Source organism: Pseudonocardia sp. 73-21 (assembly GCF_001899645.1).
Classification (GTDB): Bacteria; Actinomycetota; Actinomycetes; order Mycobacteriales; family Pseudonocardiaceae; genus Pseudonocardia.
Genome location: NZ_MKVV01000044.1, coordinates 1 through 57671 on the forward strand (window position 1 = coordinate 1; position 57671 = coordinate 57671).

The window sequence follows — 57671 nt, forward strand, 5'->3', positions numbered from 1 at the left end:
TTGCGCCGGCTTCGGTCCCCGTTCGGCCATGCCACACGCTAGCAATCGACCACAAACTAATGACTCAGGACACTAGCACCGGTCGGACCGTTTGTCCCTGCTCCTCCCGACTGCACAGGCGATCGATCGCAGTTTCGTAGAGCCCGACCATGGAGCCCAAGGCGTCGGCGATGAGGTGCAGCTCGTCCTGGATGATCAGGTCTGGCGGCCGTAGCCGCATTGCCGGCTGTGGGGTAGTCCGGGGAAGCGTGCCGCTGCGCTGGTGGGCGCCGGTGCACCACGGGGTGTCGGGCACCATCCAGCCGTGTCGGGCACAACGTTGGTCAACCGCGCCGAACAGGCTGCCCGTGGCGGCCTTCCACGGCAGCTGGGCGAACTTGTCGACGGTGCCGATGATCAGGGACGGGGTATGCCGGTAGATCTCCTCGTCGGTGACGAGCACCGGCAGCCCCTCGTCGGGCGAGCGGCGTCGGGTGAACACGCAGTCGCCCTCTGGATCGCTGCAGTACAGCAGCACCCGACGGCGTTTGTCATCGGCGACAAGGTCTCGGCCTGCAGACAGCCGTGATCCACACCACGGGCACGCCGCGAGCTGCAGCGGGCCGCCGAGGGAGTCGTCGGTACCGCGGGTGTCCTCGATGCTGCGGCGGGCCTCGTCGAAGCTGTTGGGGGTGACCGAGCTGCCGACCCATAGCCCCACCCGGAAGGGGGTGATGCCCCAGCGCCCGTCGCCGGACGCGACACGTTCGCGCCGCAGCTCCTCGCAGGCGCAGATCAGCGCCGTCGCCCGCTGGAACTGCTGGGCAGTCAGCAGGCGCAGCGTGTATCGCATCAGCACTGCGACGCCGTCGCTGCCGTCGCGCGCATGCGGCCCGTCGCCGACCACGCCCTGCAGGCGGCGCAGCGCGAGGGTGAACGCGGTAAGGCCGAGATAGGCCTCGGTCTTACCGCCGCCGGTGGGGAAGAACAGCAGCTGTGCCTGACCCTCGGTGTCACGGTGGGCGTCGAGGTGGGCCGGGTCGGTGAGCCCAGGCAAGCACAGGAGCACGAACGCCAGCTGGAACGGCCGCCAGCTGCGCTGCGCTGGGACGTCGAGGCGACGGAGCAGCTCATCGAGGCCGGCTACCGGATCGGCCAGCCGGCGGCGGGTGACCTCACTGCGGACCCGTTGCAGCGCCATGGCCTGGTTGGCGAAGCGGAAAGCCTCGCGGGCCATGGCGTCCTGGCCCAGCAGCTCGACCGCACGATCAAGCCGATCCGCGAGATCGGCGGCGGTGTCGAGCGCGAGCTCACCGGCAGGTGCATACCGGGCGATCTCGGGTTCGTCGAGCCGTCGGCGTTGGTCGGTCAGCCAGCGCCGATAGCCCACGGCCAGCGGTCGCAGGGCGCGGACCAGGTCGTCGCGGGCGAGCTCCGGGCTGCCCAGCCGGGCCATGTCGAGGACCAGGCCGGGCATCGCGGCGGTGGTGCCGGCAACAGTGAGCGGCACGTCCGCAGCAGGGAAGGAGGTGGTACGCAGCCGCCACGCGCGGTCCTCGCCGTCGCGCACGTCCGTGTCGACCGCGCACTGGCGCCCGTGGGCGTACTCCCGGTGGCGCCGGTAGAGCAGAGCCAGGTGCAGCCGTTCGCTGTCGTGCGCCGCTGGAACGGCGCTGAGCTCAGGGTCGTTGTGCCCGACGAACACGGCCGCAGCGCCGTCGAGGGCGGTGACGGTGAGTCGAGTCTGATAGGTGCGGTGCAGGTCCGGGTTGCCGTCTCGGTGTCCTTGATCGTTGACCAGGGCCAGGTCGACGACCCGGACGCCGTCGCGCACCCGAGCGGTGACACGCAGGACGACTCCGTCCTGGTCGGCGTCGACCGCCTGAGGCACCGGATCGGGATCGAGCAAGTCGACCTCCACAACACCACCGGCCGGGGTACGGCGCCACACCGTCCGCGGCCGCCCCTGGTCGGTGACCTGGGTGTCGGACTTCGCCGGCGCGTATCGCCCCCACGATGCGGTGACGTTCACCCGGTGCACGTCGAGCGGCACCCGGAAGGAGAGCCCGAGGGCGGAGGCGGCCATCGTGCCGGTGCGGGTAACGGGAGTGGTCTCCAGGTCGTCGCCCTGTACCTCCGCTGCGGCAGTGACCTCGCGGTCGGCGAGGTCAGGGTCGTCCCGACCATCGGCTTGGTCCTCCACCGGCGGGTCGCTGGGTCGTGTGCGGGGCACTAGCCGCCCCACCAGGTACCGCTCCGCAGGTGGCACGCCCGGGGGTAGCTCCTCCCGCTCACCGTCGCGCGGACCGAGCAGATCGCGTTCGAGGAGGTCCTCCAGCGCTGCGCGGACCTCGAAAGAAGTGGTGACGGTCTCAGTGCTCATGGCTGTCGCACCTTACGGGCCGGCCCCGACAGTCCTGTGCTCATGATGTGTGCGTCAAGCGGTCGGTGCGGTCGCTGACATTGCCCAGAGCCTTGTCCCTCGTCATGGGCTGACGACGGCTTCGAGGTCGGTGACGATGGTCCGCCACTCCTCCACCACGACATCGGTCAGGTCCAGCGCGTTCAGTCGCCCGTGCAGCACGTCCGACGTCCGGCGGTAGACGTGGTCCCCGAGCCCGGCGAGCCGGTGCACCCGCGGTTGCTCGGCCGAGTCGACGAGGCCGACCAAGAACAGCAGCAGCACCCGCACGCCGGACGCCCGCGGCCGCTGTTGTGTGTTGCACACGCGCACGTAAGCCTCCACAGCGGTGCGTTCGAGCCGGATCCGCAGGTCGAGTACCTCCAGTCGACGGCTTGTCGCGTCGGTGCTCACGGCAGTCCGAGGAGGGTCTTGCAGGCCCGCCGCGCATCGTCGATCTCTGCAGCAGTCGGTCCAGGGGTCTTGGCCTTGCCGTGCGCGGCCTGGTTCCAGCCGTTGAGGTGGGTCGAGACAATCGCCTCGGCGGCGAGGACTCGCCCGTGCCCCGGATGCAGCGTCAGTGCGGCGTCGATCCGGTCCTTGGTCGTGCCCACCTTGTCGAGGGCGGCCAGGTCGGTGTGCGGGTCGCGGGGGACGCCAACTGCCTCCTGCAGGACAAAGTGGCGCAGAGCGTCGTCGAGCGCCATCCGACACAGGCCGCGGACGAGGACTGTCGGCGGCGTGGTCTTGGGCCCGGGCTTCGGGGCCCGCGCGAGGGCGGCGGCCGCGTCGTCGAGGAGCACCTCCCACATCGGCGGGCTCGGCTCCTCGCGGACGACGCCGGTCAGGTGGTCTCGGTGCACGTTGCGGGCAGTGTGGTGCGGCGATCGGACGAGGAGATGCTCGCGCAGGCGTTCGTCGTGAGTGAGCACCACAACCCGGCGGTCGGCGGCCAGGGTGTGGATGAGCTGGGCGAGCCGGTCGACGCGGATCTGGTCGAAGGCGTGCACCGGGTCGTCGAGGACGAGGAACCCGAACGGGCCACCGTGCGCGACGGCCAGCAGGGGCGCGAGCAGCAGAGCGTTGCGCTGGCCGGCGCTGAGCAGGGAGAGTCGCACCGGCTGACCGGTGGCGTCCACGACCTGGACGTCGGCCTTCGTGCCCTGCACCGACAGGCCGGTGATGTGCAGGCCGACGTCGTCGAGCAGCGCCCGGACCGACGAGTCGGTCAGCGTCCGCAGGTTGCGGGTGCGCTCGGCGCGCAGGTCGTTCTGCAGGGTGCGCAGGCAGTCGGCGGCGGACTTCCAGGACGCGGCCGCGATCGCCTCGTCGCGGACCTCCCGCCACACGCCGAGGAATGGTTCGACGGCGGCGCGGCGGGCCCGGCGCCACTGCCGCTCCCGGTCGGTGTGCGCGGCCAGCTCGGTGACCGTCGTGTGCCAGGCGGCCGAGGTCAGGCGGTCGTGAGCGGCGCGGACGGCGGCGCGCACCGCGGGCGTGGCGCGGCGGCCGTCCTCGTCGAGCCGGTGTCGGAGATCCGCCCCGGCTGCCAGGACGGGTGTCGACGCGTCGCGGACCGCCGCCGTGCACCAGTCGTGTCTGATCACCTCCTCGATCGGGGTGAGGTCGTCGTCGAGCGCCGCCCGCAGCGCGGCGAGCCGGCGCACGAACGTGGCCGCCTGCTCCGCGGTGGCCGGGGCGGTGTCGACGGTCGCGGCGAGAGCGGCCGCCCAGTCCATGCCGACCCGCCGGCAGACCGGGCAGGCGTCGCCCGTGTCATCGAGGTGCTGGGCGGCGCGGTGCAGATCGGCGAGCGGCGCGGCCAGCTTTGCGGTGACCGGGTCGGGTGCGGGGGCGGCCTCGGCCGTCTCGAGGTCGGCCAGCGCCGCCAGGGCCTGGGTCGCGGCGACGTGCAGCCGGTCGTGTTGGGCGGCGGTGATCTCCGGGGCGGCGACGCCGGTCTCGGTGAGGCCGGCTGTAGTGAGCCATGCGTCGGGGTCGTCGGCGACGTCCGGCCAGTCGATCGCGGTCGGCGTCGCGTCGGGGTGCGCGCGGTCGACCTGGTCGGTCCGCTGCTCGGCCGTGCTACGCGCCTGCCCCCATCGCTCCCGGGCCTGCGCCGCCGCGCTCCCGGCGGCGTCGACCCCGGCCTTGAGCTCGTCGAAGCAGCCACCGAAGGCGAGCAGGGGCTCCAGGAACTCCTGCAGGTTCTGCGCGAGCTGCACCTGGCGCTCGACGGCGGCGTAGCCGAACACCGGCCGGTGCCCGGCCAGAGCGGAACGCCACGAGGTCGTGGCCAGGTCCAGGTCGGTTGTGATGCCGTCGACGGCGGTGTGCCGGGCGGTCCGGCCCGTGACGCTGCCGTCCGGGCCGATCCGCACGTCGAGTGTGAGGGTCTCCTCGCCCGCGAGGAGCGTGACCTCGACATGGGCCTCGGCCGCGTCGCGGCCGCAGTGCTCGCGATCCCACAGCGGGGCCTTGCCGCCCCGGCCGGTGCTGGTGGGCGCGCGGGGCTCGCCGTGCAGCGCGGTCTCGATCGCGTCGGCGATGCTGGACTTGCCCGACCCGTTGCGGCCGATCAGCACCGTCACGCCCGGAATGGGGTCCAGGTCGACGGTGAGCGGCGCCCCGACACCCTGGTAGCCGTCGACCCGGACGCGTAGCAGCGTCCACGTGCGCCCGCTGACGAGGTCACCCGCGGTCTCCCGGCCGCCGGCGAGGGCCCGCGCGACCTCCAGGAGGCGAGCCCAGCCGGACCGGCTCGCGTCCGACGTGGCGCGGGAGCGCTTCGCCTCGGCCAGCTCGACGAGGTCCTCGAAGGTGAGCAGCCGCAGCGGCTCGGGGTCCGGCGGCGGGACCGGCAGCGGTGCGGCGGTCACGGGGTGTACCCCGCGCGCCGGTGGTTCTCGGCCAGCAGCAGGTCGAGCAGCGCGAACCGGGCGGCCGGGCTCACCGTCCACCGGGTGCCGATCTTGGTGCGGTGGTGGCCGATCTCCGGGTCGAGGTCCCAGCCGTGGGCGGCGAGGACGGCGTGGTCGATCTCCGCGTGCAGCTCGCGCAGCGCCGCCACGGCGGGGTCGCGGTCGGCGGGGTCGTGGACGTGGTTATAGGTCGTGGTCAGGCCCCAACCGCGGCCGAGCATCAGCGCGCGCCGCTCGGCGTCCAGCCGCGCCCCGAGCCGTTCCAGGTCGGGCGTCGGGTCGGGGCGGGGCAGAGTGCGGAACACGTCGGACGGCGAGTAGTTGATGTCGCGACGCGTGGTCGAGGTGTAGCGGACCACCCATGTGCTGTGGATGTTCGATGAGAGCACGGCGAGATCGGCGAAGGTATCGAGGGCGAACACCGCGCACTTGTGGGCGAATACCGGACCGATCGGCACCCGCACCGGCAGCACCGCGCTGCTCAGCAGGGAGAGCGCGAGGACGTGGTCCAGCTTCTCGATCGACCGGTACAGCTCGGGCGCAGGTCGAGTGAACCGCCACCACAGCTCGCGGCGTGACCGGTCCTTGTTCTTGCTGCGTTTCGGCTTCACCAGCCGCTCCACGATGTCGTAGGCGTCGGGGTACTGCTCCGCCCTCTCCCGCGACCAGTCCCGGAAGTTGATGACCCAGCGGCTGGCCGAGCAGTCGGGCCGCTGGTTGAGGTCCTTGCCGATGACGTAGGGCGCCAGCACCTCGGCGTTGCGCGCGTCCTTGTCGATCAGCGCCCGGGCCTGCTCCTCGGTCATGGTGAAGCCCAGGCCGAGGATGTTGGAGCCCTGAAAGGCGAGGTCGTCGTTCTCCGGTAGCTGCTGCGGCCGGCCACGGACCTGCCCGACCGGTTCGAGATCGGCGCCGATCTCCGGCACCTCCTCGCCGTCGAGCCAGCGCAGCCCGGCCGCCGCCACGGGGGCGCGGCTCGCCCACACGTCCACGATCTCTAGGTTGGCGCTGTCGGTGGGCCATGGATGGCTCGACCGTCCGCGCCGGATCTCCGAGCCGCGGCCCACCACCTGAGCGAGGCCGACCGTGAGCGTCTTTCCCTGCACCAGCGTGTTCACGGCGATGTAGCCGAGTTGCCCACGGCCGGCGAGCAGCCGCTCGGCGCGCAGGACGAACCGCGCAGCCAGATCGGTGCTGCCCTTCACATCGCGCCCGTCCCAGCGCTGCAACCAGTTCAGGTAGTCGGCGCCGAGACCGTCGCTGAGCTTCTGGCCACCGGAGAACGGTGGGTTGCCGATGATCGCGTCGAAGCCCGGGTCGTCGGCATCGGCGAACACCTCCGGGAACACCAGCGGCCAGTGCAGCGGTGCGCGGGGCACGACCCCGGCCGGTCGCCCGTCCTGCACCGAGCGGATCTGGTCGGTGAGGGCGGTGGCGTAGTCGGGCGCGGAGTTGCCGACCGTGATGGACAGCGCGGTGAACTTCGCGTCCACGGCCTTCTTCGCCTTCATCCCGGCGGCTGCCAGGCCCACGCCGGTGACGGCGTCGGCGACCGCTGTGAGCTGCGCGGTCTGCTCTCGCGCCTGCCGCAGCAGGCTCGCCTTGACCGCCGCGTCGCGGCCGGTCACCACCGGGTGGGCGGTGATCCGCCGTCGGAGGTCGGCGGCGTGGGCGAGGGCGTCGGTCCAGCCGTCGGCGTAGGGCAGTTCGGCCGGGCCCCCGTCGGGGTGGGCGTGCAGGGTGGTGAGCTGCTCGACGCTCGCCAGGCCGAGCAGGCTGTCGCCCGCGACGAGGCGGTCGTCGAGGAACCCGAACGGTCGCTCGCGGTCCATCGTGACCAGCCACAGCGACAGCTTCGCCATCTCCACCGCGAGCGGGTTGACGTCGACGCCGTAAAGGCAGTGCTCGGCGGCCAGCCGGCGGGCGTCCAGCGCCACCTGCTCCACCTCGGCGTCGGCGGCCAGCCGAGCCTGTGCGCGGTGTCGCACGGCCAGTACTGCCGCCGGGCGGCCCTCGGCCTCCCACGCCTCCACCAGCCGGTCGGCCAGGTAGCGGCACGCGGCGACGAGGAACGCGCCGGACCCCATCGCGATGTCGGCCACCCGTAGGTCGAGCAGCTCGCTGGACGGGCGGATGACCCAGGCCGAGCGGTCGGCCGTCTCCAGCGGGCCCGGCCGGTACACCAGCGGCTCCAGGGTGTTGCCGGCGACGTCCTCGGCCAGCGCGCGCGGCGTGTAGTGGGTACCGGTGCTGGCCCGCCGCGTGCTGGGGGCGACGAACCGGCGCCCCGGCAGCGTCACCGCCGGCCGGCCGAGCTCGTCCCAGCGCAGCGCCACGGCGTACGGGGCGATCCGCTCGGTCAGCGCCGGATCGCCGGTGGCCCGCAGCAGTGCCGCGCGCCGCTCGGCCTGCAACGGGCTCTCGAACATGCGCTCCAGTGCCGCCACCGACCAGCTCGACCGGGCCGCCACCCACTCGGCCATCGACGGGCCCTCCGGCGCGCCGAGCCGCTCCGACAGCTCGTCGATGGTGATCTCGGCCGGCTGCTTCACCTTCGGCCACGCGGACGGCCGGGCCAGCGACAGCGTCGTGACTGTGGCGGTGCGCACCTCCAGCTCGAGGAGGCCCTCGTAGACGTACCCGATCTGCTCGACATCGAGAGTGCGGAAGGTGAGGCGGCGCCGCTCGCCGTCGATCACGACCTCCTGCACGGCACGCAGCAGCCGCAGCACGGTGCGGTCGTCCACGGCCGGGGGCCGGACGGTCGTCGCCTCGCCCGCGCGGCGCCCCTCCAACCACGGGAACCGGTCAGGGTCGAACAGGTTCCCGCCGTACGCGGGCAGCCGCAGGTCCTCATGGGCCACACCACCGTGCACCGCGCGCCCCACCGCCAGCAGCCGGTGCCACGCCCCGGTCCGGCGCTCCAGGATCTGCGGCTCAGTCACCGCGAGCTGGTCACCGAGCCGTCCCACGCTGTAGGCGGCCACGTACACGTCGTCGTCGCTGGGCAGCAGGCGGCGTTCCTCGGCGAAGAGCAGGAACACCAGCCGCATCATGAAGGTGACGACGCCGTCGTACAGCTCGTCGTCGGACACCCCGCCCAGGATCCCGCTCTCGGCGTCGAGGCGGTCCAGGGTGCCGATCAGCAGTTCGACGGCGTCGCGGACCTGTCGGCCCAGGGTCACCGTGACGACCTCCTGCGCGCCGAGGCTTTCGACGAACAGGGCTGGCAGAGTGTCGGTCGGAGCCACCGCGAGGAAGCGGGCCCGGGTCAGCAGCGCCACGAACGCCGCGAACGACTCCGGTTCCTCCCCCCACAGGCTCGCGTCGAACACGGCTGCACCGGTGGTGCCGCCCAGAGGCGCCCACACCAGCGCCCACCAGCGTCCGTCGGTAACCAGCCCGACCGGCACGTCCCGGGCGCGCAGGAGCACCGCGAGCCGCTCGACGGGGCTCGCGGTCCATCCCTGGCGGGTGGTGCGGGCAAGCGGGTGCGCACCCCAGTCGGTGACCATGCCGAGCAGCCGCCACGGCCCACCGGTTCCGTCGCCCGTGTCGCCGGGGTCGGCCCCGTCCTCGCTGTCGCCGTCCTCGCTGTCGGGGTCCTCGTCGTCCGGGTCGGTCTCGTCGTCCAGCTCGGTCGGGTCGTCGTGCCGCTCGGCGTAGAACCCCAGGTCGGGGCGGAGCAGCAGCCCGTGCTCGGCGACCGGTTCGGCCAGCGCCGCAGGTAGTTCGGTGTCGAGCCTCAGGTGCCCTGCCCAGTCCAGGGCGCGGTGCAGCACGGTGCGCACCGCGGCGTGCCGCGACGCCCCGCCCGAGGAGAGGGCGTTGGTGGTCGCCTCCCGCACGTCGGCCCGGACCGGGCCGGGGACGTCCGGCAGGCCGTTGGGGAACACCCGCTCCACCACCGGCAGGGTCAGGAACGGTCCGGAGGTCTGCACCAGCTCCAGCCACGCGTGCCGCCGCCGCGCCGCCTCGCCCGCGCTGTAGCGGCGCCTGCGCCGGCCCGCCATCACCCCACCTCTGGTTCGGCCAGCACCACGGCGAACGGGAACACAAGCTCGCGGACCTGCCCGTAGCGGGCGTCGAGCCGGTCGAGTTCCTGCTGACGATTCTCCTCCAGCGCGTCGAGTCGGTCTTGCCAGGACTGCCGGTCGCGCTCGAACTGCACCACCTCCCGGCGGTCGAGGTCGTCCAGGGTGAGCTGTACCGCGCCGGACGCGGCCAGCGCGGCGGTGAGCGTGGCGTGCAGTTGGTCGAACACCGCCACGGTGTGTGTGCGTGCCCGCTCGTGCTGGCGCGCCAGGTCCGCCGTGCGCGTCTCCTTCTGTGCGGTCGCTCGCAGCGCCAGGTCCTCCACCAGTCGCGGAGTGAGCTCGGCCCACTGCGCGACCAGCCGCTCGCGGGTCGCGGCTGCGGCCGGGCGGCAGGCCGCGGGCTCTAGCGCACGCTCCACCGCTCCGCGCAGCGCGCGGTAGGCCCGCTGCTCCAGGTCCAGCCGCTTGCTGCGGCCGGCCGCGGGCAGCTCGCGGCCGGCCAGCACGATCTCCTCGTGCAGGCGCCCTCCGTCGGCCCCCACGATCACCAGCCGGGCCATCACGACCACGACCGGTCCGCGCAGCGCCAGCTCCGGCGGGGAGTCGAAGCGGACGGCGCTGACCCGGTGCAGGTCGGTCCGCCCACCCCACACCGCGCTCCGCAACAGTCGTGTCGCCTGATCCACCAGCGGGTGTCCGAGATGGCCGAGCACGATGTCGTCGCGGCCGCGGACCACGGCCGGGTCGAACGTCAGCGGCCGCAGCTCCCCGGACAAGGGGTCCGCGAGCCCGATCAGCGTGTTCTCCCACCCGGCTCGCAGCTCCGGCGGGGTGATCTCGCCCGGCGCGCCGTCGACCAGCGGTGGCTGCTGGGCGAGCGCCAGCGCGGTGTCGACTACCCGCCGGACGTTGGCCGGGGCGACGTGCAACCGCTCCACGGAGGTGTCGAGCTGAGCGCGCAGCCGCTGCGCCTGGGCCCGCAGATCCTGCTCGGCGCGCAGCACCGAGGTGGACACCTTCGGGTTGACGGTGAGCGGGTCCACCAGCACCGGGCGGCCCAGCATCCGCGCCTCCACCGCACCGGCGAGCACCGGGTTGACGCTGCCCAGGTCGCGCCGCTCGGCGGCAACCTTGCGGGCCACCCGGGAAAGGAACTCCAGGTCGCCGTTGTAGGAGTCCGGCTGCGCCGACTGCCACCCGGCCCCGACGAAGTGCACGACGTCGACCTCGGTGCGCTGTCCGTAGCGGTCCACGCGGCCGATGCGCTGTTCGAGCCGGTTCGGGTTGAACGGGATGTCGTAGTGGATCACCGTGTGGCAGTGTCGCTGCAGGTCGATGCCCTCGCTGGCCGCGTCGGTGGCCAGCAGGATCCGCAGCGGATCGCGGTCCGGCGCAGCCTGGAAGGCGTCCTTGAGGTGGTCGCGCCGCACCGGGTCCATGCCCCCGTGCAGCAGCCCCAGGCGGTCACCGCCGAGCCCTCGCGCGGCGAGTACCCCGGCCAGCCACACCTGGGTGTCACGGTACTCGGTGAACACGATCACCCGGGTGGAGCTGCCGGGCGGACTCAGCCGCAGCAGCTCCTCGACCAGCGCGTCGGCCTTGCTGTCCGCCGGCTCCGCGTGCCGCTCGGCCCATGCCGCGAGCTGGTCGAGCAGCGCCGCCTGCGCGGGGTCCGCGCCGCCGGTGAGCGAGGCCGCGCGCCGCAAGACGTCCTGCTCGGCCTCCTCCGGGTCAGGCTCGTCGCCGTAGTCGTCGAGCAGCCAGTCGGGCACCGAGTCATCGAGGAGGGGTAGTGCGGCTCGGTCGGCGCCCACGACGGTGGCCCGGTGTGCGGTCAGGGTCCGCGCGAAGGCAGCGGGGGAGGAGAACAGGCGCTTTTTCAGCAGCAGGGTGATCAGGTCACCGGCGCGGACGGCCGCGGCACCCGGGGTGCCGCGGCGGGCGGCGGTGTAGGCGGCCAACAGCGCGTGCCCGGCGCGCTCGTCGTCGGAGTAGGTGACCTCGATGTGACGGGGTACGCGACCGGGGAACCGCCTGGTGCCGTCGGGCAGCAGCAGCTCGTCCTTCAACCGGCGCACCATCACCTGCCCGACGACGCCCGGGTCCGGCTCGACCCCGCGGGCGAACCGCAGCGGGTCGAGCATCTCCAGCAGGGCCTGCCAGGACTCCGCGTAGCCGTTGTGCGGCGTCGCGGACAGGAAGACCCGGTGCTGGCTGTGCTCGCCCAGCCGGCGGACCGCCTGCGTCTGCTGACTGTCCAGCGCGTAGCGCCGGCCGCTCGCCGGAGCCGCGGGGGCGCAGTGATGCGCTTCGTCGACGACGAGGACATCCACGAAGCCGGGGTGCCGGTTGTCCGGGGTCAGCACCTCGTCGAGCAGCCGCTGCACGCGCGGTGTGCGTAGCCACGGCAGGCTGACGATGATGCGGGGGAACACCGAGAACGGGTTGGCCTCCAGGCCGTGGCTGCGCCGCAGCGCCTTAAGGGCCGCGGCGTCGAGCACGGTGAACCGCAGACCGAACTTCTCCAGCAGCTCGTCGCGCCACTTGCCGGTCAGCGGGGCCGGGCACACCACGACCACCCGTCGCGCCCGGTTGCGCAACAGCATCTCCTGGATGACCAGCCCGGCCTCGATGGTCTTGCCCAGGCCGACGTCGTCGGCGACCAGCAGATTGACCCGCGGCATGCTCAGCGCCTTCGCTACCGGTTCGAGCTGGTACTCCTCGATCGTGATGCCGGCCCGGAACGGGGCCTGCAAGGTCGTGTCGTCGGCACTGGCGACGGTGCCCCAGCGCACGGCGTCGAGGAACGCTCCGAGGATCCGCGGGTCGTCCCAGCCCTCCGCCGTCACGTCCGGCAGGCGCGTCTCCGGCAGGACCTCCCGGCCGGGCTCGATCTCCCAGACGACGGTCAGCTCGTCGCCGAGGTCCTCGTCGCTGACGCTCGTGAGCGACACGAGCGTGCGGCCCGGCACCTCGGCAGCGAGCTCGTCCCGGGGCTGGGTGCTGAACCGGCGTCCGTTCACCACCCACTGCTGCCCGCGCACCCGGACCAGCTCCCCGATCTCTGGCGCGTCAGTCACCGAGCTCCCCCTCGACATTCGCTGAGCGTAGCGAGACCTGTCCCGTTGGTGACTACGGCCTCACCCACTCGAGCGCGTTCGTCGACCGCGACGCAGCGCAGCCAAGCATTTGTACGGATCCCTCCGACGCCAGCTACGCCCGAGGGTGGCATGAGGGTATGAACGGCTAAGTGGCGCCGGCAGACCGTCACGGAGAGAGCGGTAGCCGACGCGACTCTCGCGCGCACATGTGGCACACGGCGTCGGGCATGGCGCATTCCTCGTCCGTGGGTAGTCCGTCCGGCACCCCATAGCAACGCGGCAGCGTTGCCAGCAGGGTGTCCACCAGCAGGTGCGCCTGCTCCGGCGTGATCGCGACGGAGTTGCCTGGCGTGACTCCCACTCCGTCGAACTCATCGTATGACTGGCGCGCCAACCGCTGCAGCAACGGCGCGAGATGGGCTGCTGCACCCTGGGCGTCGGCGTTGGAGTTCCGGGACGACATGACGGCACGCTACTGCCTGTTCCGATGCTGGCGTTCGCCGTCGACGCCGAGCGGGTGCCGCCTGTGGAGCACGGGCCGCTGGCGGACGGCGGCGTCAACAGTCGACGTGCCGTCGGCTTTGCGACCTCTTAGCCGGTGACAACGACGTGGCGAGCGCGGCCAAGAATGTCAGGCACGGAGCCATACTGGTGAGGTGGACCCGGCTCTCGACGAGCTGGTCGACGCTGTGGAGTCGGGCAGCGTCGAGCTGGCCGATACGATGCTTCGTGACGGTGCCGTATGCCCGCCGACCGTTCACCTGCTGAGCAAGCACCTCGTGCAGCCCTACCTCGGGAGCGTCGCCACGCGGCCATTCCGGCGCAGAGCGGATGCCGCGGCAGCGATCGCTGGACTCGGGCAGCTGCCTGCCGTAGCTACGGCGACGCGGCTCGTTGTGGTGTGGGAGTACGGCGATCTGTGCACGGCGCTCGACCTGCCGGACGAGCGAGAGGGCGGCGGGTTCCCGCGCGGGCTGGTCGTGCTCGACGCAGACCTCTCGGAGCACGTCGTGCGGTGGCATCCGTTCGCACTTCATGCGGACGGCTCGGGACGACCGAAGCCCAGGTGGGGGCCGGTCGTGCGACACCCGGGCGTGTGGTTGCCGGAGCCCGTCGCCGAGCTGCTGGCGGTATGGCGGGAGCTGCGGCGGGGCGACATCGCTACCGCGCGGGCGGAGCTGGAGGCGGACGGCTTCGTCGTCACCTGGGCCGCAGCTTCAGTGGTCAATCCTCGCGGGTGAGCACGTGGTCGTCCGTCCCGATGGCGAGCTCGGGCTCGGTCGACCATCGGGCGAGTTCCTCGCGCCGTGCTGCCTCGGCAGCATCGCGCTCGGCGGCGTCGACCTCCGCGCGGGCCGCGTCGGCGGCACGACGCTGCGCGATCTCGGCCAGCGACTCTTGCGCGCGCTGGACGGCGAGGGTCGATTCCGCGGCCGGCGGAACATGACGGCGGTGCGAAGGGTCGGCCGTCTCGGTGGGGTCCGGGGTGCTCGTGTCGCGGACGTCCGGTGCGACTGCCTCAGCCTCGTCGCGTCGATGCGTGAAGGCGATCTCGTCGTCGACCACGTCGACCTCTGTCACGGGCTGCTCCCGTTCGCGGTCTGCCTGCTCGGCACGATGCAGGGCCAGCCACTGGGGCCCCGTGGTGCTGTCGTCCGGGTGGTCGAGGTCGACCCCGCGAGCCTTCAGCTCGACGCGGGCGCGATCGGCGCGGTCGCGTGTCACGGCGGTGTGGGTGAACCACGCGGCGCGCGCCTCGTCGACGACCTCAAGCTGAGCGATCTGCTCGGCGTACCGCTCCGCCTCAGCGCGAGCCGCGGCGGCGTCCGCGCGCAGCCGGGCGGCGTCGGCGGGGTCCGTGTCAGGGGCGTCGGCGCGCGCGTTCCAGACGGTGGCGTCGGTGGTCGCCTTGGCGTGGGCCTGGTGAGTTGCGGCCAGCTCGTCGTCGACCCAGCGGGGCGCCCAGGTGAGTTCTCGGTCGTAGGCGCGGACGCGGGCGCGCAGGGCACCGTCTGACAGGTCGGCCTCCTCCGCACCGGCGTCGACGAGCGCGAGGGCCTCGTGCGCCGCGCGGAACATCACCGCATGCTCGACGCGGCCCTTGCCGGGGGCGTGGCCGAGCGGGTCCTGCTCGTCGGTGTAGGCGACGAGTTCGCGGTAGGCGGCGGCCCAGCCGGCGCGGTGCTCCCAGTCCTGCCGCGCGACCACCTGATCCGCTTCGGGCACGGCGCCCAGTGCGTCCACCGCCCACGCGGGCGCCTGCTCGGCGGTGAGCGCGCCGAGCTCGTGTCGGCGGGTGTCGGCCGCCTCGGCGAGCTGGTGCAGGCGGGCGGCGCGCTTGGCGTCCGCCGGGGCGACCGCGACAGCGTCGGCCCGCAAGTGGTGCGGAATGAGATCGGCCGCGCCCTCCCGCGGGCGCGGGGTGAGCCGGCCGGCGAGCGCGTGGGTGATGCGGTGGTGGATCACCTGCGCGGGCGAGTCGGCGTCGGTAAGGCTTCGGGCCTCGATGGCGGCCGCGAGGACCTGGTCGGGATCGTGGCCGGCGAGTTCTGCGGTGCGCAGCAGCCGCTCGAGCGAGCCGAACGCGTCGTCGGCGGCGAGGCGGCAGCGCTCGTGGTCGGTGAGGCGGCCCGCGGTAGCGAGCCGGTCGAGGGTGGCGGCGGTTCGGCCCGCATTCACCTCGCGGATCAGGTCCGCCATCCGGTCGATCTGCGTCATCACGGAGCGGGCCTCGGCCTCCGCGTGGACCTGCTCAGCGTGCGCGGAGCGGTCCTGACGGACGTTCGCCAGGCAGTCGGCGAGCACGGCCGCGCCAGTGCGCTCGGCGACCTCCAACGTCTCCCCGGTCTCTGCGTCGGGCGCGAGATGGCGGGTGACGGCGTAGAGCGTGTTGCGGGCGCGGCCGCGCGTCGCGGGGACGTAGACGCCGGCGGCGTCCGTGCCGGGGCCGATGACGGAGTGACTGGTATCGACCGTGCGGCCCTGCGCGGCGTCCTTGGTGCTCGCGTAGCCGAGGCTGACGTGCTCGCGGACATAGGTGCCGGGCAGCTGCATGGGCGCGCCGAGAACCTCTCCCCAGAGATTCCGCTCGCCGTCGGTTGCGGCGCGGTCGATGGGCGCAACGGTGAGCCCGCCATCGGGGCGGGTGGCGATCACGCGGTACGTCTGCTGCGTGATCGGGGCGGCGCCGTTGCCCTCGAACCCGCGCAGGTGCCAGGCCAGCGCACGGGCCTGCACCAGGTCACCGACGCCGGCCGCGGTGCCCCGCCACTCGGCCAGCGCCGGGCCCTCGCCGAGCGGGACCCCGTCCTCGGCGACGCGGCCCAGCCGCACGAGCTCGGCGCGCAGCCCGCCCGAGACGCGCGCGGCGGCGGCGTTGGTGCCGACCATGAGCAGCGAATCGTGGCCGTCGAGGGTGTCGGCCAGCCACGCGCGGGATGCAGCGGCTTCGGCCTGCTCGGCGGTGCCACCGTCGACAAGCCTGCCGCGCTTGTCGTACTCCGCTAGCACGTCCGGGTCCCCGTCGCGCAGCCGCAGCGACGCCGGGCCCTCCCACTCGTTGTCGAAGCGGCGAACCTCGGCGAGCTGGTAGGTGACGCCGTGCTCGCTGATGTCCGCAAGCGCGCCGCCAGGGCCGATCGTGGTGAGCTGGCGCGGGTCGCCGACGAGCAGCAGCTTCACACCGGCGGCCCGGCAGCGGGCACGGATGGCGACGAGATCGCCGGTCTCGGCGGTCCCGGTCTCGTCGACGACGACCATGTCGCCGGGGCGCAGCCGCCACGCCTCGTCGTCGCCGTTCGGACCCACCGCGGTCTGTCCGGGCCGGGTGCGGTCGATGCGGCCCTGCGTCGCCAGCCACGCGCGCACGTTCTTGGCCGGGAGCCCCTCGCCGGCGAGGACCTCGGCGGCGTTCTGGTACGGCGCGAGCCCGAACACCCGCCGCGGCAGCTCCTCGTCCGGGTCGGTCCAGGTGTCGGCGATGGCGCCGACGACGAACGACTTCCCGGTGCCTGCCGCCGCGGTGATCACTTCCACCTGCGCGCCGGACGTCAGGACGCCGCGCAGTGCGGCCTCCTGATCCGGGCCCAGCCGCATACCGGAGTCGGCGAACCGCGCGCACACCTCGTCGACGCGGTCCTCGGCGAACCGGTGCGCCCCGCGCTCGACGGCCGCGGCGATCAGCGACCGCTCGGCCGCGATCTGCCCCGGCGTCGCGTACCGGGCCGAGCCGTGGCGGCTGTAGACCGACTCGCCGTTCGCGAGCCGCAGCTCGTCGGGCAGCGCCTCGGCGTCCTCGACGGGCGTGAGGCGTTGGGCGAGATCGAGTGCGGCATCCGTGAGTCCCATCAGCAGCGGCCCGACATCGTCGGGCTCGACGCCCAGGTGGCCGGGCAGGGCGTTGGAGACGGCCTGGACCATGTCCGAGCGCGAATAGTGCGCGCGGGTCTTCCTGATCTCGGCGACCGCGCGCTCGATGACGTCGCGCGGCGAGAATTCGGCGACCTCGCCCGGGTCCTGCGCGCGGCCCGCGAGGTGCTCGGCGAGCGCGGCGAGCCCACCGGTGACGCGATCACGCGCCATCTCCTCCCACCGGGCGAACTGCTCCTCGCGGGTCTCGCCGTCGTGGGACTTCGCCTTGCGCGTGACGAGCGTGGCCTGCTCGTGGATCACGACCCGCTCGTACGGGGACGGCTCGCGGCCCTGGGCTGCGGTGAACTGGCGGATCAGCTCGGCCGCCTTCGGACCGATCTGCGCGCGCCGCGACGAGTACAGGTCCATCAGGTCGCGGTCGACGCCGACGACCTCGCGGGCCTTGCCGTCGGGCCGGGTCTCGGTGCGGAGCCCGAGCGACCGCGCGAGGTGCGCCTCCATCACGCGCTCGGCGATCGCACCGGCGGCGGCCTTGTGCTCGTCGATCCCGCGGCCGTCGAGCCCGCGCCAGACGCCGTCCGAGCAGAGCACGCGGTTGAGTATGGCGTTGTGGATGTGCCACTGCGGGTCGCGCTCGCGGGAGTCGTGCTGGAAGAACTGGGCGACGACGAACTCGTGCGCGTCGATCCACCGCCCGGACCCGCCACCGTGGTGCCCGACGCGGGAGTACCCGGCGTGCTCCTGCAGGTAGGCCAGCCCGGCGCGGGTGCCGGCCATCATCGCGTCCTCCACGGCCCGGGCGTGGACGTCCCAGGCTGCGGCGGCGTCGAGGTCGCCGCAGGCGCGGGCCTCGTTTGCGGCCCGCTCGAACGCCAGCCCGGAGACGGTCACGCTCTTGGGCGCGGAGAACGTGACGTCGATGAACGACACGGCCTGGCGCGCCGAGCGCCCGGCCTGTGCCCGCAGCGCGGCCCGCTCCTCCGGGCCGGCGTCCGGGTGCTCGTCGAGCAGCCCGGCGTAGATCTGCTCGGCGGCCCGGTACTTGCGGTGCCCCGCGGCGAGCGCGGCGGCCTGATCCCACGTGGTGCGATCGCGGGCCGCATGGTCGCGCGGATCGCGAAGGTGGGTGTAGACGGCCTCCATCAGGTCTGCGTCGACGTCGCCAGCGAGCCCGAGCGTCTCGGCGCCCCGGCCCCACCACTGCCCCGGCGGCTCGCCGGCGGCGACGGCGCCGGTGTAGTAGCCCTCGCGGGCCTTGGCGACCTCGTCGGTGAGGTAGCGGACGGAATGCCCGCGGTGGACGCTCAGCATCACGCCTCCTCGTCGTCGGCGTACCAGCGCACGAGCACGTCGTGCCGGGCGGCCTCGGCCGCTGCCGGGGCCAGGCCGGTCATGGCGGCGATCGCGGCGCGTGCCCGGCGCACGGCGTCGACGTACTCCGCGGCGAACGCGGGATCGATCAGCGGCCGGACGGGATCCGGCGAGTCATCGTCGCGAAGGCACGTGGCGAGGAACTGCAGGGCCCACTCGCGGCCCTGGCGCTCGCCGTCCTGCATCCGCACGACCCACGCGGCGTAGTCAGCCTCCGGGTCGGGGTTGTCCGGCTCCTCCGCGGCGATCGCGGCCGGGCTGCTGGCGCGGGCGATCGCGAGGTTGCGCTGGAGCACGGCAAGCATGGTCGCGGCACCGCGCTCAAGGGGGTGACGGGCGTCGTTCCGGTCACCCCGTCGCGGCTCGTCGAACTGGATCATGAGGTCCCGCCCTCCGTTGTGTTGATCTTGAGCAGCGGTTCCGAGCGGGCCCGCCAGGGCTCGCGACGGGCACCACGGGATCGTGATGCGTGGGTGTGGGTCTTGCTCTTGCTCGCGTTGGTCCGTGTTTTCTGGGTTGTGCTCGGGAACGGCTTCATCGGGTGTCATCGGCTTCTCCTGGTTCGGGATCGGATCGGGACGTCGTGGGATCTCAGGGCTCGGAGGACGGTGGCCGGGCTGACGTCGAGCAGTGCGGCTATTCCTGCCGAGCTGGCTCCGGCGCGGTAGAGGCGGGCGACGCGCTCGACATCGAGCGCTGTGGTTCGTCGGTGGCAGGACCGGCATTGGGGCCGGTAGCGGGCCAGATCGAGGCTGTAGCGGTAACCCCGGGCGGGATCGATGCGCTCGGTGGGGTCGGCGCCGTCGTAGGACCAGACGCACGCCGGTGCGGAGCACTCGGCGCAGGGCCGGCCGGCGGCCGGCCCTCGCACGGCGCGCAGCCGGCGATGCAGACCCGCGTAGCTGAGGCCGGCTGCACGGATCGGGACCGATGCACGGACGTCGCCGCGCCGTGCCCGCCGCCAGTGCGGTCGGCACCACCCGCGCGCGTGGTGCGGCCGGCCGCAGCCCGCCACGGTGCAGATGCTCATGCTCGGCCTTGGTGCTCGGTGTACTCCGCTTGCTCGGCCTCGACGAGCACCGCGTCCGTTGGCTCGGGGCCAGCGGTACGCGTGGCGACCCAGTGCGCGGCGACGGCGGCGTGGTGCTCGGCGAGGGGCGGGTAACCGGGCTCGGTGACGTCGGCGGGCCGGCCGTTGCGGTCCGCGTGCCGCGACAGCGAGCACTTGCCGAGCAGCCCGTTGACGCGACGCTCGACGCCGGGCCGCTGCCGGTCGTGCCAGTCCCCGGCCTTGAGCCAGGACCCCTGCTCGGGGTCGTAGGCGTCGGCGTGCGCCCAGCGCAGCCACCACAGCTCCTCGATCACCTCGGGGTGCCAGAGCCAGCACGACGAGAGATGCGCGCGGGCGTAGCGGACGTAGACGCGGCGCACCCAGTCCACGAGGTTACCCAGATCCTTGACGGCCTGCTCGGCGTCGACGGCGAGCAGCCAGGACCGGACAGGAGGCGGCCCGTCACTCTCGGCCGACGGTGTGACGTGACCGCCCCGCAGCCCGGCGACGTCGTTCGCGAGCTGCACGACGTTGGCGTCAACGGCGTCGATCCGGCGCAGCGCGCGGGCGAGCGAGCGGCCGAGCGCGACGACCGTCGTGTCCTGCTCGTCCGGGGTCATCGCTCACGCACCAGGTCGATGCCGGCATCGAGGCCATGGTCGTCCGCGTGCCAGGTGGCGAGCTGCTCGCGTCGCGCCTGCTCGGGATCGGCGGCGGTGACAGCGCCGCTGCCGATCGCGCGCAGGTCCTCCTCGTCGAGGCCCCACCGGTGCACGGGCACGCCGACCTGCCGGGACACCTCATCCAGGTACTGCCGGACCAGCGCGCGGGAGTCGTCGAGCGTGCGGCCGGGCCCGGCAAGCGCGCGGGCCGCAGTCTCGGCGGTCATCGGTGGCTGGACGGCGACGGCACTGCCCTCGTCATCCGCCATGCGGTCAAGCAGGGCCTCCTTGTCCTCCAGGAAGGCTGCGCGCTCGGCCTCATCAGCTCGGCACCCGGTGAGGGCGCGCAGGCGGGCCGTCAGGTCGGCGATCTCCCGCGGGGATGGCGGTGGGGTGGTCATCGCGCGTCTCCCCACGGGTCGGCGGGTGGCTCGTGCGGCGGCCGGGCGTCGGGCGGCGGGAACGGGATGACGTCGGCGCCCGGGCGGCGGTCGACGACCTGCCCCGGGACGACGGTCGGCGTTCGGTATCGGACCGGGCCGCCGTGCCCGGTGACGCGCACCCTCAGCGCCGTCCACCGCGCGCCGCACCAGCCCCGCGTGGCCCGGCGCCGGGCGGTGGCCCAGGTGCGGGCGGGCCGGGTGGTCCGCCCGATCCAGGCGGCGGCCCGGACGGTCTGGCGGTGCCGCCACGCCCGGGCCCGGACGGTGAGCGCGTCGGGATGGTGGATGGCGTGGACGTCGGCCCTGCGCCACGCCTGCTCCGCGCGCCCGACGACCGGGGGCATGTCCCGGCGGAACACCACCACCCGCCCGCCCGGGAGGTTCGCCAGCTGCGCGGGCGCGAGCACCGGGACACGGCGCACGGTCCGGGAGGCGACCCGCCCGTGCAGGTCGGTGGTCGTGATCGGCTCGTCCCGGTCCCCGGCGAGCGTCGACCAGTAGGTGAGGTCGTCGCGGTCGGCGGTGCCGCCGTAGAGCACCCGGGCCCCGGAGTTGTTGAGGATGACCGCGGCCTTGGCCTCGCCGTAGCGGTCGACGAGCTGGGCGCGCGACTGGAAGCAGGCGATGATCGACACCCCGCGCCCGCCCATGTCGGCCGACCAGCGGTCGAGCGGGACGGGACAGATCAGCGCGGCCTCGTCGAGGCGCAGCGACAGCGGCGGGTCGAGCCGGCCGCCCGGCCGTTCCTCGGCGAGCCGGCGGGCCTCGCGGGCGATGTAGCCGGTGAGCGCGCACACCAGGGGCGCGACCTGCGCCTCCTCGCCGCCGAGCATGTAGACCGTCGCCTTCGCGGCCAGCAGCGCGGCGACGTCGAACGGCTGCCCGCCCTCGGCGATCGGACGCGCGGCGGCCCGGGCCGGGCCGTGGGTGAGCCAGCCGAGCGCGGGCGCGATCGTCGAGGTGATCGACGACCGGGTCTTCTCGTTGGTGCCGATGAACTGGCGCACCGCGCTCTCGAACGCCGGTTCCGGGCTCTTGTTGCGCAGCAGCAGGAGGATCCGCTGCGCGTGGTCGTCGGGCTCGGCGATCCACTTCCCGACGTCGGCCATCGTGTGCCCGCCCAGCGCGGCGGCGTGCATGAGCGCGGCGAGGTTGCGCCGGCCCTGGTCGTCCCAGAACTCGCGGTCCGGGCCGCCCGGCCGGTTGGCCGCGGCGAGCATGTCGGCGGCGCGCTCGTTCGCCGTGGCCGGGTCGGTGCAACCCGTGAGCGGGTCGAACGTCACCGTCGACGGCCGTCCGCCGAGACCGACCGGGTTGAACACCAGCACCGGTCCAACCCGGGCGCGCAGGGCGCCGGTCTGGTCGAGCAGGTCGGTGCGGGTCGAGGTAGCGAGGACGGCGCCGGGCGCGTCGATGATCCGCCCGGCCAGCCACTGCGACTTCCCGACGCGCGGGCCGCCGAACACGATCACGACGTCCTCGACCGACGCCCACACCCGCAGCCCGGCCACCCGGCACAGTTCGACGGCGACCGCGACGGCCGGGAGCCGCACCAGCTGCACCATCCGCGCGCCGCGCGAACCGGCCCGCAGCGACGGCCGGACCTGCGGGGTGCGGCGGCGCATCGCCAGCGCCGACCCGGTACGGACGATGTCCACGGTCGACGCGACACCGGCCTTACGACGGGCGGACGTGCCCCAGCGGGTGACCGTCGCCATCGTGCGCCCGTGGCGCATCCACAACCCGAAGGCGATGAGCGCGCCCAGCCCGGCCAGCAGGAGCGGGCTCGAGGTGAGGATCAGGCTCCACGCGGTCAGCGCCGCGAGGACGGCGGCGCAGAACCCCACGGTGCGGGCCCCGCGGCGCCAGGAGATCGCGGCGACGGCGACCAGGACGGCAAGCAGGCTCAGGACTGAAGTGTTCATGGTGTGGCCCTCCCGGAGCCGTTGACGGCGAGCAGCGGCGGCTCGCCGGTGGTGCGGTTGCGGTCGAGCAGCTGCCGGGCCTCGTACTCGCTGATGCCCAGCTCGCGGGCCAGCCGGCGGCGCCCGGCTCCGGCGGCGATCAGGGCGTCGGCTTCTGCGGGCCCGTCCGTGTCGGCTGCGGCGACGGGCGGGTCGTCGGGCCGGCTGACCAGGACGGCCAGGTGCACGACGGCGCCCAGCACGGCTGGCGCGACTGCGGACACGATCACGACGACCCACCATTCGGGCGCCAACCGGAACGCCTCCAGGCCGTGTCCGAGCGCGTTGGCTGCGACCGACAGCCCCAGCAGCGCCAGCGCGAGCGCGCGGGCGAACGTGCGCGCCGAGCGCGCAGTGCGCCCGCCCAGCCAAACCAGCGACCCGGCCGCAGCCCCGGCGTCGACGACAACGGGCAGCAGCCACGCAAGCTGCGACGCGAACCCGCACAGCAGGGCCAGGTCGCGCAGCGCGGCGAACGAGAGCACAGCGGCTGCCCCGGCGACGACGGACAGCAGCCCGTAGAGCACGGCCCGGGCGCTCACCGGTCGGCTCCGACTGCGTGGGCGATAGCGGTGGCGATCGCGCGGGCGTTGCCCGGCCCCATGCTGGCGAACAGGTAGCGGTCGGTGCCCAGCGCGATCGCGAGGTCAAGAACGGCCCGTTCGGTCGACGACGACTTGTCGAACTCGCCGTGCTCGAACGCGACGCGGGCAGCGCGGAAGTCAATCCACCACCCGCCGTCCGGGCTGTGGTTCACGCACGCCGTCACGAACTCCGGGCGGCGGGGCCACGTCTCGTGAGCGAGCAGCAGCCAGACGGCGGCCTGCACGTGCGGGTCGTGCTCGTCGATCCAGGCGTGCAGCCCGGCGACCATCGCGGCGGGGCCACCGATCGCGCGCACCCGGCTCACCGGGACCCCTCGCCGCACTCGACGCCGATGTGGCCGATGGCCGACCAGAACCGGTTCACGTCCCGGGCCGCGTACGCCACCGCCTCGGCGAGATGCCCCAGGTCGAGGGTGGCGTCGTGGAGGCGCTCCCCCGGGTCGACGGTGTGGGTGTCGTCGTAGACTGCGCGCCCGTCGGCGTAGCGGCCGACCTGCGGGACGAGGGTCCGGGCCAGGGCCTCCATCGAGGCCAGGGTGTCGACCAGGTAGCCGGCGAGGTCGTAGAAGTCGGTGTGGTTCGGCTTCGCGACCTGCTGGGCGTGCACGACCGCACGCCAGGCTTGCGCGCCGGTCTCGGCGCGCTGCACCGCGTCGGGGCGGTCGTCGGGCTCGTGGACGTCGTTGCTGCTCATCTAGGATCGGGTCCCTTCCGCTCGTGTCCCTGCCTGGGTTGGTGTGTGGGATGTCTGGAGGGGAGCCCGGTGGCAGCCGGCGCTCCCCTCCCCCGCGCTCCGGGCCCATCGCTCGGCGGTACGCGGGCTGACGAGGAACTCGGCGGCGGCCTCGCGGGCCGACATGCCTGAAGCGATGGCCGCGCGCCCGGCCGACGCGATCTCCGCGCGGGTCGCGCCGGCCGGACGGGGCGGGCGTGGGCGGTGCCGCCGTCGGGCGCCCCGGCGTCGACCGGCCTCGACGCGCCGTTCCTGCTCGGTCATGCCCCCGGCGATGCCGTCGGGTAGCGATAGGGCCCACGTCAGGCACTCCGCCCGGACGGGGCAACCGCCGCACACGGCCTTGGCGATGCCGACCTGCCGCTCGTACTCCTGACCGGCAACGGCGGTGACGAAAAAGATCTCTGGATCGACCGAGCGACAACTTGCCCGGTGCCGGAAGTCGTCGGGCTGGACGTGCCCGGCCACCGGCTCGCGGCGGCACGGCCGGGTCATCGGCGCGTTCATCCGACGGCCCCCGACCCGCCGGTCAGCGGCTCGGACGCTCGGGACACCGACGACACGAAGTCGCTCAGCATCCCGGGCAGGCCGGCCCCGGCGGGAGTGGCGATAAACAACGCCAGGGCGATGCCGGCGAACACCACGGCGCCACCCGCGCTCCGGGCCTTCGCGCAGATCACGGCGCCGACGAGGGCGAAGAAGATCAGGACTCCGATGGTGCCCACGGCTCATACAACCCATCCCGCGGCGTCGACGACCGTCTGCTCGGCGGTGGCGACGTCGGCCATGGCGTCGACGGCCTTGGCGGGGACGATCAGCCGTCCCCTGATGCGCACCGCCGGGAACTCTCCGGCCGCGATCGCGCGGTAAAGCGTCATCGGCGACATGCCGAACATCGCGGCGGCCTGGGCGACGCTGTAGAACTTCGGCGCCGCGGTGACCGCCTGGGGCTGGAACTTTCGCATGGCCTTCCTCCTAACTCGGGAACCTCTTCAGTGCTAACTACAGTACCAATATTAGCACTCAATATAGCTGCTTGATAGACACTCCGGCAGGCAGATGGCCTGACGAGTGGGTTGAGCGCTAGCCTCAGGGCCGAAATCAGCAGCTCGGGAGGTCAGTGGGTGGCGAAGGACTGGGATGCCGTGGCAGCGGCGATCCGGGCCCGCATGGCCGAGATCGACCTGACGCAGGCAGACCTCGCGGCCCGGGCCGGCGTGGCGCTGATGACCGTCCGGGAGCTGCAGCACAACCTCCAGCCGCGGCGACGCAACCCGCGCACGCTGGCGGCCGTCTCCGAGGCACTCGGCTGGCCGGGCGATCAGCTAGCCCGCGTCCTGGAGGGCCAGCCGGCCGACGACGTCGACCAGGGCGACCCGGTCCTTGCCGAGCTGGACGCGGTCAGGGCGGACCTGACTGCGGTCTTCCGACGGCTCGACGCCATCGAACGTCAGCTAGGAACCGGCGCCGAGCCGTCCTGAGCTGATCGACGCGCTCCAGCGCGGCCACGATCTCCGCCCGGAGTTCTCGAATCGCCTCCCGAGTGTCGGGGGGCTGTGGTGCACTGGAGTTCATGCCGAGAACGATCGCGACCACAGGCGGAAGAACGCAGGTCAGTCGCGTGTCAAAGCTGGGCAGAACCCCGGCAAACCAGCGGTAGGCGGCGGAGGGACCGGCGATGACGAGCGCGCAGGACGTTAGCGAGGAGCCGTGGGGCAACCGTCTACGCGCTTGGCGCGACGGCATGAACTGGTCGCAGCAGGAGCTCGTGGACCGCGTTGTCCGCCTGGCCTACGAGCACAAGGAGGACCGCGGCACGTCGCTCGATGTCCGCCTGGTCGGGCGTTGGGAGAGTGGCAAGGTCAGGCGACCGCAGGGGGTCTACCGGCGCTTGCTCTGCCATCTCGGCGCGCCGGCCCCCGATGCGCCCGCCCGGGCCGAACCCCGTCTGCCGGGATCTTGCCCTGTCGAACTGCCGATCCTGTCCATAGCGTCGCCAACGACCAGCGACGGCTTCGACATGGGAAACGGTGACCCCTCGGTGCAGCGACGCGACTTCCTTCGTGCGGGCTCCTCGATCGCGATCTCCGGCCTGCTCGCCGCGGTCGTCGGCGACGGGGCCGGCGCGGGCAGCGCAACTCCGGATGTCGTCTACGAGCTGGCGCAGCGACTCGTGAGCCTGCGCAAGCTCGACGACACGCTCGGAGGCGGCGACACCTACCGGCTCTACGCGGCGGAGTCCGAGCTGACCGGCCACCTGCTACGAGGGGGAGCGCACCGCGATTCCGTGCAGCGCAGCCTCCTCGCCCTGCACGCCGAGCAGTCGCAGCAGGCCGGCTGGGCAGCATTCGACGCCGGCTGGCACGACCTCGCCCGCGACCACTACCGGCGCAGCCACGCGGCAGCCACGGAGGCAGGCGACGCGGGCCTCGCGGGCAACGCGCTCGCCTTCCACGCCTACCAGCTCATCGGCCTCGGCCGTCCGGCCCGCCTGGTCTCGGAGAAGTCCGTGCACGCCGCTGATCAGCCGGGCGTCGATCCCGGAGTCCGAGCGCTGCTCTACTCCCGCGCGGCCTGGACATTCGCCCTCGACGGCGACGCGGACGCCACAGCCCGCTGCCTCGGCCGGGCGGAGGACGCGTTCGCGATCGCGAACGGCCAGACCCCCGGCTACGCCGCGTGGATCGACGAGAACGAGCTGGCGATCATGACCGGCCGCTGTTGGAGCGAGCTCCGCCGCCCGCTGCGCGCGGTCCCTGTCCTGGAGCGCGCACTCGCCGACTACAGCGACGCGCACTCACGCGACAAGGCTCTTTACTCGTCCTGGCTCGCCGACTCCTACATCGACGCCGGCGAGATCGAGCAGGCCGCGGAGGTCGTGCAATCGAGCCTCACGGTCATGGGCAACACCTCGTCGGTCCGCCCTCGGGAGCGCCTGGCGGAGGTCGCCGGACGGCTCGCCGAGCACGGCGACCTACCCGTCGTCCGCGACCTTCTTGGCGGTCACGCGCTCCACCCACTCGACGTACGCCGCTGACGCTCGGACCAACGGAACGGCCGTCACCTCGGGGTTCTGCCACTCGTGGTGCTCGATGAGATGCGCCTCCAGCTCGTCGTAGCGCGCGGCAGTGGTCTTGAACGAGACGACCCACTCCTCGCCCTGGCCGAACTCACCCTCGTGCCAGTACGCCGACGCCACCGGGCCGGCTACCTGACCTCCAGCAGCCATTCCGGCGCTGATTACAGACGCGGCGAGCTTCAGTCCCGCCTCGCGAGTGGCGGTGGCCGTAGAGACCGTCAGCACCTCAGTCACACCGTAAGCCTACTGCGCGCCTTGGCTGAATGTTTCAGTCTTCTGCGCTCGTCCGGTGTCGAGACTTCTGTCCAAGACGGGGGCCTCCGCGCTGCCGGGGGAGCTGAGCGTGGTGTTGCCGCAGAAGCTCGCCCGGGCGTGCAATACCTCCGGTTGGTTCTGTGCGGCATCAGCGACTGCCACCCACTAAGTCATGGGCTCCTCGACCGATTCACCGGATATCTCGGCGAGAAGTACATCTAGAGCGCCAACTCGGTAGTCAGCCGGAACAATAGGATGGTCGCCCCCGAGTCCCTTAATAACCTTTGGCTCGCGTAGCCAATCAGTAAATCCTCTAAGCGATCTATTGGCACGCACCCACGCCTGCATCAGGAAGGACTCATTCCACTCTGCTTGCACTAATGCCATTGCGGACGACAGGGTAGTATCCTTGTCACGCAACTGAAATCCAAGAATTCGCTTTCCGAGAAGGCCCAAGCCCTGATGACTGAGGGATGCGATTCGCGCCGTAGGGTCGAGCCATCCGGACGGGACACTGATAAGCTTACTGAAATCTGCCACACTACTTTGTTCGGTCCACTCCTCACCTCCCGGCACTATCAAGCCCGGCAGTGCAAACTTATCTTTAGCTCCACTCTTGTCTGGATTGAATTTGTCGTAGTTCTCGACAGGCTTCACCGGCGCAACAGTAAGGAACGGACGAAGCTTGTCCCCGAAGTAGCATTGACATGGGTGAGGAATCACCATGACGATATTGCTGCGAACTTCTAGCTCGATTTTGTCTGCTGTGATCGGCTTCTTCGGCAAAACTGGAAGCTGGACGTCAACAAAGACATCGCCCTGGTATACTGGACGATCTATCTCGCAATCCCCCGCGCGAGCATGATATAGATCCTCCGGCTCAAGCCAGTAGGTGTCTTCGATTGCAGCCGATGTCACTCGTGCTTTGTACCAGACGCGGGATAAGGTGACCAGTCGGCCTGATCCTCGATACCGTCGGGTGGATCTTCGTCCCACGACTCGTCAGCTCTGCGCAGGCCCGGGAGCGTGCTCCCTTCGACAGGCTGTGGATCATGAATAGACACCGCCCATGAGTACAGTGCGCCCAAGTTCCTGTCCGCAAGCAGTGCTTCAGGTGCTCTGCCATCTGCCCCAGGGGTGTGCCACCAGACCCTGGCGGGCCTCTCCCCGAGTTTGCGGACTATCTCCCTCGCGATTGAATGCAGATAGGTGAGCTGCCCATGTCGAACCGTGCTGATCGCCTTCCCGGCTAGCCAACGCTGGTATTGCTCACGGGAGACGCCAAACGCGCTTGCTAGCAGGCTTGCTGGAAGGCCAGTCATCCCACGAAGCTCCGCCGCAAGTCGCGTATGGTCGCTTAGATTCTGCGAAATATCTGCGATTCGTCCGATAGGCTTCTCACGTGGCTCCGTTATCGAAGTGCTCTCTGAAGGCTGTGGAGTAGCCGTCACCTCAATAACAAGGCTTCCGAACGCATCCCTTAAGATCCGGGCAGAAGGTACGCCCAGAGACGTTATATCTCCTGCCCGGTCTCGCAACAGCACGACACGGCTCACCAACTCAGCAAGCCACGACGACGAGACGGCGTCCCCGCCTTCAATGTTGAGAACAAGTTTCGCGGCGGAGCTAGTCCAGGCTGGATTAATCGTCGCAGCAATCGCCGCTCTACTTAGCTGGCTAAGGCCGGTTCCAGTAGGAGCGGAACCAAGCTGGTAATCCAGGCCGCCCTGGCGATCAGTTGAGGCACCTGAGGTTGTCCTAGAAGCAACACTGCTCACGACGAACCGCTCCTATTTTAGGGTCGCCCGGAATGACTCTGGCACGCAGGAACAGAAGCATCGATAGATTGCGTCATTAAAGTCAGCGAATGTGGCCATCAAGGTTTGGCGGTCATAGCTCGCCGGCGCCTCCTTGAAGCAGTCGATATCCACGACGTACACGCCCGGACGGTCTACGATGCCTTCCCCGGTGCCAGATCTGACGATCAACCGCGTATTGCCATCTTGAAGTACTGACTGCGCAAGAGTCGCAGTCAGAGCGTCTTGCCATCCAGGTCGTACTGCTGGGCCAAGCAAGTCTTCTTCGATCCTGCCTTCATACGAGCCAACCTCGTCAGGAGAGATATGGTTTACATAGCGGAGACCGACTCGTTCACAGACGCGCACCTTGGTGACGTTCTCCAGCGCACGCAGAATCTCGTCGAGTCTGCGGCTCATCTCTGACCAGTCGCTGTACGCCGTTGTTTCAAGGGAAACCTGCTCCGCGCTTACGACGCATGCCCATGCAGCATCCAAGTCAGTTAGACGCCATTGCGGTGACGATGTCGATGTCAGCCCGCCCGGGCCAGCGATTACGGTCTGCTGTTGCTCACTTAAAAGTCGCGGGTAACTATCGCTGACCAGGTCATGAAAGAGGGCTGCACCTTGCTGACTGTTAAACACTGTCTGAGCACTGAACTTCACTTGTGCGATAACCTGAGACAGGGGAGCCGAGCTCAGCGTCACCGCCGTCGCCGCGATCAAGAAGTCGAACACTGTCACACCTCCATGTCACAGGTCATGTCACACATCCTGACAGGTGCGCGGGCGAGGAGCAAGTGACATCGGGGTGACGTTGGCGGCTGGGGCCCCTGTCTGATCGGCGCGGCGCCTGCGTTCGCTCGATGACCACACACAGTCGTCTCCCTCAGCGACTGCGTACTGACCGATGCACTGCACTCGCGGGGCGCAGGTCCCTGGCAGGGTGTGAACCGTCTCCTCGACCTCTCGGAGGCCCAAACATGCGGTAGCCATCTCCACGGAGGCCGCAGCTCAGCACACACGGGCAGCACCCCGATGGCCTTGCGTTAGACCGGTCAGCGACGTAGTGATGACTTACGTTTCCGCAGGTAGACGGCCTGTCGACGACCTTAACGCAAGGCCATTGGGCAGCACCCTGCCGGTGAGGCGCTACGAGTGTTTCCGTTCGGGACGACGCTGGATAGGCTCAGCCCATCTGTTGAGGGACTCGCTGGGCGAGCTCATTCGCCTTCGGCAGTCGATCAGGCGATCGCTCTCCGATACGGCAGCCCACTCCCAGACGATCATCAGCGTAACGAACGGGAGTAGTCGGCCCACCTGACCACGAGCGGTCCGCGATCATGTGGAAGCGAGCGGCGGCCGTCTCGGCATCCGAGCGCCGATGCTCTTGGACGCTCGTTGATCCGCCTCAGAGACCCAGGCCGAGTATGTTTTCAGCGTCGTCGTGCCGCCCCCACCGTGGCCGAGTCTTCCCGCGACGGTCCGCGGGTCAACTCCCGCGGCGATCAGCTCAGTTGCGGAGTAGTGGCGGAGCCGGTGGAACGTCGTCATGATGCCGAGTCGGGCGGCGAGCCGTTCGTAGCGCTGGGTCACGCTGTCCGGGACGGCGAAGGTCGAGCAGTCGGGCGATCCAGAGAACAGGAACGCATCGGCAGGCAACTCCACGCCGAGCGACGCGGCTCGGGAGCAGGCCCGCTCGACGTGCTCGCGCAGGATGGCGCTCGTCTCGGAGTCGAGTGCGACCCGCCGCTGCTGGTGGGTCTTCAGCTCGGCCTCGACGAGTGCGCCGTGCTCCTTACGGATCGCGCGGCGTAGCCACAGCGTCTCCCGCCCCTCGTCCAGATCGACCGAGTGCAGGCGGATCGCGCACAGCTCGCCGCGACGCGCACCGGTCGTCATCGCCGTCCAGACGAGCGCGCCCCAGTCCGGGTCCTTCCACGACTCCTCAACGATCCGGGCCGCCTCGCGCGGCGACGGCGGCTGCGGGTTCGGCTTCGGCGCAGCCGGCGGAGTGGCCATCCTCACCGGGTTCACCCCCACCCACCGCCACCGCACGGCCCGCTCGAACGCGCCGGACAGTAGGAAGTGGATGTGCCGTACGGCGGAGGCGCCGAGGGGTTGGCACATGTGCGGTCGTGAGCACCGCTGGTCGCACTCGTGCTCCTGCCTCGTCCAGTGCTGGGCAGCGGCTTTGCCGGAGCAGTGCTGCCGGCACCGGCGCAGCTCGGCGTAGAACGAGTCGAGCACTTCGGCGTCGAGCGCGCCGACCTTCACCTTGCCGATCAGCGGCGAGACGTGGTTGCGCATGTAGCCGCGGTAGTTCGTGAGCGTGTTGGGCGCACCGTCGAATTGGTCGAGGTACCGGGTGAGCAGCTGGTCGACCGTCGCGGACGTGCGCGGGTTGCGCTTCTCAGCGATCTCGTGCAGGAGGCGGTCCCGAACCTTCTCGGCCTCGCGTCGCGCCTTCGGGCCAGCCGGCACCGTCTCGATCAGGGTGTGGCGCTTCTTCGTTACGGGGTCGACACCGGCGTAGACGCGCACCCGGAGGGCGCCGCTCGCCAGGGTCTCAATGTTGCCTCGCGCGCGGGCCTTGCCGACGCCCGGACGTCCTGCCATGCAGAGAGGGTAGCGCGGTTGGTGCCACATGTGGTGCCACGCGGGCGACGCACAGGATGTCGAGAACTTGCAAGCCTGCTGGTCAGGCGTGGAGCCGGGGGTCGGGATCGAACCGACGACCTACCGCTTACAAGGCGGTTGCTCTACCACTGAGCTACACCGGCGGACGACGACATCCTAAGCGCGTGACCCCTGCCCCACCTCCGTGGCCCGGGCCATCCGCTCCAGCGCCGAAGAGGCCGTCCGCAGGTGCGTGGCATCCGGCTCTCCCAGCTCCTCCAACAACCCCACCAGCATTCCCGCCCCACGCTGCTCCACCGCCCGCAGCTGGACACGAGAAGGGTGCGCCGCTGGTCGCTGTCGGACGGCTGGGGGCCGCGGTGGTTGCTCGTCGCCGGCATTGCGATCTGCGCCGTGGCGCTGGCGCAGGCGCAGGCCCCGAACGTCGAGTTCGCCGTCGCGGCACGATTCGTCCAGGGCTTCAGCGGCGCGGCGGGGATCGGCGGCACCAACCGCACCGCGTCGCTCTTCACCGTGATGATGGCGATCGGGGGCATCGCACCTGTCGTCGCGCCGCCGATGGGCAGCGGGCTCGTCGGGGTGATCGGCCGGCGGGGCGTGTTCCTCGTGCCGACCGGGTTCGTCGTGGTGATGCTCGTCGGGGTGCTGACGTGCGTGCCCGAGTCGCTGCCCGCGGAGCGCCGGCGCCCGGGCGGGGTGACGCACAGGGTGCGCGACGTCGGGGCCGTGCTGACCCGGCCGGCCTACGTCGGTTACACGCTGTCGTGCGCGCTCGCCTTCACCGCGATGTTCGCCTACATCTCGGGCTCGCCGTTCGTTCTGCAGGACGTGCTGCACCTGAGCAGCGACGGCTACACGCTCGCGTTCACCGTGAACGCCGCGGGGCTGGTGGCCGTGAGCACGCTCAGCGCGCGGCTCAGCAGCCGCCTGGCGCCGCGACGGCTGGTCGTCACCGGTCTCGCGATCATGGTGACGGTGACGGCGGCACTGTTCGTCACCGGGGCGGCGCTGGGTCTCGTCACGGGCAACGCGGCCGCGCCGGCCAGCGCCCAGGTCACCGACGTCGCCGGCACCGGATCCGCGCAGTTCGGGGCGCTCGTGTCACCGCTGGTCGGGTCCAGTGCGACGACGATGGTGACGGCCTCGGTGCTCACCTCGGCCGCTCTCGCGCTGATGCGGAGCAGCGCCCCGCCGCCCGTCGAGGCGCTCACGACCGCCCCCTAACCTTGGGGTCATGACCGAAGGCGGCCGCTTCTCCGACCGGCTCCGGACGGTGCTCCGGAAAGAGGCCCGGGCGCTCGTCGAGCCCGGGCCGCCTTCGCTGCGGTTGATGGCGCCGATGGGCCCCCGCGTCCCGGACGACGCCCGCGTGCAGCAGGTGCTCGACCTCTGCATGCGCGTCGGGGAGGTGCTGCTCTCCAGCGGTGAGGGCGCCGACGAGACCACCCGGACGATGCTGAGACTCGCCGACGTGAGCGGCCTGCCGAGCGTCGACGTCGACATCACCTTCACCTCGATCACCATCTGCTGCCACCGCGGCATGGCCGCCGCGCCGATGACGTCCATGCGGCTCGTCCGCTACCGCTCCCTGGACCTGACGCGGCTCACCGAGGTCGGCACCATCATCAGGAGGGTCGAGCAGGGCCGGCTCGACGTGCAGGGCGCGGCCGTCGCGCTGAACGACGCCGTCACCGCGCCGCACCCCTACCCGCGCTGGGTGGCCACGGCGGGCTGGGCGGGCCTGGCCGCGGCCATCGCGCTGCTGCTGGGCGCCGCCCCGATCACGGCCGCGGCCGCCTTCGCCGTCACCGGGCTGATCGACCGCACCGGCCGGCTGCTCAGCCGGTGGGGGCTGCCGGCGTTCTTCCAGCAGGTCATCGGCGGAATGCTCGCCACGGGCTCCACCCTCGCCCTCTTCGCGACGGGCGCGTTCCCGCCGGGCACGCGGCCGTCGCTGGTGGTCGCCGCGAGCATCACGGTGCTCCTGTCGGGCCTGTCGGTGGTGGGCACGGTGCAGGACGCGATCTCCAGCTACTACGTGACGTCGGCGGGGCGGGCCGCGGAGATCGTGCTGCTCTCGGCCGGCCTCCTGACGGGCGTCGTGCTCGGATTGAAGATCGGCTTCCAGTTCGGCCTCGCCCTGGAGGTGGCCGGCGAGCTCCCCACCGGGGCCGGGCGGTTCGGGCTCGCGCTGCTCGCCGCGGCGGCGGCCGCCGCTGCGTTCGCCCTGGCCGGGTACGCGCCGGTGCGGTCGCTGGTGGCCGCAGCGGCCGCGGGCGCCGCGGGCTGGGGCGTCTACGGACTGCTCACGCAGGTGTTCGACAGCGGCCCCGTCGTCGCCACCGGCACCGCCGCCATCGTGGTGGGCGGGGCCGCGGGGCTGTTCCGACGGGGTGGCGGGGTGCCCCCGCTGGTGATCACGCTGGCCGGCATCACGCCGCTCCTGCCCGGTTACACGGCCTATCGCGGCTTCTACCAGCTCGCCGTCGAGGGCGTCTCGGACGGGCTGGTCACGGTCACCGTCGCGCTCGGCATCGGCCTCTCGCTGGCCGCCGGCGTGGCCTTCGGTGACTTCCTGACCCGCCCCCACCGGCGGCCCCCACGGGTTGTCGCGGAACCCGCACAGGACGGTGCGCCCCAGTAGGCTCGACGTCGTGGACGACGACCTGACCGGTGCGGACTTCGTGGTGGTGGCCAACCGCCTCCCGGTCGACCTGGAGAAACTCCCCGACGGCACCGAGCGCTGGAAGGCCAGCCCCGGTGGGCTGGTCACGGCGCTCGAACCGATGCTGCGCAACCGCGAGGGGGCCTGGGTCGGCTGGCCGGGTATCGCCGACGCCGAGGCCGAGCCGTTCGTCGACAACGGCCTGCAGCTGCACCCGGTGTCGCTGTCGGCCAAGGACGTCGAGGACTACTACGAGGGCTTCTCCAACGGCACCCTGTGGCCGCTCTACCACGACGTGGTGGCGCCGCCGGCGTTCCACCGGCACTGGTGGCAGGCCTACGTGCGGGTCAACAAGCGGTTCGCCGAGGCGGTGGCGGAGATCGCCGCGAAGGGCGCCGTCGTCTGGATCCAGGACTACCAGCTCCAGCTGATGCCGGCCATGCTCCGCGAGCTGCGCCCCGACCTGCGCATCGGCTTCTTCCTGCACATCCCGTTCCCGCCCACGGAGCTGTTCCAGCAGCTGCCGTGGCGCAAGGAGATCGTCCAGGGGCTGCTCGGCGCCGACCTCGTCGGCTTCCACACCCCCGGCGGTGTCCGCAACTTCCGCTGGCTCGCCGCCCGCTTCACCGACGCCACCGCCGGGCCCGCCCGCACCGAGCTGACCTACGGCGACCGCGTGGTGAAGCTCGGCGCGTTCCCCATCTCGATCGACTCGGGCTCGCTCGACGAGCTGTCGCGGTCGCCGGCGGTGCAGGAGCGGGCGAAGCAGATCCGCGCCGACCTGGGCGATCCCGAGCACGTCATCCTGGGTGTCGACCGGCTCGACTACACCAAGGGCATCAACGTCCGGCTCCGTGCGTTCGAGGAGCTGCTGGCGGAGGGGCGCGCCGACGACACGGCGTTCGTGCAGCTCGCCACGCCCAGCCGCGAACGCGTCGAGCACTACCAGAAGATGCGCAACGACATCGAGCAGTCGGTCGGGCACATCAACGGCGAGTACGCCCGCGTCGGCTACCCGGTGCTGCACTACCTGCACCAGTCGCTACCCCGCGACGAGCTGGCGGCGTTCTTCGTCGCGGCCGACGTCATGCTGGTGACGCCCCTGCGCGACGGCATGAACCTCGTCGCCAAGGAGTACGTGGCGTGCCGCAGCGACCTCGGCGGGGTGCTCGTCCTCTCGGAGTTCGCGGGCGCCGCGATCGAGCTCAAGGACGCCGTGCTGGTCAACCCGCACGACACCGACGGCGTCAAGAACGCGCTGCACGCCGCCCTGACGATGACGCCCGCCGAGGGCCGCAAGCGGATGAAGGCCCTGCGCAAGCAGGTGCTGGCCAACGACGTCGACAAGTGGGCCCGCTCGTTCCTCGACGCGCTGGGGCTCGAGGCGTGACGGATCTGGACGCCGCCCTCGCCGAACTCGGGTCAGCGAAGACCCTGCTGGTCGCCCTCGACTTCGACGGGGTGCTCGCCCCCATCGTCCCGGTGCCGTCGGACGCGCGCCCGTTGCCCGGATCGGCCGCCGCGATCGAGGCGCTGGCCGACCTGCCGGGCACCACCGTGACCATGGTGTCCGGGCGCGGGCTGGCCGACCTCGCCGCGGTGTCCGGGTTCACGAGCCCGGTCCGGATGATCGGGAGCCACGGCTTCGAGTTCGACGACGGCGCCACCCCCCTCGACGACGAACAGCGCACCCGCCTGGAGACCCTCACCGCCGAGCTGCACGATCTGGTGGACGGCGAGCCCGGCGTGACGCTGGAGAGCAAGCCCGCGGGGATGGCGGTGCACGTCCGCAACGCCGCGCCCGAGGTCGGGGAGCGGGTGATGGCCGCGGTCCGCAACGGGCCGGCCGCACGTCCCGGGGTGGAGGCCACACCGGGCAAGGCCGTGCTGGACCTCGCGGTACTGCAGGTCAGCAAGGGCTCCGCCATCGAGACGCTGCGCGAGCGGCTCGGTGCCGACGCCGTGTTCTTCGCAGGCGACGACGTCACCGACGAGACGGCGTTCGCGATGCTGCGCCCCGGGGACGTCGGGGTGAAGGTCGGCGACGGCGAGACGAGGGCCGCACACCGGGTGGCCGACCCGGAGGCGATGACGCAGGTGCTGCGCCAGCTCCTGGCCGCCCGCACGACGCGGTGATCAAGGCGCGGATGCTGCTCGTGGAGATCCACTGACGACGTCAGCGCCTTGATCAGCGCCGTCGGGCGCTACCAGCCTGAGAAGAACCTCTCGTCGCCGCGCGGGATGCCGCTCGTCTCGCCGATGATCAGCTCCGTCGGGAGGGTGACCCGCCTCGGGCGGTTGCGGTCGCCGCGCTGCAGCAGCAGCTCACCGGCCACGCGGCCCTTCTCCAGCACGGGCTGACGCACGGTGGTGAGCCCGGCGCGTTCGGCCTCGGGCACCCCGTCGAAGCCGGTGACCGTGAGCTCGCCGGGCACCGACAGGCCCTTGTCCGCGGCGAAGCCCAGCGCACCGAGCGCGAGGATGTCGGACGTGCAGACGACCGCCGTGATCTCCGGGTGGGCCGCGAGGAGCTCCTGCGCGCCGTCGCGCCCGGCGGCGACGCTGTGCTCGAACCGCTCGATGACCGGCACGTCGGCCCAGTCGACGCCGACCTCGGCGAGGCCGTCGCGCAGCCCGCCGAGCCGGTCGCGCTGCACGGGGTAGGTGGCGCCCGCCTGGCGGTCCGGGAGAGCGGGCCCGTCGTGGCGTCCGGCGGCCAGGCGCATGCAGAGCACCCCGACGCGGCGGTGGCCCAGCTCGGTGAGGTGGCGGGCGAGGCCGAGCATGCCGGCGCGGTCGTCGACCCCGACACGATCGACGCCCTCGACGTTGTGCGGCTGGTCACACACCACCGTGGGCACGGGGCGTTCGAGCACGGCGAGGAAGTGGGGGTCGTCCTCACGGACGGAGTACACGACGAACCCGTCGACGCCCGCCTGGTGCACGGCCGTGACGTCCACGGCCTCGGGGCTGACCGGCACGAGCAGCAGTCCCTGGTTGGCCTGCTCGCACGCGAGCGCGAGACCCTCGAGGAACCCGGTGACCGCGGGGTCGCGGAAGGCGTAGGACAGCGCCTCGGTGAGCAGCAGGCCCACCGCCCCGGCCTTGCGGGTGCGCAGCGAGCGGGCCACCGGGTCGGGGCCGGGGTAGCCCAGGCGCCGGGCCGCTTCGAGGACCCGCGCGCGCAGCGGCGCGGAGAGCTGGTCGGGACGGTTGTAGGCGTTGGAGACGGTGGTTCTCGAGACGCCGAGCTCAGCGGCCAGCGACGCGAGCGTCGCCGGACGGCGCACGTTCGGGAGGCCGGACATCGTCGAACCGTAACGGTTCAGACGGCCCTCGGGAAAGTCGAGGGGGCCCGATCACTGTGACGCACCGTGGTGCGACCTGTCGGGACGCCACGCTACAGTGGAACGGCAATCGTTGTCGTTATCAGAACGAGCCTCCGGAGCCCCGATGTACCTGCGCCGCGCGATCCTCACGCCGGCCCTCGCCGCCACCGCCGCGCTCACGCTCACCGCCTGCGGATCGAGCACCGCCGTGCCGGCCTCCGGCCCGGCGACCCTGTCGGTGGTCGCCTCCACCGACGTCTACGGGGCCATCGCGCAGGCCATCGGCGGCGACGCCGTCACCGTCACGTCCATCATCAACAGCCCTGACGCCGACCCGCACGAGTACGAGACGCGGCCCACCGACGCCGTCGCCGTCAACGAGGCGAAGGTCGTGATCTACAACGGGGCGGGCTACGACGACTTCGTCACCAAGCTGCTGGGGGCGTCGAGCACGAAGCCGGCGACCATCGACGTCTCCGCGCTGTCCGGGCTGGAGACCGCGGGCACTCCGTTCAACGAGCACGTCTGGTACAGCCTGCCGACGGTCACGAAGCTGGCCGACAGGCTCGCTGCCGACCTGACGGCGGCCGACCCGGCCCGGGCGTCGACGTTCAGCGCCAACGCCGCGGCCTTCGACCAGAAGGTCGGCGCCCTGACGGCGAAGCTCGCCGCGATCAGGGCGAAGTACGCGGGGCAGAAGGTGGCGATCACCGAGCCCGTGCCGCTGTACCTGGTGCAGGACGCGGGGCTGGTCGACGTGACACCCCCGAAGTTCTCCGAGGCCGTCGAGGCGGGCACCGACCCGCCCGCCGCCGTGCTGGCGGCTACTCTGGCCACGTTCCAGGGCGCGGACAAGGTGAAGGTCCTGCTGCCCAACGCACAGACCGAAACCCCCCTCACCAAGCAGGTCGAGCAGGCCGCCACGGCCGGCGGCGTGCCGATCGTCCCGGTCACCGAGACGCTGCCGACCGGCGTCACCGACTACGTGGCCTGGATGACGCACCAGATCGACGGCCTCGGCTCCGCTCTGGGCGGGGTATGACGGATGGAGGGCCCGCACGTGACCACGGTGGCGCCACGCGGTGCGCGTGAGGAGACCGCCACGGCGGTGACGCTGCGCGGTGCCTCGCTGCGGTTCGGCGAGCGCACCCTGTGGGAGGGGCTGGACCTCGACGTCTCCCCCGGCGAGTTCCTCGCGATCCTCGGGCCCAACGGCTCCGGCAAGACCACGCTGCTCCGCGTGCTGCTCGGCCTGCAGCCGCTGCACGCGGGGAGCGTCCTGGTGGAGGGCACCACGCCGGCCCGGGGCAGCCGGGCCATCGGCTACATCCCGCAGCAGAAGGCGATGCCCGAGGACCTGACGCTGCGCGCGAGCGACCTCGTCGGCCTCGGCCTCGACGGGCACCGGCCCGGGGTCGGCCTGCGCCACCGCGCCGAGCGGCGCGAGAAGGTGCGCGCCGCGCTGGAGTCGGTGGGCGCCACCCGCTACGCGTCCGCCCCGGTCGGGCGGCTCTCGGGCGGGGAGCAGCAGCGACTGCGCGTGGCCCAGGCCCTGGTCGGTGACCCGTCCGTACTGCTGTGCGACGAGCCGCTGCTGTCGCTCGACCTGGCCCACCAGCGGGTGGTCACCGAGCTGATCGAGCAGCGTCGACGGGAGGCGGGCACCGCGGTGCTGTTCGTGACCCACGAGATCAACCCGGTGCTGCCGCTCGTCGACCGCGTCCTGTACCTGGTCGACGGCCGGTTCCGGATCGGCACGCCCGACGAGGTGATGACCTCCGACGCGCTGTCGGAGCTCTACCGCACCGAGGTGGACGTCCTGCGGGTGCGCAACCGGCTGGTCGTCGTCGGAGCCGAGGCCCCCCACCCGTGAACGACAACCTGACCAGACTGTTCACCCTCGACGGCACCGGCCAGCTGCTGGGCCTCCCGTTCGTGCAGAGCGCGCTGGTCGCCGCCGCCCTGCTCGGGCTGGTCGCGGGCGTGCTGGCCCCGCTGATCGTCGCGCGCGGGATGGCGTTCGCCGTGCACGGCACCGCCGAGCTCGCGTTCACCGGAGGGGCCGCGGCGCTGCTCATCGGCATCAGCGTCAGCGTCGGCGCCGTGGTGGGCGCCGTGGCCGCCGGTCTCGTCTTCGGGCTGCTGGGCCTGCGCCAGCGCGAGCGCGACTCCGTGATCGGGGTGGTGCTCGCGTTCGGCCTCGGCCTCGGCGTCCTGATGATCTCGCTGTACGACGGGCGCGCGGCCAACAAGTTCGGGCTGCTCACCGGCTCGATCGTGTCGGTCGACTCCACGAACCTGTGGGTGCTCACCGCGGTGGTCGTGGTGGTGCTCGCGGTGCTGGCCGTGGTCTACCGGCCGCTCCTGTTCGCCAGCACCGACCCCGACGTCGCGCTGGCCCGCGGCGTGCCCACCCGGCTGCTCTCCCCGCTGTTCGCGGTGCTCATCGCGCTGACCACGGCGATCGCCGTGCCCATCGTGGGCGCGGTGATCGTGCTCGCCGTGACCGTGATCCCGGGTGCCGCGGCGGCCCGGGTCACCGCCAACCCGCTGACGGCCACGCTGCTCGCCGTCGCGTTCGCGGAGCTGGCGCTGCTCGGCGGCACCGTGCTCTCGCTGGCGCCCGGCCTGCCGATCTCCGGTTACGTGGCCACCATCGCGTTCCTCTGCTACGTCGGCTGCCGGCTGGTGGGCCGGGCGCGCGGGCAGGTCCGCGTCGGCTGACGGTCGTGCGCGGATATCAGGGTGGGAACACCGTTATCCGCGCACGATCGGGTCTCAGCCCATCCTGCGACGGCGGGCCACCTCGGCCAGTACCACACCACCGGCGACCGAGGCGTTCAACGACTCCACCGGCCCCGCCATCGGGATCGAGAGGGTCACGTCGCAGGTCTGCTTCACCAACCGCGAGAGGCCCTTGCCCTCCGACCCGATCACGATGACGAGCGGGTCGCGGGCCATGTCGAACTCGTCGAGCGACACCGTGCCCTCCGCGTCCAGCCCGGCGATCATGTAGCCGGCCTGGGCGAACTCCTGCAGCGTGCGGGTCAGGTTGGTGGCGCGGGCGACGGGCAGCCGCGCGGCCACGCCCGCCGACGTCCGCCACGCGACGGCCGTCATGCCCGCGGCGCGACGCTGCGGCACGACCACACCGTGGCCCCCGAACGCCCCCACCGAGCGCACGACGGCGCCGAGGTTGCGGGGGTCGGTGACGCCGTCGAGCGCGACGATGAGGCCCCGCGAGCGCGACTCGGAGGCGATCTCCAGCAGCTCGTCGGGGTGGGCGTAGGCATACGGCGGCACCGTGAGCGCGAGGCCCTGGTGCAACGCACCACCGGCCATGCGGTCGAGCTCGCCGCGCTGGACCTCCAGGATCGAGATGCCGGCGTCGGCCGCCAGCTGCACGGCCTCGGCCACGCGCTCGTCGGCACCCATGCCGATGGCCACCTGCAGGGCCGTGGCGGGCACGCCCGCCCGCAGGCACTCGACCACGGGGTTGCGGCCGAGCACGGTCTCCGGGGTCTCGCCGTCGCCGGCCTTGCGTCGGGTGTTGCCCGCCACCTTGCCGCGGCCGCGGTTCTCCGCGGACTTGGCGGCGAGCTTCGCCCTGCGCGCCGCGGGGTGGTACGGGCGCTCCTCCTTGGGCGGGGTGGGGCCCTTGCCCTGCAGCTGCTTGCGCCGCTGACCGCCGGAACCGACGACCATCCCCTTCTTGGTGCCGTCCTTGCGCAATGCGCCGCGGCGCTGGGAATTGCCGGCCATCTCTACGTCACTCCACCAAACTCTGGATTAAGCATCTTTGAGCGACCATGTGGGACCGTCGGCGCTGTCCTCCACGGACACACCGGCGGCCGTGAGGCGGTCGCGCACCTCGTCCGCGGTGGCGAAGTCGCGGTTGGCCCGCGCCTCCTGCCGCACCGCGAGCAGATCGTCGACGAGTGCGGTGAGCGCACCCGTCGCGGCGTCGCCGGCTCCGTCGCCGACGATCCACCGCGGGTCGAGCGGGTCGAGCCCGAGCACGGCCGTCATGGCCCGCACCTCACGCGCCGCATCGGCCGCGGCGTCGTGCGTGCCCTCGTCGAGGGCCGCGTTGCCCGCGCGGACCGCGCCGTGGATCTCCGCGAGCGCGGCCGGCGTGCCCAGGTCGTCGTCCATCGCGGCGGCGAAGCCGGGCCGGACGGCGCCGACCGCGGGGGCGCCGACGCGCTCCCGCACCCGGTGCACGAACGACTCGATGCGCCGGTAGGCCGCCACCGACTCCTGCAGCGCCACGTCGGAGAACTCGATGTTGGACCGGTAGTGCTTGCCCACGAGGTAGTAGCGCAGCTCGACGCCACGGGCCTGCTTCAGCAGCGCGTCGATGGCCAGCGTGTTGCCCAGCGACTTCGACATCTTCTCGCCACCCATGGTGACCCACGCGTTGTGCAGCCAGAACCGCGCGAAGCCGTCGCCGGCCGCGTGGCTCTGTGCCTGCTCGTTCTCGTGGTGCGGGAAGATCAGGTCGATGCCGCCGCCGTGGATGTCGAACTCGGCCCCGAGGTACATCGTGGCCATGGCCGAGCACTCGAGGTGCCAGCCGGGGCGGCCCTGCCCCCACGGGGTGGGCCACGACGGCTCGCCCGGCTTGGCGGTCTTCCACAGCGTGAAGTCCAAGGGGTCGCGCTTGCCGGTGGCCTCGCCCTCGCCCTGGACGGCCTCGTCCACCTTCTGCCCCGACAGCGCGCCGTAGGCGGGGAACGAGCGGACGGCGAAGTAGACGTCGCCGTCGGCCGCGTAGGCGTGGCCGGAGTCGATGAGCCGCGCCATCAGCTCGACCATCTGTGTGACGTGCCCGGTGGCCCGCGGCTCGATCGACGGCGGCAGGCAGCCCAGCGCGTCGTACGCGGCCTGGAACGCCCGCTCGTGGGTGGCGGCCCACTCCCACCACGGCCGGCCCGCGGCCGCGGCCTTGGTGAGGATCTTGTCGTCGATGTCGGTGACGTTGCGGACCAGCGTGACGTCCAGCCCCTGGTGGCTCAACCACCGGCGCAGCACGTCGTAGTTCAGGCCCGAGCGGACGTGCCCGATGTGGGGCAGACCCTGCACGGTGGCCCCACAGACGTAGATCGACGCTGCCCCGGCCCGCAGCGGGACGAAGTCACGCTGCTTCCTCGTGGCGGTGTCGAACAGTCGCAGGCTCACCCCCCTAGCCTACGGAGTTCCGTTTCGTCCATGACGGGCTGGTCACAAGAGGTCAGGATCGGGGCATGACGCACATCCTCGGACTCCACGCCCGACTCGTCGTCGACGACGCCGACGAGGCCCTCGCCTTCTACGCCGCCGCCTTCGACGCGGAGGTGAGCGAGCGCCACGTCATCGACGGCAAGGTCGTACACTCGATCGTCACGGCCGGGCCGGTCCGGTTCGCCGTCCGGGATGCGGGCTACGGCGACGCGGGCCCGGACGGCGACAGCACCCCCGTGATCATGTCGCTGGACGTCTCGGACGCCGACGCCGTGGCGGAACGCATGCTCGCAGCCGGGGCCACCGTGGTCCACCCCGTGTCCGACCACGACTACGGCGACCGCGGCGGCCGCCTGCGCGACCCCTTCGGTCACCAGTGGACGGTGTCCGCCCGACGGTGATCAGGCGGGGACGAGCAGGGCCGTCGCGATCGCCGCGATGCCCTCGCCGCGGCCCGTGAGGCCCAGGCCGTCGGTGGTGGTGCCCGACACCGACACCGGCCCGCCCAGCACGTCGGAGAGCACCTGCTGGGCCTCGGCCCGGCGGGTGCCGATCTTGGGGGCGTTGCCGATCACCTGGACGGCGGCGTTGCCCAGCACCCAGCCCTCGGCGCCGACCAGCCTGCGCACCTCCGCGAGGAGGGTGGCCCCGCTCGCTCCCGCCCACTCGGGGCGGCCCGTGCCGAACACCGCACCGAGGTCGCCGAGGCCGGCCGCCGAGAGCAGCGCGTCGCACAGCGCGTGGACGGCCACGTCGCCGTCGGAGTGCCCGGAGCAGCCGTCGGCACCCTCCCAGCGCAGCCCCGCGACCCAGCACTCGCGCCCGGCCTCGACGGGGTGCACATCGGTACCCAGTCCGACCCTCACGGGCCCTCCTCCAGCAGCAGTTCGGCCATCTCCAGGTCCCACGGTGTGCGGACGGCGAAGGCCAGTGGGTCACCCGGCACGACCCGGGCGCCCGCCACCGTCGATCCGAAGAGGATGTCCGGTCCGCGGAACGCCTGCGGCGTCTGGACGACGCGCAGGCCGGACCGGTCCGGCGTGGTCTGCAGCAGGCCGGCGTGGTCCACCGTCTTGACGGTGTCGGCCAGCGGCAGGACCGGGACCACAGCCCCGGGCCCGGCCGGAGCGGCGTCCAGGACGAGGCGGAACAACCGGGGCGGGGTCAGCGGTCGCACCGCATCGTGCACGAGTACGAGATTCCCCGCGATTGCCTCGTCACCGTTCGTGGCATCGCGTCGTTGACCGGCGTGTGCCCCGACCTGTTCCGTGACGGGCTGCCAGGCTTCCACCGGCAGCCCGGTGCAGGCGCGCACCAGATCGTGGACGCGCTCGCCGCGCAGTGCGACGCGGTCGACCACCCCGGACGCCAGCACCGCGCGCACGGAACGGACCACCATGGGAACCCCGCCGAGCGGGGTCAGGGCGTCCGGAGCGCCCGGCGAACGCGAACCGCCGGCCACGACCACCGCGACGACGTTCACGCAGGGACCGGGACCGGCGGTGTGTGCGTGGACCTTCAGGCGGTGGCCGTGGCGAGAACCTCGTCGAGGAGAACCTCGGCGCGCTCCTCGTCGGTGCCCTCGGCGAGCGCGAGCTCACTGACGAGGATCTGCCGGGCCTTGGCCAGCATGCGCTTCTCACCCGCGGACAGGCCGCGGTCCTTCTCACGGCGCCACAGGTCGCGGACGACCTCTGCCACCTTGTTCACGTCACCCGACGCCAACTTCTCGAGGTTCGCCTTGTACCGGCGCGACCAGTTGGTGGGCTCCTCGGTGTGGGGGGCGCGAAGCACCTCGAACACCTTGTCGAGACCCTCCTGGCCGACCACGTCGCGAACCCCGACAACCTCGGCGTTCTCGGCGGGAACCTTCACGGTGAGATCGCCCTGGGCTACCTTCAGGACGAGGTACTCACGCGCCTCGCCCTTGATGGTCCGGGTTTCGATCGCCTCGATCAGTGCAGCACCGTGGTGCGGGTAGACAACGGTCTCTCCGACCTTGAAAACCATGTGTCCTCTGCCCCTTTCGCTGCCACCAGGTTAACACGGCCCGGGGGGACGCCGCCGCCCGGTCCGACCTGTACGCGCAGGTCAGGGGATTGACAACACCTCGGAAACGTGCAGCGAACGGCCGCGTCAGCAGCTCGGTAACCGTCCGACTAGGCTGATCGGGGAGCGGCCGGTACAGCTCGGCTTCTCCCGATCGCCCAGCCGCTCAGCAGCATCCGCCCGGAAGGACGCCCACCCCGTGAGCCGCAGCCCGCGTACCCGTCGGACCGGAGTCGCCGCCATCGGCGTCGTGATCGGGGCCCTCGCCCTCGCCGGGTGCGGCGCAGGTCAGATCACCCAGACCAGCACGCAGGTCGCCGCCGTCAGCGGAGCCCAGGCCAACGTGGGCGCCATCGCGATCCGCGACGCACAGTTCGAGTACGCGGCCACCACGAACGCGAGCGTCTACCCCCGGGGTGGCGACGCGCCTCTCGATATGACCATCGTCAACTCCGCCGCCGCGGACGACCGGCTCGTCTCGGCGAGCAGCCCGGTGGCGCAATCGGTCAAGGTCAGCGGCAACACCACCATCGCCGGCGGTCGTGTGCTGCTCGTCAAGGGCCAGCCCGCGGCGGCCGCCCCGGTTCCCGCCGCCGGCGCCACGGCCTCGGCGACCCCCAGCGCCTCTGCCGCTCCCACCAGCGCCGAGCTCGCGCCGAACGAGGAGCCCACGGGCGCCAACATCGTGCTCATCGGGGTCAACCAGGAGATCCGGCCGGGCCTGAACTACCCGGTCACCCTGACGTTCCAGAAGGCCGGCACCGTCACCGTCAACGTCCCGGTCGGCAACCCGACCACCCCGCGTACGGAGTCGGCCTCCGAGTGACGTCCCGGCCGCGCACGGCCAGGGCGACCTTCCGGTGCACGGCCTGCGACCACCGCACGGCGCAGTGGGTCGGACGCTGCCCGTCGTGCCAGGCCTGGGGCACGCTCGAGCAGGTGGTCGCGGCGGCCGTCCCGCCCCGCGCGAAGATCGCCGCGGGCGCTCCGACGAGTCCCGCCCGACGCATCGCCGAGGTCGAGCTGGACTCGGCCCGGGCCCGCGCCACCGGGGTGTCAGAACTGGACCGGGTGCTCGGCGGTGGGCTCGTGCCCGGCTCGGTGGTGCTGCTCGCCGGTGAGCCGGGCGTCGGGAAGTCGACGCTGCTGCTGGAGGTGGCGGCGAAGTCGCCCGGTCGTGTGCTGTACGTCACTGGTGAGGAGTCGGCCGGCCAGGTCCGGCTCCGCGCCGAGCGCACCGGTGTGGTCAACGACGAGCTGTTCCTCGCCGCCGAGTCCGACCTCGGCGCGATCCTCGGGCACATCGACGAGCTGCGGCCCGACCTGCTGGTCGTCGACTCGATCCAGACGATGTCCACCAGCGAGGTCGACGGCACCCCGGGCGGGGTCACGCAGACCCGCGCCGTGACGGTGGCGCTCACCGGGCTGGCGAAGGAGCGCGGGCTGCCGGTCGTCCTCGTGGGACATGTCACAAAGGACGGCAACATCGCCGGTCCACGCGTGCTCGAGCACCTCGTCGACGTCGTGCTGTCCTTCGAGGGCGACAAGCATTCGACGCTGCGCATGGTGCGCGGGGTGAAGAACCGCTTCGGGCCCGCCGACGAGGTGGGCTGCTTCGAGCTGCGCGACTCCGGCATCGTCGGCATGCCCGACCCGTCCGGGCTGTTCCTGGAACGCTTCGGCGGCCCGCCCGTGCCGGGCACCGCCGTCACCGTCGTGATGGACGGCCGCCGGCCTCTCCCGGCCGAGCTGCAGGCCCTCGTCACGGGCAAGGACATCCCCAGCCCGCGCCGCGCGGTGAGCGGGCTCGACAACGCGCGGGTCGCGATGCTGCTGGCCGTGCTGGAGAAGCGCGGCGGGGTGAAGCTGCACGACGCGGAGGTCTACGCCGCCACCGTCGGGGGGATGCGGGTGGTGGAGCCCGCCGCCGACCTGGCGCTCGCGCTGGCCATCGCGTCCGCCAAGCGCGACGTGGCGCTGCCCGCGGACGTCGTGGTGCTCGGTGAGATAGGGCTGGCCGGCGAGGTGCGTCGCGTCACCGGCCTGGAGCGCAGGCTCGCCGAGGCCGCCCGGCTGGGCTTCACCCACGCCCTCGTGCCGCCCGACAGCGGTCCGGCGCCGGCGGGGATGAAGCTCACCGAGGTGCACGACGTCTCGTCGGTGCTGAACCGGATCCGCTGACCGGCCAGTCGAGCACCAGCGACCCGCCGTCGGGGAGGGCGCGCCAGCGGGCGGACAGCTCGTCGAACCGGGCCAGTACGCGCTCGGTCTCGGCCACCGTGGCGACGTTGCCATGGTCGGCGACCGGACCGGCCGCGCGCCCGGAGCTCGCCTGCCACCGTGCCGTGCAGATCCGCACCACGGCCTCGGAGCGGGCCATGTCCGGCCGGCCGGCGGCCGCGATGCACTGCGCGCGGCGCCGCTCGCCGGTGGTGCGGTCGACGGGAGCAGGGGCGAAGATCCCGGCCCCGCCCGCCGCGAGCTGACCGAACACCCCGAGCGCGAGCCCCAGCTGCTCCTCGACGGCGAAGTGGGCGATGTCGTGCGGCAGGTGGTCGTCGTAACCCGGGCCACCGCGCGGCACCAGCGGTGGTCCCTGCTCACGGTCGATCGTCACCAGGTAGCGGCGGTGGCCCCATTTGGTGAACGTGACCTGCACTCCCTGACGGTAAGCGGTCCGGCCAGCCGATTTCAGGGGGTGAGGGTGAACAGCGTCGGCGGGCTGATGATGTCGTCGAGCCGCGTCAGCACCCGGTAGTTGCCCGCGGGGACGACCGTGCGGGGCTGGGCGCATCCCGGCGTCGACGTCCGGCCCGCCCACGTCACGGCGAACGCGACGGGCTGTCCCGGCACCAGGGTGCGCAGATCGGTGCTGGAGGCGTTGCTGCAGTCGTTGCTGGACCACAGCTTCGCGGACTGGTTGCTGTTCCAGACCACGATCTCCTGCTTGGCCGAGTCCAGGTCGCGCACGCAGGGCTGGGTGCTGGTGTTGGTGATCACGAGGCGCAGCACCGGCTTCTCCCCGACCTTGTGCTGCGGCCGGTCGATCTCCGAGCCGACCGTCAGCATCGCGTTGGTGCACGGCACCGGCCCGGTCGACGGAACGGGTACGGGAGTGGCTGCCGGCACCGACTTGCGGGGGGTCTCGTCGGGTCGCAGCTCCTCCGACGTCGTGGCGGGCGTTCCTTCGACGGAGGCGACGGGAGGGGGTGACCCCTCCGCCCCCGGCTCCGACGGTGCGGCCGGTTGGGGAGCCGACGGCGAGGACGTCGACCGCGACGGTGGGGCCATCGCGGTCGAGCCGGTCGGGGCCGTCGGACCGGTCGACACCGGAGCCGAGGACGGAGGGGTCTGCTGGGGAGCGTCCAGGGTGGCCGTATTGGCGGTGCGGGTGGCGGTGATGCCGGGCTCGCGGGAACCGCCGAGAAGCGCGGCCAGTGACCAGATCACGAGCAGTACGGCCACTACGGTCGATGCGAACGCCAGCCAGCGCCGTCTCCAGTAGACGGACGCGGGCAGCGGACCCACCGGCTCCCACATGTGACGCACAGTATCGGATTGACTACTGAAAGTTGCGGATCTGCATCGGCGCGGCGCGGCGCCGTGCACAGCGTCCTGCCCCGAACGGTCCAACGCGTCGCACACCGACCAGGTGCGCGGCGTCGTCTTCGACGTGGCCACCGGGAAGCTCAGCGGCTCGGCCGCCCGTGCGCGGATATCAGTGCCCCGGCCCTGATATCCGCGCACGACCCTCGTGGCACCATCGGTCCCCGTGTCACTGCCCGATCTCGTGCTCGACTGGTACGTCCACAACCGGCGCGACCTGCCCTGGCGCCGGCCCGGCACCACGCCGTGGGGCGTCATGGTCAGCGAGTTCATGCTCCAGCAGACGCCCGTGGCACGCGTCGAGCCCGTCTGGCTCGACTGGATGGAGCGCTGGCCCACCCCGTCCGCGTTCGCGGCGGCGTCCCGCGCCGACGTCCTGCGCGCTTGGGGCAAGCTCGGCTACCCCCGGCGCGTCCTGCGGCTGCACACCGCAGCCACCGTGATCGCCGAGCAGCACGGTGACACCGTTCCGTCCGATGTGGATGCCCTGGAGGCCCTACCCGGCGTGGGCTCCTACACCGCGCGGGCCGTCGCCGCGTTCGGGTACGGGCGGCGCTGCCCGGTGGTGGACACCAACGTCCGGCGCGTCGTCGCCCGCGCGGTGCACGGCGCCGGTGACGCCGGTCCGGCCCGGGTGAAGGCCGACCTCGCCGACGTCGACGCCCTGCTCCCCGCCGACGACGCCTCGGCCGCCGCGATCTCGATCGGCCTGATGGAGCTGGGCGCGCTGGTGTGCACGGCCCGATCCCCCCGCTGCGGCGTCTGTCCCGTCTCCGGGATCTGCGCCTGGCAGGCGAACGGCCGCCCCGAGTACACCGGCCCGCGCAAGCCGGTGCAGGGCTTCGCCGGCACCGACCGCCAGGTGCGCGGCCGGCTGCTGGACGTCCTGCGCGGAGCGGAGCACCCGGTCGGCCGGGCGGCACTGGACGCGGCCTGGCCCGAGGCGGGCCAACGCGACCGGTGCCTGGTCAGCCTGCTGGAGGACGGCCTGGCCGAGCAGCTCCCCGACGGCCGCTTCGCCCTCCCCGCGTAACCACCCCTTCCGACGAGCAACAGGAGCCCTGGGTGGCACAGACCGTGCGGTTCCGGCTCGATCCCGCCGCCCGCTCCGCCATCGCCGCGCTGCGCGTCGGCGCCGATCCGTCGGTGGTCGTGGCCGCGGCCACCTCCGTCCCGGAGGCCGCCCGGCGAGCGCTCGCCGACGAGCTGCGGGTGCTCGTCCTGCCGTCCCTCTGGCTCGCCACCCTCGGCACCGTGGCCGGACGGCCCGACGAGCTGGTGCTCGCCGCCGTGGTCGACGCCGAGCTGCTCGCCGTGCACGCCGCCGTCCACGACGCGCTGGCCGGGCGGGTCAAGGGGCCGGTGGCGGCCTACCTGCCGGGCGCCTGGCTGCCGCACTGCGTGCTCGCCACCGAGCGCCCGGCGGAGGTGTTCGCCGCGCTACACCCGGTCGCGCCGATCCGCGCCCGCGTCGTCGGCGTGGACGTCGGCTGAACGCCTCCGCGACACCGCGATCACGACCCGGGGCACCCCGTTGCCGGTCGTGCGCATGACGGCCGCGGGCGCCTGGCCGCGGCGGCCGAGCGAGCAGATCATCCGCGACGCCGTGTAGAGGGCCGAGTTGAGGCAGCTCGCCACGGCGACGAGCACGACGACGTCGACGATGCCCTTCGCGCCGGGAATGCCGATGGGGTCCAGCGCCGACTGGTAGGAGCCGTTCTCGGTGAGCTGGGGGTTGTTCCACGGCACCAGCGCCACGACCAGCAGGATCCAGGCGAGGTAGGAGATCGAGATCCGCAGATCACCGAGCGGGTGGCGCGGCCGATCTTCTCGGCGGGCCGGTCGGACTCGGCCACCGCGATCGTCACGATCCCGGTGCCCATGAAGCTGACCATCGTGGTGAGCACGGCCGCGATCACCGCGCCGAACCCGTTGGGCAGGAACCCGCCGGCGTCGAACAGCCGCGAGACGCCGCTGACCCCGCTGCCGGGCAGCAGACCCGGCACGGTGAGCACCCCGATGACGATGAACCCGATGATCGCCACGATCTTGAGCAGCGCGAACCAGAACTCGAACTCGCCGTAGTTGGCCACGCTGAACAGGTTGGTGACGGTCAGCAGCACGGTGATCACCAGCGCCCGGGTCCACTGCGGCGCCGCGGGCAGCCTCGAGTTGAGGATCGTGGCGGTGGCGGTGGCCTCGACCGGGATCACGAGCAGCCAGAACCACCGGTACGACCAGCCGACGCTGGTCCCGGCCCAGGGACCGATCGCGCGGTCGGCGTAGGTCGAGAACGAGCCGGAGTCCGGGGTGGCCGCGGCCATCTCGCCGAGCATCCGCATCACGAGCACCACCAGCACGCCGGCGAAGGTGTAGGAGATGAGCACGCCCGGCCCGGCCGTCGCGATGGCGTCGGCGGAGCCGACGAACAGCCCGGCCCCGATCACCCCGCGATACTGATCATGGTGACGTGGCGGTCCTTCAGGCCGGCGCTGAATACGGTTCCCCTCTCGGCCATGGCCGTCTCCTCCCCCTGCGGACGTCCGGATCGGGGCGGATGGTCACACCCGGGACGACACCGCGCACATCGGAAGCCGCTCCGCCCCGGTGATCACGGGGCGAGTGGCGTACCGCGGTGATCCACGAACCGCCATCCCGCCGTGATCAGCGTTCGGGAACCTCCGCGAGGAAGGCCTCCACGGCCGACCGGTAGGCCTCCGGGGCCGCCGCGTGGAGCAGGTGGCCGGTGCCGGGCACCTGCACGTGACGGGCGTCGGCCAGCCGGCGGGCCATCTCCGCCATCTGGCCGGGCGGGGCGACGCTCTGCTCCGCCTCCAGCAGCAGGACGGGGCAGCGCACGGCGTCGAGGGCGGTCCACTGGTCCACGACCGCCCACTCCGCCGCGATCTGCACGACGTCGTCGATGCGGGAGAGCAGGTGGTAGCCGTCGTCGCGTTCCTCGACGCACTCGGCCATGTAGTCGCCGAACTCCGTCCGGGGATGCCCGAACGCCTCCCGCACCGCCGCCGGCGACGGGAACGGCTGCGGCAGCGCCCCGAACCACGCGCGGGCGTCGTCGGCGCTGCGACCCCGGAAGTCGACGGCCATGTCCTCCACGACCAGCGCCCGCACCAGGTCGGGACGGCGGGCGGCGAGCACGAGGCCGTGCAGCCCGCCCATCGAGTGCCCGATCACGACGGCCGGGCCGATCCCGTCGAGGACCTCGACGGCGTCGGTGGCCATCCGTTCGGTGGTCCAGGGGCCGCGGGCCTCCGAGCGACCGTGCCCCCGCGCGTCGAGAGCGCGGACGCGTCCGTGTGCGCGGAGCCAGGGCGCCACCGGCTCCCACGTGGCCGCACAACCCATCAGGCCGTGCAGGAGCAGGATCGGCGGACCCTCGCCGCCGAGATCCAGCACACGCAGTTCGACGCCGTCGCTCGTCCGCACGACGTCTAGCCTAGGAGGCATGGCTGTTGTGAAGATCAATGCGATCGAGGTTCCCGAGGGCAAGGGGCCCGAGCTGGAGAAGCGGTTCGCCAACCGCCTGCACGCCGTCGACGGGCAGCGGGGGTTCCTCGGCTTCGAGCTGCTGCGCCCCGTGGCGGGCGACGAGCGCTACTTCGTGGTCACCCGGTGGGAGACCGAGGACGACTTCCAGGCGTGGCGCGACGGGCCGGCCGCCGAGGCGCACGCGGGTGCACGGTCGCCCCAGCCGGTCTCGAAGGGCGCATCGCTGCTGGAGTTCGAGGTCGTCGACCTGACGGCCGGCTCCTGACCGGGAACGACCTGGACCGCGCCGCCGAGCTCGTCGCCGGCGCCGGTGCGCTGCTCGTCTGCGCCGGCGCCGGGATGGGCGTCGACTCCGGTCTGCCGGACTTCCGCGGCCCCGAGGGCTTCTGGCGCGCGTACCCGCCCTACCGGGCGCTGGGCCTGCGGTTCGAGGAGATCGCCGACCCCGTGCACTTCGCGTCCGATCCCGAGCTCGCGTGGGGGTTCTACGGCCACCGGCTCGGGCTGTACCGGGCGACGGTGCCGCACGCGGGGTTCGGGGTCCTGCGGGGCTGGGACCTGCCGACGCGCGTCTTCACCTCGAACGTCGACGGGCAGTTCCAGAAGGCGGGGCTGACCGGCGTCGCGGAGTGCCACGGCTCCATCCACCACCTGCAGTGCATCCTCGACTGCGGGCAACCGGTGTGGGCGGCCGACGGCGTCGGCGTCGAGATCGACGAGACCACGATGCGCGCCGTCTCCCCGCTGCCGGCCTGTCCCTCGTGCGGTGCGCTGGCCCGTCCCAACATCCTGATGTTCGGCGACGCCGACTGGGTCCCCGACCGCACCGTCGGGCAGATGCAGACCCACCGCGCGTGGGTGCGTGGGCACCGCGGCCACCTGGTGGTCGTCGAGATCGGGGCGGGCACGGCGATCCCCACCGTCCGCCGTGAGGCGGAGAGCGCGAGCGCGGCCACCGGCGCGCTGATCAGGATCAACGTGGGCGAGCCCGAGGTGCGCCACGGCCGCGGGGTGGGCATCGCGTCCCCCGCAGCAACGACCTTGCTGACCCTCGACGAGCGCCTCGGGGGTCGTGCGCGGTTATCGGTGCCCGGGCACTGACAACCGCGCACGGGGGGGGCGCCGGCCGCACTCAGGACGGGATGTCCGCCGCCGTCGGGACCACCACACCGAACAGGTCCGCGATGGCCGCGAGGCTCGCCACCTGCAGCGCGGCCGCGCTGACGACGGCGCCGTCCGGGCCGGGGAGGGCCCGGGTGGCGGTCGTCCCGGCCACCACCGTCGGGTTGTGGCCGAGGCTGAACGCGCCCCGCGCCGTCGAGTTGACGCACATGTGCGTCATGAACCCGGCCAGGATCAGGTTCGACCCGGGCTGGAGCCGACCGTCCAGGTCGGTGTGGGTGAACGCGTTCGGGTAGTTCTTGGTGACCACCTGCTCGCCGTCGCGCGGGGCGACGCGGTCCACGATCCGCCCGATCTCCGCGTTCACGTCGTAGGGGGAACCGACGCCGCCGTCGTGCTGGATGTGGATGACCGGGATGCCCGCGCTGCGGGCCCGGTCGAGCAGGACGGCCGCCTCGTCGAGCGCGGCCTGCACGCCGTCGAGCTCCATGACGCCGCGGGTGTAGGTGTTCTGCAGGTCGATCATGACCAGCGTGGACTCGGCGAGGCTCGCGGGGACCGCGGGCATGTCGCCCAGCGTGCGCAGCGTGGTGGGACCGGACATGTGTTCCCTCTCTCCGCGGCGGCACGTGGGCCGCCGTCACCCCGCAGCACACAGCAGGACGGCCGACTCGGCAACCCGGTGGGGTGCCCCACCGGGCCGGGCGCGCATCAGGCCGGGATGTCCGCGGCCCTCGGCGCCACCGCACCGAACAGGTCCTCCGATCCGCGGCCAGGCTCGTGGCCTGCAGCGCAGCCGCGGACACGTCCGTGCCGTCGACACGCGGGAGCCCGCGGGTGGCGGTCGCCCCTTCACGTCGTACGGGGATCCCGCACCGGCGGCGTGCATGATGTGCATGATCGGGATCCCGGCGGTGCGGGCCCGGTCCAGCAGCACCGCGGCCTCGTCGGTGGCGGGCTGGGCGTCGTCGTTCCTCTCCTCGGGCGGGATCGGACCCGGTCCGTCCATGCTGGCCCGGGTCCGATCCGGCGTCACCCACCGTTCAGAGCAGCCGACTCCTCGTCGGAGAACAGCCGCGAGCGGATCATGAACCGGACGCCCTCCGGCGCCTCGACCGAGAACCCGCTGCCACGGCCCTTCACCACGTCGACGGTGAGGTGGGTGTGCTTCCAGTACCCGAACTGCGACTCCGACATGTAGAACCCGATCGGGGCCGGAAGCCCGTCGACGACGAGGTCGCCGAGGTGGACGTCCGAGCCACCGATCGTGAAGTCCCCGTCCGGATAGCACATGGGCGAGCTGCCGTCACAGCAACCGCCGGACTGGTGGAACATCAACGGGCCGTGCAGGGCCGAGAGCCTGACGAGCAGCTCCGCGGCCGCCGGACTCAGGGCCACCCGTTCCATCAGAAGAAGCCCTGGGCGTTCTGCGAGTAGCTGACCAGGAGGTTCTTCGTGTTCTGGTAGTGGTCGAGCATCATCTTGTGGTTCTCGCGACCCACACCCGACTGCTTGTAACCGCCGAACGCCGCGTGCGCGGGGTAGGCGTGGTAGTTGTTCACCCAGACCCGGCCGGCCTGGATGTCGCGGCCCGCGCGGTAGGCGGTGTTGCCGTCGCGCGACCACACCGCGGCACCGAGGCCGTAGAGCGTGTCGTTGGCGATCTGCAGCGCGTCGTCGTAGTCGGAGAAGCGCGTGACCGACACGACCGGCCCGAAGATCTCCTCCTGGAAGATGCGCATCGCGTTGTTGCCCTCGAACACGGTGGGCTGCACGTAGTAGCCACCCGAGAACTCGCCACCGAGGTCGGTGCGCTCGCCACCGGTGAGCACCTTCGCGCCCTCCTGACGGCCGATGTCGATGTAGGAGAGGATCTTCTCGAGCTGGTCGTTCGACGCCTGCGCACCGATCATGGTGTCGGTGTCGAGCGGGTTGCCCTGCCTGATCTGCTCGGTGCGCTTGACCGCCTGCTCCAGGAAGTCGTCGTAGATGCCGCCCTGGATGAGCGCGCGCGACGGGCAGGTGCAGACCTCGCCCTGGTTGAGGGCGAACATCGCGAAGCCCTCGAGCGCCTTGTCGTAGAACGCGTCCTGCTTGCCGGCGACGTCGTCGAAGAAGATGTTGGGGCTCTTGCCGCCGAGCTCCAGCGTCACCGGGATCAGGTTCTCCGACGCGTACTGCATGATCAGCCGGCCGGTGGTGGTCTCGCCGGTGAAAGCGATCTTGCGGATGCGCTTGTTGGACGCCAGCGGCTTGCCGGCCTCCACACCGAACCCGTTGACGACGTTGAACACGCCGGCGGGCAGCAGGTCGGCGATCAGCTCGATGAGCACGAGGATCGACGCCGGGGTCTGCTCGGCCGGCTTGAGGACGACGGCGTTGCCGGCCGCGAGCGCGGGGGCCAGCTTCCAGATCGCCATGAGGATCGGGAAGTTCCACGGGATGATCTGCCCGACGACGCCGAGCGGCTCGTGGAAGTGGTAGGCGACGGTGTCGTCGTCGATCTGGGAGATGCCGCCCTCCTGCGCCCGGACGGCACCGGCGAAGTAGCGCAGGTGGTCGATGGCGAGGGGGATGTCGGCGGCGAGGGTCTCGCGGCAGGCTTTCCCGTTGTCCCACGCCTCGGCGATCGCGAGGAGCTCGAGGTTGGCCTCGATGCGGTCCGCGATCTCGTTGAGGATGTTCGCCCGCTCGGCGACGGTGGTCTTGCCCCAGGCCGGCGCGGCGGCGTGGGCCGCGTCGAGCGCGAGCTCGATGTCCTCGGCGGTGCCGCGGGCGACCTCGGTGAACGTCTGGCCGGTGATCGGCGTGGGGTTCTCGAAGTACTGGCCCTTCACCGGCGCGACGAACTCGCCTCCGATGAAGTTCTCGTAGCGGGACTTGAACGCCACGACGCTGCCGGTCGTGCCGGGAGCCGCGTAAAGAGCCATCTGTGGTTCCTTCCACATCGTCTTCAGACAGGTGACCCGGGACACTAGGAGCGAGGGGGTTGCGGTCGAGTTGCACGCATATGCGGATCTTGCAACCTCACCCTTCCGCCAGTGCGACACTGACTCAGGTTTGCCTTACTCTGCACGCGCGCGGATGCTGGACGTCGTGAGCGTCACCGACCCGCCGCAGCGGACGCGCGAGCTGGCCCGCGTCCGTGACGCAGTGCTGGCCGGGGACCTCTCGGACCGCGCACCCCGCGAGGTCGTGTCGGCGTCCTGGCGCCGCTCGCTCGCGGCCCGCGTGGACCCCGACCACGGTGACCCACCGCTGATCTACGAGCACGCCGAGATCACCCGGGTGCGGGACGGGCACGCGCTGGCGGGCGTACTGCCGATGCTGCGCGAGACGCTGGTGTCCATCGCCGACGAGGCGATGCACATGATGATCGTGACCGACGCCCAGGGCCACATCCTGTGGCGCGAGGGCCAGCGCGACGTGCTGCGCACGGCCGGGCGCGTCGGGCTCGTCGAGGGCACGCGGTGGACCGAGGACAGCATCGGCACCAACGCGATGGGCACGGCGCTGGCCGCCGACCGGCCCGTCCGGATCCACTCGGCCGAGCACCTCGTGCGCACCTACCACCAGTGGACCTGTGCGGCCAGCCCCGTCCATGACCCCGACACGGGCGCGGTGATCGGCGCCATCGACATCACCGGGCCGGCGCGGACCTTCCATCCCACCACCCTCGCGCTCGTCGTCGCCGCGGCCCGGTTGGCCGAGGGCCACCTCGCCGCCCAGGCCGCGATGCGCGACGAGCGGCTGCTGGCCCGCAACCTGCCGCACCTCATCGGGCTGCGCGACGAGCCCGGCGCGCTCCTGGCCCCGAGCGGCCGGGTGCTCGCGGCTCAGCCCCTGGGCTGGCTGCCGGCGCACGTCGAGCTGCCGACGGCGGGCGACCGGGTGGCGCTGGGCGAGCACGGCGACGGGCTGCTGGAGCCACTGGCGGAGGGTTGGCTGCTGCGCCTGCAACGCCGCGGGGCCCGCCCACGACCCGCCCTGTCCCTGCCGTTCCTCGGAGCCGAGCGTCCGATCGCGATCCTCAACGGACGCCCCGTGCGGCTCTCCCTGCGCCACGCCGAGATCCTCGCCCTCCTGGCTCTGCACCCGGAGGGCTTCACCGCCGACGGCCTGGCCACGGCCCTGCACGGCGACGCGGGCAAGTCCGTCACGGTGCGGGCCGAGGTGCACCGGCTGCGCTCCGTGCTCGACGCGGGGGTCCTGCGCACCCAGCCCTACCGCCTGCAGGCCTGCGTGAACGCCGACTTCCTGACCGTCCGCGAGGCGCTCGCCGGCGGCCGGGTCCTGGAGGCCGCCCGGGCCCACCGCGGCCCGCTGCTGCCGCGGTCCGAGGCCCCCGGCGTGCGCGAGGAGCGCGAGCTGATGGGCGGCGCACTCCGCCAGGCCGTGCTCGGTGGCGGCGACGTCGAGGCGATGTGGGCGCTCGCCGAGACCCCGGACGGGGCCGACGACGTGCAGCTCCTCGAACGACTGCTGCACGCGCTCCCCGACCGCGATCCGCGGCACGCGGTGCTCGCGGCCCGCCTGGATGCCGCGTTGTGAGTCAGCGCGCGGGTGAGTTCGGGCGCTCGTCGAGGGCGTCGGGGATGCCGTCGTCGTCGGTGTCCTCGAGCAGGGGTTCGGGCCGGCCCGCCCGTACGGCCTCCAGCTGGGCCGCCAGCGCCAGTCCGGCGAGCAGGGCGATCCCGGTGATGTTCGCCCACAGCAGCAGCGCCATGACCGCCGTCAGCGGGCCGTAGGTGTCGCCGA

Annotated in this window: 52 protein-coding genes, 1 tRNA gene and 2 pseudogenes (1 of these 55 running past the window's edge); 18 read left to right on the forward strand and 37 right to left on the reverse strand. The window is 72.1% G+C overall.

Translation table 11 applies throughout. The annotated features are described in order from the left end of the window. Positions 1–64: 64 nt before the first annotated feature. The 6 genes from BGP03_RS12340 to BGP03_RS12365 all read right to left on the reverse strand — a co-directional run bounded on the left by BGP03_RS12340 (position 65) and on the right by BGP03_RS12365 (position 12902). Positions 65–2362, reverse strand: coding sequence for a hypothetical protein (locus BGP03_RS12340; protein ID WP_298797151.1), 2298 nt, complete (start codon positions 2360–2362; stop codon positions 65–67). A 102-nt stretch (positions 2363–2464) separates the two neighbouring features. Then, positions 2465–2794: a hypothetical protein gene (locus BGP03_RS12345; RefSeq protein ID WP_298797149.1), complete on the reverse strand. Its 330-nt coding sequence runs from the start codon at positions 2792–2794 to the stop codon at positions 2465–2467. After that, positions 2791–5259: an AAA family ATPase gene (locus tag BGP03_RS12350; RefSeq protein ID WP_298797147.1), complete on the reverse strand. Its 2469-nt coding sequence runs from the start codon at positions 5257–5259 to the stop codon at positions 2791–2793. The genes BGP03_RS12345 and BGP03_RS12350 overlap by 4 nt, the downstream gene beginning before the upstream one ends. Beyond that, positions 5256–9314, reverse strand: coding sequence for a type IIL restriction-modification enzyme MmeI (locus BGP03_RS12355; protein ID WP_298797145.1), 4059 nt, complete (start codon positions 9312–9314; stop codon positions 5256–5258). Before BGP03_RS12355 ends, BGP03_RS12350 begins: the two co-directional genes overlap by 4 nt. Next, complete coding sequence (gene drmD / locus BGP03_RS12360; RefSeq protein WP_298797143.1) at positions 9314–12418, reverse strand: DISARM system SNF2-like helicase DrmD; 3105 nt, start codon at positions 12416–12418, stop codon at positions 9314–9316. The genes BGP03_RS12355 and drmD overlap by 1 nt, the downstream gene beginning before the upstream one ends. Before the next feature lie 187 nt (positions 12419–12605). Next, positions 12606–12902, reverse strand: a complete 297-nt coding sequence (locus BGP03_RS12365) for a hypothetical protein (protein WP_298797141.1) — start codon at positions 12900–12902, stop codon at positions 12606–12608. 193 nt (positions 12903–13095) lie between these two features. Between BGP03_RS12365 and BGP03_RS12370 the strand changes: the two genes are divergently transcribed. Next, complete coding sequence (locus BGP03_RS12370; protein WP_298797138.1) at positions 13096–13680, forward strand: hypothetical protein; 585 nt, start codon at positions 13096–13098, stop codon at positions 13678–13680. Here BGP03_RS12370 and mobF read toward each other — a convergent pair. The 11 genes and pseudogenes from mobF to BGP03_RS12425 form a co-directional block, all read right to left on the reverse strand. Continuing rightward, positions 13664–18121: a MobF family relaxase gene (mobF, locus tag BGP03_RS12375; protein ID WP_298797136.1), complete on the reverse strand. Its 4458-nt coding sequence runs from the start codon at positions 18119–18121 to the stop codon at positions 13664–13666. The two genes, BGP03_RS12370 and mobF, sit on opposite strands and share 17 nt — an antisense overlap. Next, positions 18121–18486 (reverse strand): hypothetical protein, encoded by a 366-nt coding sequence (locus BGP03_RS12380; RefSeq protein ID WP_298797134.1) that lies wholly within the window; start codon positions 18484–18486, stop codon positions 18121–18123. Before BGP03_RS12380 ends, mobF begins: the two co-directional genes overlap by 1 nt. 721 nt (positions 18487–19207) lie before the next feature. Beyond that, a complete protein-coding gene (locus BGP03_RS12385; RefSeq protein ID WP_298797132.1) occupies positions 19208–19852 on the reverse strand; it encodes a hypothetical protein in 645 nt (214 codons plus the stop codon). Beyond that, entirely contained in the window at positions 19849–20295 is a 447-nt protein-coding gene (locus tag BGP03_RS12390; RefSeq protein WP_298797130.1) for a hypothetical protein, read from the reverse strand. The genes BGP03_RS12385 and BGP03_RS12390 overlap by 4 nt, the downstream gene beginning before the upstream one ends. After that, positions 20292–22262, reverse strand: a complete 1971-nt coding sequence (locus BGP03_RS12395) for a TraM recognition domain-containing protein (RefSeq protein ID WP_298797128.1) — start codon at positions 22260–22262, stop codon at positions 20292–20294. The genes BGP03_RS12390 and BGP03_RS12395 overlap by 4 nt, the downstream gene beginning before the upstream one ends. Continuing rightward, the gene (locus BGP03_RS12400; RefSeq protein ID WP_298797126.1) at positions 22259–22843 is read right to left on the reverse strand and encodes a DUF2637 domain-containing protein; all 585 of its coding nucleotides are present in this window, start codon (positions 22841–22843) and stop codon (positions 22259–22261) included. The genes BGP03_RS12395 and BGP03_RS12400 overlap by 4 nt, the downstream gene beginning before the upstream one ends. Continuing rightward, positions 22840–23211: a hypothetical protein gene (locus tag BGP03_RS12405; RefSeq protein WP_298797121.1), complete on the reverse strand. Its 372-nt coding sequence runs from the start codon at positions 23209–23211 to the stop codon at positions 22840–22842. Before BGP03_RS12405 ends, BGP03_RS12400 begins: the two co-directional genes overlap by 4 nt. After that, entirely contained in the window at positions 23208–23600 is a 393-nt protein-coding gene (locus BGP03_RS12410; RefSeq protein ID WP_298797119.1) for a hypothetical protein, read from the reverse strand. Before BGP03_RS12410 ends, BGP03_RS12405 begins: the two co-directional genes overlap by 4 nt. 282 nt (positions 23601–23882) lie before the next feature. Next, positions 23883–24134: pseudogene (locus BGP03_RS12415) on the reverse strand (WhiB family transcriptional regulator); the annotation flags it as partial. Between the two features lie 8 nt (positions 24135–24142). Further along, positions 24143–24364, reverse strand: coding sequence for a hypothetical protein (locus BGP03_RS12420; RefSeq protein ID WP_298797117.1), 222 nt, complete (start codon positions 24362–24364; stop codon positions 24143–24145). A 3-nt stretch (positions 24365–24367) separates the two neighbouring features. Then, the gene (locus BGP03_RS12425) at positions 24368–24604 is read right to left on the reverse strand and encodes a helix-turn-helix domain-containing protein (RefSeq protein WP_298797115.1); all 237 of its coding nucleotides are present in this window, start codon (positions 24602–24604) and stop codon (positions 24368–24370) included. Between the two features lie 204 nt (positions 24605–24808). Here BGP03_RS12425 and BGP03_RS12430 point away from each other — a divergent pair, with 204 nt between their 5' ends. After that, complete coding sequence (locus BGP03_RS12430; RefSeq protein WP_298797113.1) at positions 24809–25120, forward strand: XRE family transcriptional regulator; 312 nt, start codon at positions 24809–24811, stop codon at positions 25118–25120. Positions 25121–25317: 197 nt separating this feature from the next. Continuing rightward, a complete protein-coding gene (locus BGP03_RS12435) occupies positions 25318–26676 on the forward strand; it encodes a hypothetical protein (RefSeq protein WP_298797111.1) in 1359 nt (452 codons plus the stop codon). Here the strand turns inward: BGP03_RS12435 and cutA are convergent. The 5 genes from cutA to BGP03_RS12460 form a co-directional block, all read right to left on the reverse strand. After that, positions 26614–26952, reverse strand: coding sequence for a divalent-cation tolerance protein CutA (gene cutA / locus BGP03_RS12440; RefSeq protein WP_298797109.1), 339 nt, complete (start codon positions 26950–26952; stop codon positions 26614–26616). The genes BGP03_RS12435 and cutA overlap by 63 nt on opposite strands. Positions 26953–27138: 186 nt before the next feature. Continuing rightward, positions 27139–27891, reverse strand: a complete 753-nt coding sequence (locus tag BGP03_RS12445; RefSeq protein ID WP_298797107.1) for a hypothetical protein — start codon at positions 27889–27891, stop codon at positions 27139–27141. Between the two features lie 872 nt (positions 27892–28763). Continuing rightward, positions 28764–29507 (reverse strand): TIGR04255 family protein, encoded by a 744-nt coding sequence (locus tag BGP03_RS12450; protein ID WP_298797105.1) that lies wholly within the window; start codon positions 29505–29507, stop codon positions 28764–28766. Positions 29508–30110: 603 nt separating this feature from the next. Further along, positions 30111–31418: a tyrosine-type recombinase/integrase gene (locus BGP03_RS12455; protein WP_299736360.1), complete on the reverse strand. Its 1308-nt coding sequence runs from the start codon at positions 31416–31418 to the stop codon at positions 30111–30113. 59 nt (positions 31419–31477) lie between these two features. After that, positions 31478–31552 (reverse strand) — tRNA-Thr (locus BGP03_RS12460). 85 nt (positions 31553–31637) lie between these two features. Between BGP03_RS12460 and BGP03_RS12465 the strand changes: the two genes are divergently transcribed. From BGP03_RS12465 to otsB, 4 genes are read left to right on the forward strand one after another with little or no spacing between them, the layout of a single operon-like run. Next, positions 31638–32633 (forward strand): MFS transporter, encoded by a 996-nt coding sequence (locus tag BGP03_RS12465; RefSeq protein WP_298797101.1) that lies wholly within the window; start codon positions 31638–31640, stop codon positions 32631–32633. Between the two features lie 10 nt (positions 32634–32643). Next, on the forward strand, positions 32644–34053 hold the full coding sequence (locus tag BGP03_RS12470) for a threonine/serine exporter family protein (RefSeq protein ID WP_296373274.1): 1410 nt from the start codon (positions 32644–32646) through the stop codon (positions 34051–34053). A gap of 10 nt (positions 34054–34063) precedes the next feature. Then, on the forward strand, positions 34064–35464 hold the full coding sequence (locus BGP03_RS12475; RefSeq protein ID WP_296373276.1) for a trehalose-6-phosphate synthase: 1401 nt from the start codon (positions 34064–34066) through the stop codon (positions 35462–35464). Next, positions 35461–36210, forward strand: a complete 750-nt coding sequence (otsB, locus tag BGP03_RS12480) for a trehalose-phosphatase (protein WP_296373278.1) — start codon at positions 35461–35463, stop codon at positions 36208–36210. Before BGP03_RS12475 ends, otsB begins: the two co-directional genes overlap by 4 nt. Positions 36211–36278: 68 nt before the next feature. Here the strand turns inward: otsB and BGP03_RS12485 are convergent, their stop codons facing one another. Next, positions 36279–37382, reverse strand: a complete 1104-nt coding sequence (locus BGP03_RS12485) for a LacI family DNA-binding transcriptional regulator (protein WP_296373280.1) — start codon at positions 37380–37382, stop codon at positions 36279–36281. 145 nt (positions 37383–37527) lie between these two features. Between BGP03_RS12485 and BGP03_RS12490 the strand changes: the two genes are divergently transcribed. Genes BGP03_RS12490 through BGP03_RS12500 form a run of 3 tightly spaced genes read left to right on the forward strand, consistent with a single transcriptional unit; the run spans position 37528 to position 40127 of the window. Further along, entirely contained in the window at positions 37528–38445 is a 918-nt protein-coding gene (locus BGP03_RS12490; RefSeq protein ID WP_296373281.1) for a zinc ABC transporter substrate-binding protein, read from the forward strand. A 27-nt stretch (positions 38446–38472) separates the two neighbouring features. Beyond that, positions 38473–39276, forward strand: a complete 804-nt coding sequence (locus tag BGP03_RS12495; RefSeq protein WP_296373613.1) for a metal ABC transporter ATP-binding protein — start codon at positions 38473–38475, stop codon at positions 39274–39276. Continuing rightward, the gene (locus BGP03_RS12500; RefSeq protein ID WP_296373284.1) at positions 39273–40127 is read left to right on the forward strand and encodes a metal ABC transporter permease; all 855 of its coding nucleotides are present in this window, start codon (positions 39273–39275) and stop codon (positions 40125–40127) included. The genes BGP03_RS12495 and BGP03_RS12500 overlap by 4 nt, the downstream gene beginning before the upstream one ends. Before the next feature lie 54 nt (positions 40128–40181). Here BGP03_RS12500 and rlmB read toward each other — a convergent pair whose 3' ends face one another. After that, positions 40182–41165, reverse strand: coding sequence for a 23S rRNA (guanosine(2251)-2'-O)-methyltransferase RlmB (gene rlmB, locus BGP03_RS12505; protein WP_298797097.1), 984 nt, complete (start codon positions 41163–41165; stop codon positions 40182–40184). A gap of 27 nt (positions 41166–41192) precedes the next feature. Beyond that, positions 41193–42584: a cysteine--tRNA ligase gene (gene cysS / locus BGP03_RS12510; protein WP_296373288.1), complete on the reverse strand. Its 1392-nt coding sequence runs from the start codon at positions 42582–42584 to the stop codon at positions 41193–41195. A 65-nt stretch (positions 42585–42649) separates the two neighbouring features. On the opposite strand from cysS, the gene BGP03_RS12515 reads away from it, so the two are divergent. Further along, the gene (locus BGP03_RS12515; protein ID WP_296373290.1) at positions 42650–43027 is read left to right on the forward strand and encodes a VOC family protein; all 378 of its coding nucleotides are present in this window, start codon (positions 42650–42652) and stop codon (positions 43025–43027) included. Here the strand turns inward: BGP03_RS12515 and ispF are convergent, their stop codons facing one another. From ispF to BGP03_RS12530, 3 genes are read right to left on the reverse strand one after another with little or no spacing between them, the layout of a single operon-like run. Further along, positions 43028–43492, reverse strand: coding sequence for a 2-C-methyl-D-erythritol 2,4-cyclodiphosphate synthase (ispF, locus tag BGP03_RS12520; RefSeq protein WP_298797094.1), 465 nt, complete (start codon positions 43490–43492; stop codon positions 43028–43030). After that, positions 43489–44109, reverse strand: a complete 621-nt coding sequence (locus BGP03_RS12525; RefSeq protein ID WP_296373293.1) for a 2-C-methyl-D-erythritol 4-phosphate cytidylyltransferase — start codon at positions 44107–44109, stop codon at positions 43489–43491. Before BGP03_RS12525 ends, ispF begins: the two co-directional genes overlap by 4 nt. A 35-nt stretch (positions 44110–44144) precedes the next feature. Continuing rightward, on the reverse strand, positions 44145–44636 hold the full coding sequence (locus tag BGP03_RS12530) for a CarD family transcriptional regulator (RefSeq protein WP_296373296.1): 492 nt from the start codon (positions 44634–44636) through the stop codon (positions 44145–44147). Between the two features lie 238 nt (positions 44637–44874). Between BGP03_RS12530 and BGP03_RS12535 the strand changes: the two genes are divergently transcribed. Continuing rightward, entirely contained in the window at positions 44875–45501 is a 627-nt protein-coding gene (locus BGP03_RS12535) for a hypothetical protein (protein ID WP_296373298.1), read from the forward strand. Further along, positions 45498–46856 carry a DNA repair protein RadA gene (gene radA, locus BGP03_RS12540; protein ID WP_298797091.1) on the forward strand — a complete coding sequence of 453 codons (1359 nt, stop codon included), beginning with the start codon at positions 45498–45500 and terminating at the stop codon, positions 46854–46856. Before BGP03_RS12535 ends, radA begins: the two co-directional genes overlap by 4 nt. Here radA and BGP03_RS12545 read toward each other — a convergent pair. Together BGP03_RS12545 and BGP03_RS12550 are read right to left on the reverse strand one after the other, a co-directional pair. After that, positions 46810–47334, reverse strand: a complete 525-nt coding sequence (locus BGP03_RS12545) for a hypothetical protein (RefSeq protein ID WP_298797089.1) — start codon at positions 47332–47334, stop codon at positions 46810–46812. The genes radA and BGP03_RS12545 overlap by 47 nt on opposite strands. 32 nt (positions 47335–47366) lie before the next feature. Next, positions 47367–48215 carry a hypothetical protein gene (locus BGP03_RS12550; RefSeq protein ID WP_296373304.1) on the reverse strand — a complete coding sequence of 283 codons (849 nt, stop codon included), beginning with the start codon at positions 48213–48215 and terminating at the stop codon, positions 47367–47369. 232 nt (positions 48216–48447) lie between these two features. Here BGP03_RS12550 and BGP03_RS12555 point away from each other — a divergent pair, with 232 nt between their 5' ends. Together BGP03_RS12555 and BGP03_RS12560 are read left to right on the forward strand one after the other, a co-directional pair. Further along, complete coding sequence (locus BGP03_RS12555; protein ID WP_298797086.1) at positions 48448–49314, forward strand: A/G-specific adenine glycosylase; 867 nt, start codon at positions 48448–48450, stop codon at positions 49312–49314. Positions 49315–49346: 32 nt separating this feature from the next. Next, positions 49347–49775 (forward strand): 2'-5' RNA ligase family protein, encoded by a 429-nt coding sequence (locus BGP03_RS12560; RefSeq protein WP_298797084.1) that lies wholly within the window; start codon positions 49347–49349, stop codon positions 49773–49775. On the opposite strand, the pseudogene BGP03_RS12565 reads toward BGP03_RS12560, so the two are convergent. Further along, positions 49722–50728 (reverse strand): annotated as a pseudogene (locus BGP03_RS12565) (amino acid permease). The gene BGP03_RS12560 and the pseudogene BGP03_RS12565 sit on opposite strands and share 54 nt — an antisense overlap. Before the next feature lie 217 nt (positions 50729–50945). Further along, positions 50946–51728, reverse strand: a complete 783-nt coding sequence (locus tag BGP03_RS12570) for an alpha/beta hydrolase (RefSeq protein ID WP_296373312.1) — start codon at positions 51726–51728, stop codon at positions 50946–50948. 19 nt (positions 51729–51747) lie between these two features. Between BGP03_RS12570 and BGP03_RS12575 the strand changes: the two genes are divergently transcribed. Then, on the forward strand, positions 51748–52056 hold the full coding sequence (locus BGP03_RS12575) for an antibiotic biosynthesis monooxygenase (RefSeq protein ID WP_296373314.1): 309 nt from the start codon (positions 51748–51750) through the stop codon (positions 52054–52056). A 74-nt stretch (positions 52057–52130) separates the two neighbouring features. Then, a complete protein-coding gene (locus tag BGP03_RS12580) occupies positions 52131–52892 on the forward strand; it encodes a Sir2 family NAD-dependent protein deacetylase (protein ID WP_296373316.1) in 762 nt (253 codons plus the stop codon). Between the two features lie 31 nt (positions 52893–52923). Here BGP03_RS12580 and BGP03_RS12585 read toward each other — a convergent pair whose 3' ends face one another. From BGP03_RS12585 to adh, 4 genes are read right to left on the reverse strand one after another with little or no spacing between them, the layout of a single operon-like run. Then, on the reverse strand, positions 52924–53517 hold the full coding sequence (locus tag BGP03_RS12585) for a cysteine hydrolase family protein (protein ID WP_298797079.1): 594 nt from the start codon (positions 53515–53517) through the stop codon (positions 52924–52926). 36 nt (positions 53518–53553) lie between these two features. Continuing rightward, positions 53554–53922: a hypothetical protein gene (locus tag BGP03_RS12590; protein ID WP_298797077.1), complete on the reverse strand. Its 369-nt coding sequence runs from the start codon at positions 53920–53922 to the stop codon at positions 53554–53556. Positions 53923–53945: 23 nt separating this feature from the next. Then, complete coding sequence (locus tag BGP03_RS12595; RefSeq protein ID WP_296373321.1) at positions 53946–54320, reverse strand: DUF779 domain-containing protein; 375 nt, start codon at positions 54318–54320, stop codon at positions 53946–53948. Then, positions 54320–55843, reverse strand: a complete 1524-nt coding sequence (gene adh / locus BGP03_RS12600) for an aldehyde dehydrogenase (protein ID WP_298797074.1) — start codon at positions 55841–55843, stop codon at positions 54320–54322. Before adh ends, BGP03_RS12595 begins: the two co-directional genes overlap by 1 nt. A gap of 154 nt (positions 55844–55997) precedes the next feature. Between adh and BGP03_RS12605 the strand changes: the two genes are divergently transcribed. After that, on the forward strand, positions 55998–57464 hold the full coding sequence (locus BGP03_RS12605) for a GAF domain-containing protein (RefSeq protein WP_298797072.1): 1467 nt from the start codon (positions 55998–56000) through the stop codon (positions 57462–57464). Position 57465: 1 nt separating this feature from the next. Here the strand turns inward: BGP03_RS12605 and BGP03_RS12610 are convergent, their stop codons facing one another. Continuing rightward, on the reverse strand, positions 57466–57671 hold the final stretch of the coding sequence (locus BGP03_RS12610) for a YihY/virulence factor BrkB family protein (protein ID WP_296373348.1). It continues 796 nt past the right edge of the window; 206 of the gene's 1002 nt are visible here — the last part of the coding sequence; its start codon lies off the right edge, out of view; the stop codon is at positions 57466–57468.

Bases quoted from the DNA above. Each gene is read 5' to 3' on its own strand.
- BGP03_RS12340 (WP_298797151.1), bottom strand. From the start codon at position 2,362: ATGAGCACTGAGACCGTCACCACTTCTTTCGAGGTCCGCGCAGCGCTG.
- BGP03_RS12355 (WP_298797145.1), bottom strand. From the start codon at position 9,314: ATGGCGGGCCGGCGCAGGCGCCGCTACAGCGCGGGCGAGGCGGCGCGG.
- BGP03_RS12365 (WP_298797141.1), bottom strand. From the start codon at position 12,902: ATGTCGTCCCGGAACTCCAACGCCGACGCCCAGGGTGCAGCAGCCCAT.
- mobF (WP_298797136.1), bottom strand. From the start codon at position 18,121: ATGCTGAGCGTCCACCGCGGGCATTCCGTCCGCTACCTCACCGACGAG.
- BGP03_RS12380 (WP_298797134.1), bottom strand. From the start codon at position 18,486: ATGCTTGCCGTGCTCCAGCGCAACCTCGCGATCGCCCGCGCCAGCAGC.
- BGP03_RS12385 (WP_298797132.1), bottom strand. From the start codon at position 19,852: ATGACCCCGGACGAGCAGGACACGACGGTCGTCGCGCTCGGCCGCTCG.
- BGP03_RS12390 (WP_298797130.1), bottom strand. From the start codon at position 20,295: ATGACCACCCCACCGCCATCCCCGCGGGAGATCGCCGACCTGACGGCC.
- BGP03_RS12395 (WP_298797128.1), bottom strand. From the start codon at position 22,262: ATGAACACTTCAGTCCTGAGCCTGCTTGCCGTCCTGGTCGCCGTCGCC.
- BGP03_RS12410 (WP_298797119.1), bottom strand. From the start codon at position 23,600: ATGAGCAGCAACGACGTCCACGAGCCCGACGACCGCCCCGACGCGGTG.
- BGP03_RS12425 (WP_298797115.1), bottom strand. From the start codon at position 24,604: ATGCGAAAGTTCCAGCCCCAGGCGGTCACCGCGGCGCCGAAGTTCTAC.
- BGP03_RS12430 (WP_298797113.1), top strand. From the start codon at position 24,809: ATGGCCGAGATCGACCTGACGCAGGCAGACCTCGCGGCCCGGGCCGGC.
- BGP03_RS12435 (WP_298797111.1), top strand. From the start codon at position 25,318: ATGACGAGCGCGCAGGACGTTAGCGAGGAGCCGTGGGGCAACCGTCTA.
- BGP03_RS12455 (WP_299736360.1), bottom strand. From the start codon at position 31,418: ATGTGGCACCAACCGCGCTACCCTCTCTGCATGGCAGGACGTCCGGGC.
- BGP03_RS12470 (WP_296373274.1), top strand. From the start codon at position 32,644: ATGACCGAAGGCGGCCGCTTCTCCGACCGGCTCCGGACGGTGCTCCGG.
- BGP03_RS12485 (WP_296373280.1), bottom strand. From the start codon at position 37,382: ATGTCCGGCCTCCCGAACGTGCGCCGTCCGGCGACGCTCGCGTCGCTG.
- BGP03_RS12490 (WP_296373281.1), top strand. From the start codon at position 37,528: ATGTACCTGCGCCGCGCGATCCTCACGCCGGCCCTCGCCGCCACCGCC.
- rlmB (WP_298797097.1), bottom strand. From the start codon at position 41,165: ATGGCCGGCAATTCCCAGCGCCGCGGCGCATTGCGCAAGGACGGCACC.
- BGP03_RS12515 (WP_296373290.1), top strand. From the start codon at position 42,650: ATGACGCACATCCTCGGACTCCACGCCCGACTCGTCGTCGACGACGCC.
- BGP03_RS12530 (WP_296373296.1), bottom strand. From the start codon at position 44,636: ATGGTTTTCAAGGTCGGAGAGACCGTTGTCTACCCGCACCACGGTGCT.
- BGP03_RS12550 (WP_296373304.1), bottom strand. From the start codon at position 48,215: ATGTGGGAGCCGGTGGGTCCGCTGCCCGCGTCCGTCTACTGGAGACGG.
- BGP03_RS12575 (WP_296373314.1), top strand. From the start codon at position 51,748: ATGGCTGTTGTGAAGATCAATGCGATCGAGGTTCCCGAGGGCAAGGGG.
- BGP03_RS12580 (WP_296373316.1), top strand. From the start codon at position 52,131: ATGGGCGTCGACTCCGGTCTGCCGGACTTCCGCGGCCCCGAGGGCTTC.
- BGP03_RS12585 (WP_298797079.1), bottom strand. From the start codon at position 53,517: ATGTCCGGTCCCACCACGCTGCGCACGCTGGGCGACATGCCCGCGGTC.
- BGP03_RS12590 (WP_298797077.1), bottom strand. From the start codon at position 53,922: ATGGACGGACCGGGTCCGATCCCGCCCGAGGAGAGGAACGACGACGCC.
- BGP03_RS12595 (WP_296373321.1), bottom strand. From the start codon at position 54,320: ATGGAACGGGTGGCCCTGAGTCCGGCGGCCGCGGAGCTGCTCGTCAGG.
- adh (WP_298797074.1), bottom strand. From the start codon at position 55,843: ATGGCTCTTTACGCGGCTCCCGGCACGACCGGCAGCGTCGTGGCGTTC.
- BGP03_RS12605 (WP_298797072.1), top strand. From the start codon at position 55,998: ATGCTGGACGTCGTGAGCGTCACCGACCCGCCGCAGCGGACGCGCGAG.